We start from the raw sequence: 55,809 nt of genomic DNA on the forward strand, positions 1-55,809 counted from the left end.
ACCGGGAGGGCATACGGGAGCTGCACGAGGAGCTCGGGGACGCCAATGTCTATATGCGGGCGGTGATCCACCAGAGCGACGCCGAGGACCGGCGGCCGGTCGCGGAGGCGGTGGCGGCCCTGGTGGGCGAGCGCGGCCGGGCGTTCGTGGTGGAGCTGACGGAGGCGTCCAAGGCCACGCTGGGCAGGCTGGCCGGGAGTCCCGGCGGTCCGCCCGCCAAGCTGCGGCGCGTCTTCGACCACGGCCTCAGACCGGCCGACGCGGCCGATGCCGAGGTGCCGGAGCTGCTGGTGGCGGTGGGGCTGGAGATCCTGGCCGAGGGGCCGACGGCGCTGGCCCAGACGGAGCAGTGGGCCGACGGCTCGCGGGTGGAGCTTCCGGCGCGCTGGTTCGTGGTGGGGCCGCAGCGGTCCGTACTGGGCTAGACCAGTTTTCCACAGGGCTGGTTCGTGTCCGCCCCAGCGCGTAACGTGACGAGGCATGAAGATCCTTATCAGCGCCGACATGGAGGGCGCCACCGGCGTGACCTGGCCCGCTGATGTGCTGCCCGGCACCCCGCAGTGGGAGCGCTGCCGCCGCCTGTTCACGTCCGACGTGAGCGCGGCGGTGGCCGGGTTCCTCGACGGCGGCGCGGACGAGGTCCTCATCAATGAGGCGCACTGGACGATGCGCAATCTGCTGCTGGAGGAGCTGGACGAGCGAGCGCAGATGCTCACCGGCCGGCATAAGAGCCTGAGCATGGTCGAGGGGGTGCAGCACGGCGATGTGGACGGGATCGCGTTCGTCGGCTATCACACCGGCGCGGGCACCGAGGGCGTCCTCGCCCACACCTATCTGGCCAACTCCATCACCGGCGTATGGGTGGACGGCGTGCCCGCGAGCGAGGGGCGGCTCAATGCCCTGGTCGTCGCCGAATACGGGGTGCCGGTGGTGCTGGTGACCGGCGACGACCGCACCTGTGAGGATGCCAAGGGCTATGCCCCGCAGGCCCGTTCGGTCGCCGTCAAGGACTATGTGTCGCGCTATGCGGCGGTGTGCCGCACCCCCGCCCGGACCGCGGCCGATATCCGGGCGGCGGCCCGGGAGGCCGCCGCCCTCGCGGTGCGCCATGAGCCCGCGCGCGGCGGGCCGTTCACGGTGGAGCTCGAGTTCGACGCCGCGCATCTGGCGGGCGCGGCCGGTGTGGTGCCGGGGGTGGAGCCGAGCGGTGAGCGCCGCGTCGCCTACACCTCACCCACGATGTACGAGGGCATCCGCTGCTTCAAGGCGGTCACGACGGTCGTCTCGGCCGCGGTGGAGGAGCAGTATGGCTGACCAGGACCGTCCCCGGACGATCGAGGCGATCGACCCCCAGGCGCTCGACGAGGTGGTGCGGTTCACCTCCGAGCTGATCGCCATAGACACCACCAACCGCGGCGGCGGCGACTGCTCCGAGCGGCCGGCCGCCGAATATGTGGCGGAGATGCTCAGCGATGTGGATATCGACCCCACCCTGCTGGAGCGCTCACCGGGGCGGACCAATGTGGTCGCCCGGATCGAGGGCACCGAGCCCTCCGCACCCGCGCTGCTGGTCCACGGCCATCTGGATGTGGTCCCCGCCGAGCCCGCCGACTGGACCGTGCACCCCTTCTCCGGTGAGGTCCGTGACGGGGTGGTGTGGGGCCGCGGCGCCATCGACATGAAGAACATGGACGCGATGGTGCTGGCGGCCGTCCGCGCCTGGGCCCGGTCGGGGGTCCGGCCGCGCCGGGACATCGTGCTGGCCTTCACCGCCGATGAGGAGGACAGCGCCGAGGCGGGCTCCGGCTTCCTCGCCGACCAGCACGCCGAGCTGTTCGAGGGCTGCACCGAGGGCATCAGCGAATCGGGGGCCTTCACCTTCCACGCCGGAGCCGGGATGCGGCTCTACCCCATCGCGGCGGGGGAGCGCGGCACCGCCTGGCTCAAGCTCACCGCCCGCGGCCGGGCCGGACACGGTTCGAAGGTCAACCGGGCCAACGCGGTCAGCAGACTGGCCGCGGCCGTGGCCCGGATCGGCGAGCACCAGTGGCCGGTGCGGCTCACCCCCACGGTGAAGGCCGCGCTGACCGAACTGGCCGCGCTGCGCGGCGTCCCGGCCGATCTGGACGCCGCGGACCTCGATATCGACGCGCTGCTGGCCGAGCTGGGCCCGGCCGCGGCCCTGGTCGAGCCGACCGTGCGGAACAGCGCCAACCCCACGGTCCTGGAGGCCGGTTACAAGATCAATGTGATCCCGGGGAGCGCCACCGCCTATGTGGACGGCCGGATGCTGCCCGGTGCGGAGGAGGAGTTCCACACCACCCTCGACCGGCTCACCGGGCCCGAGGTGGACTGGGAGTTCCACCACCGCGAGGTCCCGCTCCAGGCGCCGGTCGGGCCCGGCGCCCCCACCTATCAGGCGATGCGCGCGGCCGTGGAGCGGTTCGACCCGGGCGGCCATGTGGTGCCGTACTGCATGTCCGGCGGCACGGACGCCAAGCAGTTCTCCCGCCTCGGCATCCTCGGGTACGGCTTCTCACCGCTGCGGCTCCCCGAGGGCTTTGACTACCAGGCGCTCTATCACGGCGTGGACGAGCGGGTGCCGGTGGACGCCCTGCACTTCGGCGTCCGGGTGCTCGACCACTTCCTTCAGAGGGCATGAGCGATGCGGCAGCAGCAGATGACAACCGTGCGGGCCCCCTACGGCACCTGGCACTCTCCGGTGGACGCCGCGCTCGCCGCCTCCCACGACGGCCATCCCGAGTATCTGGGCGGTGTGGGGGAGGAGGTGTGGTGGACCGCGCCGCGCCCCGAGGAGGGCGGCCGCCGCACCCTGATGCGGCTGCGGACCGATGGCGCGGAGCTGTCGGCCCTGCCCGCCCCGTGGAATGTGCGCAGCCGCGTGATGGGATACGGCGGCACCCCATGGGCCGCGGTGCCGCGCCCGGCCGGGGGCCCGCTGGTGGTCTTCGTCCACTTCGCCGACCAGCGGCTGTACGCCTTCGAGCCGGACGCCCCGGAGGGCGCGCCGCCGCGTCCGCTGACCCCGGCGGGGGAGCCGGGCGGCGAGCCGCGCTGGGCGGATCTCCAGATCCACCCCGAGCGCGGCGAGGTCTGGGGTGTGCTGGAGGAGTCCACCGTTGAGGAGCCCGGTGAGGCACGGCGGGTGATCGCCGCCGTACCGCTGGACGGTTCGGCCGCCGGGGACCGCGCGGCCGTGCGGGAGCTGACCCCCGCCCGCCATGACTTCATCACCGGCCCCCGGCTCTCGCCCGACGGGCGCCGGGCCGTCTGGATCGCCTGGGACCATCCGCGGATGCCCTGGGACGGCACGGTGGTGATGCTCGCCGAGATCACCGCGGAGGGCCGGTTCACCGGGGTGCGGCCGGTGGCCGGGGCCACCGATGAGTCGGTGGCCCAGGCCGAATGGGCGCCCGACGGCTCGCTGTTGTACGTCTCCGACCGCAGCGGCTGGTGGCAGCTCCAGCGCGTCGACCCGGACGCGGTGCGCGGCGGTGCGGTGCCGGGCACCACCCTGTGCGACCGGCAGGAGGAGTTCGCCGGACCGCTGTGGAAGCTGGGCCACCGCTGGTTCGCCCCGCTCCCCGGCGGGCTGATCGCCGTGCTGCACGGCCGGGGCGCCCCGGTGCTCGGCATCCTCGACCCCGCCACCGGTGAGCTGGTTGATGTCCCCGGGCCGTGGACCGAATGGGAGCCGACACTCGCCGTGCACGGCTCCCGGGTGAGGGGAGTCGCCGCCAGCCCCCGCAGCGGCCATGAGGTGGTCGAGCTGGATGTCCGCACCGGCCGCGCCCGGGTCATCGGCAGCCCGCATACCGACCCCGTCGACCCCGCCTACTACCCCGAGCCGCGGATCCGCACCTTCACCGGGCCGGACGGCCGGGAGATCCACGCCCAGATCTACCCCCCGCACAACCCCGACCACAGCGCGCCCGAGGGCGAGTCACCGCCGTTTGTGGTGTGGGCCCACGGCGGCCCCACCGCCCGCGCCCCGCTCGTCCTGGACCTGGAGATCGCCTACTTCACCTCGCGCGGTATCGGGGTCGCCGAGGTCAACTACGGCGGCTCCACCGGCTACGGCCGCGCCTACCGCAACCGGCTGCGCGGTCAGTGGGGTGTGGTCGATGTCGAGGACTGCGCCGCCGTCGCCCGTGCCCTCGCCGACGAGGGCACCGCCGACCGCGCCCGGCTGGCGATCCGCGGCGGCAGCGCCGGCGGCTGGACCGCGGCCGTCTCCCTCACCGCCACCGGGCTCTACGCCTGCGGCACCGTCGTCTACCCCATTCTCGACCTCACCGCCTGGGCCACCGGCGGCACCCATGACTTCGAATCCCGCTACACCGAATCGCTGGTCGGGCCGCTGGCCGAGGTCCCCGAGCGCTACCGCGAGCGCTCCCCGGTGCACCGCGCCGACCGGATCCGCGCGCCCTTCCTGCTCCTCCAGGGGCTGGAGGACACCATCTGCCCGCCCGCGCAGTGCGAGCGCTTCCTCGAGGTCATCGCCGGGCGCGGCATTCCGCACGCCTATCTCACCTTCGAGGGGGAGGGCCATGGCTTCCGGCGCTCCGACACCATGATCCGCGCACTGGAGGCCGAACTCTCCCTCTACGTCCAGACCTTCGGGATCGGCCGGACCGATGTCGCCACCCTGGAGCTGAGGACATGACGTCCGGCGCGCCCCGGTGCGCGGCGGGGGCCCCGCCGCCCCGGATCCCACGACCCGATAGCGTTTGTCCGCCATTGACACCGGCCATCGTCATCACCCTTTCTGGAGGAGCGAGTTGACACCCCCACGGGCCCCGCGCATCGTCGGCCATGAGCCGCTGCCCGCCGCCCTGTCCGGCGGCTGGCCGCACGGCGGGCCCGAGACCTGGCTGCTCAGCGTCTCCGCCCACACCTCCGCCTCGGACCCGGAAACCTCGGACAAGGTCCTGGATGCCGAGGAGCGCGAGCGGGCCGGGAAGTTCCTTCGCGAGGAGGACCGCCAGCGGTACACCGCCGCCCATGTGGGGCTGCGCCGACTGCTGGGCGGCTATCTCGATCTGGAGCCCGCCGCCGTGCCGTTCACCCGTGAGGCGTGCCCCGGCTGCGGCGGTCCGCACGGCCGCCCCGCGGTGCCCGGCCACCCGCTGCACTTCAATATGTCCCACGCCGGTGATCTGGTGCTGTTCGTCTTCGCCGGATCCCCGGTCGGGGCCGATGTGGAGAAGCTCCAGCCCGCCTCCGTGGTCGAGACGGTCGCCGGGAGCCTGCACCCCTCGGAGCGCGCCGAGCTGGACGCGCTCGCACCGGCCGACCGGCCCGCCGCCTTCGCCCGCTGCTGGACGCGCAAGGAGGCGTACCTCAAGGGCATCGGCACGGGGCTGTCCCAGGACCCGTCGGTCAGCTACGTCGGCACGGGCCCCGAGCCGGTGCCGGTCGGCCCGTGGTCGCTGCTCGACGTCCCCCTGACCGACGCGGTCCCCTCCGCCTCCGCCTACGCGGCGGCGCTGGCCCTCCTGAACCCCACGCAGCCGGGCTGACGCCGGTCCGGGCCCGGCACCCCTGCCCGGGCCCGGCCTTCACCGGGCTGGGACCGACTCCCTGCACGCGTGCCGGGGACCCCCGCGCGTGGCCCGGGGCCGATGCCTACCGGCCCCCGGCCCGGGACCGTCGCCCACCGGCCCGAGGCTGGCCCCCACCGGGCCGGGGTCGGCCCCCCGTCGGAGCCCACCGGCACCCGGCCCGGGGTCGGCCTCACTGGCCCGGAACCGGCCCCCCGGCCCGGCACCGGTCGCACCGGCCTGGGACCGGCCCGAAACCGGCCCCCCGGCTCGGCACCGGCCACATCGGCCCGGGACCGCCCACCGGCCCCCCGGCCCGGGGTCGGCCTCACTGGCCCGGAACCGGCCCCCCGGCCCGGCACCGGTCGCACCGGCCTTGGGACCGGTCCCCACCGGCACCCGGCCCGGCACCGGCCACATCGGCCCGGGCCCGTCGCCTACCGGCACCCGCCCGGCGCCGGTCCCGCCCGTGCGTCGCGCGGTGCGTCCGGGGGTCGTGCGGGCGGGACCCCGCGTCGCGGGGCGGTGGCGGGGGGCGCGGCGCGCCCCGTAGCATCATGACCCCATGCCCGATCACCCGTATATCGCCGAGGGAGCCCGCACGGGCATCCGGCCCCACCGGCGCGAGGACCGCGCGGAGTTCCTTCGGTGTGCCCGCGCGAGCGTCGGCTTCCACCGCCCCTGGCTGACCCTTCCCGTCACCGACCAGGCGTACGAGGGGTTCATCTCCCAGCTGGAGCGCGAGGATCGCGAGGGCTTCCTCGTCTGTGTCCGCGAGACCGGCGCCCTCGCCGGGTTCATCAACATCAACGCCATCGTGCGCGGGGCCTTCCAGTGCGGATCGATCGGCTATGGGGCCTTCGCACCGCACGCCGGACAGGGCCATATGTCCGAAGGGCTCGGACTGGCGCTGCGATACGCCTTCGGTCCTCTCGGCCTGCACCGCGTCGAGATCAACGTCCAGCCGGGCAACGAGGCGTCCCTGCGGCTGGTGAAGCGCCACGGCCTGCGGCTGGAGGGTTTCTCCCCCGACTTCCTCCATATCGAGGGGGCCTGGCGCGACCATGAGCGCTGGGCCATCACCAGCGAGATGCTGGACGGCGCCCCGGGCGCCTGAGCCGTCCCGGGCGCGTCAGCCGTTCCCGGTGCCGTCCCGGCGCTGCCCCCGGTGTCATCCCCGGTGCGCGGACGCTCTGTTCAGCGGGCCCCGGACGCGGTTCCATGGTCATCGGACGGTCGCCACAGCAGAGGTGACCCGAGGCAGTCGGAACGAGGCAGCCAGTGGCCACGACCGTGCGACGTACCACCCTGACCCTTCCCGCCGCTCCGCTCGGGCCCGGGAACCCCCTGCCCGCGCTGCGCCCGCTCGACGAGACCCACCGGGTCGACGAGGACGTCCGCGCCACCCTCCCCGCCGACATGGCCCGTCAGGTCGCCTACCGCCCGCTGCGCTCGGTGCTTCCGGTGCGGCTGCTCGACGGCTACGGCCGTGACCGCGTCCCCACCGCGCTCGAGGCCCTCGTCCTCGAGAACGACCATCTCCGCGTCACCGTGCTGCCCGGTCTCGGCGGCCGGGTGCACTCCCTCCACCACAAGCCCACCGGCCGTGAACTCCTCTACCGCAACCCGGTGTTCCAGCCGGCCGACTTCGCGCTCAACGGCGCTTGGTTCTCCGGCGGTATCGAGTGGAACATCGGCGCCACCGGCCACACCACCCTGTCCTGCGCGCCCCTGCACGCCGCCCGGGTGTCCGCGCCCGACGCGGCCGACGGGGGCGCGATGGTGCGGCTGTGGGAGTGGGAGCGGCTGCGCGACCTGCCCTTCCAGGTCGACCTGTGGCTGCCCGCCGACTCCGCGTTCCTCTACGTGGGCGTACGGATCCGCAATCCGCACCACCACCCCGCGCCCGTCTACTGGTGGTCCAACATCGCCGTCCCCGAGGACGAGCGCACCCGTGTCCTCGCCCCCGCCGAGGTGGCCTGGCACTTCGGCTACACCCGCACCCTGACCCGGGTCCCGATGCCGGAGTGGAACGGCGCCGACCGCAGCTATCCGCTGCGCGGCAGCCACCCCGCCGACTACTTCTACGAACTGCCCGAGGACGCCCGCCGTTGGATCGCGGCCCTCGACGACCGGGGTCACGGCCTCGTCCAGACCTCCACCGATCTGCTGCGCGGCCGCAAGCTCTTCCTGTGGGGCGCGGGCCCCGGCGGCCGCCGCTGGCAGCGCTGGCTCACCGAACCCGGCACCGGCGGCTACGCCGAGATCCAGGCCGGGCTCGCCCGCACCCAGCTCGAGCATGTCCCGCTGGACGCGGGGGAGGAGTTCGCCTGGCTGGAGGCGTACGGACCGCTGTCCGCCGACCCGGCGACCGTGCACGGGCCGGACTGGGCGGCGGCCCGGCGGGCCACCGAGGAACGGCTTGAAGCGGAGCTGCCGCGCGCGACCGTCGACGCCGCGTACGACGCCTGGCGGCCGTACGCCGACGCCGAACCGGAACAGCGCCTCGCCACCGGCTCCGGATGGGGCGCGCTGGAGATCGAGCGCGGCGGCCACCGGCTGCCCGGCACCCCCTTCGACCCCGGCACCCTCGGTGCGGAACAGGAGCCCTGGCGCCGCCTGTTGCGCACCGGCTCCCTTCCCGCCTGGGAGCCGGGCCGCGCCGAGGCCGACCCCGGCTCATCGCTGGTGGCCCCGGCCTGGCGCGATCTGCTGGAGGCCGCACCGGCCACGGCGGCCGCCGAATACCACCTGGGCGTCGCCCAGTGGCACGCGGGCGACCGGGCGCAGGCCGAGCGCAGCTGGGAGCGGTCGCTGCGGTGTGCGGAGACCCCCTGGGCGCTGCGCTGTCTCGCCGTCGCCGACAGCGAGTCGGGCCATCCCTCCCGCGCGGCGGAACGGCTGCTGCGCGCCGTACGGCTGGTGCTGACCGCCACCGAACCGGTCGCCGCCGGGGCTCCGGACCCGGCGACGGACGTCACGGACGCGACGGACGCCGCAGACGCCCCGGAAGCCACGAGCGCCACGAGCGCGTCGGGGGCTCGCGTGGCGGTGTCGCTGGTCGCGCCGCCCGCTCCCGCCAACCGGGCCCCCGATCCCGCCGCCATGGCGGCGGCCGAAGCGGCGCTGGGCCGTGAGGCGGTGGTGGCGCTGCTCGCGGTGGGCCGCGCCGACGACGCCCGCGCGGTGCTCGACGCACTGCGGCCGGACATCCGCGCACGCGGCCGCTTCCAACTGCTGCGCGCGCGGGTGCTGCTGGCCCAGGGCGATCCCGAAGCCGCCCGTGCCGTCTTCGACGAGGGGTTCGAGGTCTGCGATCTGCGCGAGGGCGACGAGGCGTTGAGCGATACCTGGTACGCGATCGCCGAGGCGCTGACCGCCGGGCCGGGCGAACCGCCGACGGAGCGGACGCGGGCCCGGGCGAGCGCGGAGCACCCCCTCCCCGAGCCCTACGAATTCCGTATGCGCCCCGCCTAGGGGGTGTCCGCGAGGTCCCGGGGTCCGTCAGTCCGCCGGGTTGCGGTCGACGTACTCGAAGACCGAACCGTCGGGGTGACGGGCCACCAGGGTGCGGCCCACGGGGGCGGGCAGCGGACCGGCGACGATCTGCGCGCCCACGGCGGTCAGATCGGCCACCGCCTCGTCCACGTCCTTCACCGCGAGCGTCGCCGTGATCTTACGGAGGATCGACAGCTCCGCCTCCGGTCCGCTCATCAGGAAGAAGCAGCCGACCGCCGCGACCGAGACACCTCCCCGCTGGAAGCGGAACGCCTCGGCGCCGGTGAGGCGTTCGTAGACGGGGATCGCCGAGTCCAGGTCGTCGACGCACACGCGCAGGGAAGTCCCGAGAATGTCCATGCGGGCGAGCCTAGTTGAACTGCCGAGCCCAGTTGAACTGCTCAGACGCGGCAGAGAAGTTCACCGTGCAGAACGGCGAACCACCCGTCCGCGCACCCTCCCCAGGTCCGCCAGGCGTCCGCGATCTCCCGCAGTCCGGCCTCGGTCGTATGGCCCCCGTCCACCGCGCGCCGGGCGTAGGCGGAGGCGACCGTACGGTCCGCCCACAGCTCGCTCCACCAGGTCCGTTCCTCCGGTGTGGCGTAGCACCAGGCGGTGGCGGTCGCGCTGATGTCGGTGAAGCCCGCCGCCAGCGCCCAGGAGCGCAGTCGGCGTCCGGCGTCGGGTTCACCGCCGTTGGCACGGGCCACCCGGCGGTACAGATCCAGCCACTCGTCCATACCCGGTACGGCGGGGTGCCAGGTCATGGCGGCGTAGTCGCTGTCCCGCACCGCCACCAGCCCGCCCGGGCGGCATACCCGGCGCATCTCGCGCAGCGCCCGCACCGGGTCGCCGACATGCTGGAGCACCTGGTGGGCGTGGACCACGTCGAACGCGCCGTCCGGGTGGTCCAGCTCGTGGACATCGGCGACCGCGAAGCGGACATGGGACAGTCCCCGCCCCTCCGCCACCGCCCGCGCCCGCTCCAGTACGCCGCTGTCGGCGTCGACCGCGACGACCTCGCCCTCCGGCACCAGCTCTGCCAGGTCCGCGGTGATCGTGCCGGGGCCGCAGCCGATGTCCAGGATCCGCATCCCGGGTCTCAGGTGCCCGGTCAGATAGGCCGCGGAGTTGGCCGCCGTGCGCCAGGTGTGCGAGCGCAGCACCGATTCATGGTGTCCGTGGGTGTACACGGCGGTGTCCTTCGGCATGGCGGAACTCCCCTTCGAGCCCTCGGGGTTGACGAGACGGGTTGACGAGACGACCGGCGGCCGGACGTGGCTCCACCCTAGATCGCCGTCTCGTATCGCGAGAGTAGCGTCTCACCATGCGGTCAGGGCCGCGAAAGGGGAGGGGCGGTCGCCCCTCCCCCCGCGAGCAGTCTGCTGTCGGTTCTCCGCCGGTCTCCCGGCGGTGCGCTACGCCCCGGGGTGCAGGCCCAGCGCCGAGACCACCTCCCCGACCGTGTGGTAGGTGCGGTCCGGGGGCAGGTCCTCGGCGAGGGCGATCAGCCGGTCCGGGGCGTGCCGCTCCTCCAGGGCGCGCAGCACGGTGCCGCGCTCCGCGGGGAAGGTGGTACGTCCCAGACGCCGGGCGAACTCGAACCGCACGGCCTCCGCCTCGCCACCGGTCCCGGGGGAGGGGATCGGTCCGGTCATCACCGGCGGGTCGTCATCGGCGGCGGGCTCCGGGTCGTGCCACTCCTCCACCCGCGTCGGGTGTCCGGAACGGATCAGGCCCTGGAGTTCGTGCTTCATCTCATCGTCCCTGCGGACGCTCACCCGGTTGCTGCCTCGCTGCATGTCGGTCCCCTTCCTGGCGGGTCCGTCTCACCTCGGGCTGGTCGATGGCCCCGCGGTCTGAGCGATCGTTTCGTCCCCGTTGGGCGGTATCGACCGTTCCGGCCATCCCGCCGTGCCCCTTGCGTACCCGCCCGCGCGGCATCAACACGAGGTTCCGCCAATTGGGCGCGGCTGATGATGGCGGCATGATCGCGGCAGGTTTGGCCGCCGGCCGGAGGGGGACCCGGAGGCCGGCCGAGCGGCCCGCAGGGAGTGAGGAGCGGCGCCGGGCGTGGGAGATCAGGGGCCCGCGCCCGGCGCCGTGGCCCTGTGCGCGCGCGGGGCGCCCGGCCCGGTGTCAGCGGCTGTTAGCGGCGGTGGCCCATGGGTACCCGGCGCGTATGACTGATACATCGGTCCACCCGAGGTCGGGCGGCTGCTGTTCGCCCTCGCGATGCCGGGGCGGGCGGCGGCGCTCGTCCGCCGTCGGGGGCGGCACGACGAGGAGCACCGTCCATGGCTGATCAACCGCTGCTGGCCCGGTACACCGAGGCCCTGGATCTGTTCAGCGAGCGGGTGCACGCGATCACCCCCGACCAGTGGACCGCCCCGACGCCCTGCGCCGAGTGGACCGTACGTGACCTGGTGAACCACCTCGCCGTCGAGCAGATGTGGGTGCCGCCGCTGGTACGGGACGGCTCCAGCCTCGCCGACCAGGGCGAAGCCCTCGAGGGCGATCTGCTGGGCGACGACCCCGTCGCCACCTGGGACGCGGCCGCGGCCGACGCCCGCGCGGCCTTCCTCGAGCCCGGCTCCCTCGACCGGACGGTGGACCTCTCCTTCGGGGAGACCCCGGCCGCGCACTACTGCGCCCAGATGACGGCGGACGCGGCCGTGCACGCGTGGGACCTGGCCCGGGCCATCGGCGCGGACGAGCGGATCCCGAAGCCGCTGGTCGACTTCTCGGTGCGCGAGGTCGCGCCGTACGCCGCCGATCTGGAGGAGAGCGGGCTGTTCGGCCCTCCGGTGGAACCGCCGCCCGGCGCCGACGCGCAGACCAAGCTGCTGGCCCTCCTCGGCCGCGAGGCCTAGCGACGTCCCCCGCGCGGCCTGGCGACGCCCACCGGCCCGGCACGGGGCCCGTGCCGGGCTCGCGGATCCCGGTGACGTCAGCAGCGCGCCGGGGGCCGGTCCCAGTGGCGGTGGTCGGCGATGGCCTCCGTGAAGGCCCGGGTGAACTCCTCGCTCGCCGCACCCGTCGTGGTCTCCGTGACCACCCCGCGGTCCGCGCACACATGGCCGTGGCCCGAGGCGATGTGCAGCCCCTCCGGCTCCAGCGCCGCCAGGATCCCCACCCCCGAGCCCAGCGCGCCGATCGGCTTGCCGTGCCGGTACGCGTCCCGGACGAACCGCATCGCCGTGCTGTCGGACGACACGTCCGGGGTCCCGGCCGGGCCGCCGGGCAGCAGCACCGCGTCGTAGAGCACCGAGGCGACGGTCGGCAGTGCGCGGTCCACCGGACAGTCCTCGCCGTCGCTGCCCCGTACGGTGCCGTCGTGCGAGGCCAGGGCCTCCACCACGGCGCCCTGCGCGGACAGCCCCTCCTTCGCCTGGCCGAGCTGGACGGTGTCCACCCCGTCGGTGACCAGCACCGCGATCAGCCGGGTGCGGATGGAGTGGTCACCGCGCAGATTGTCGAGGCTGAGCGCGGGGGAGGCCAGCGGCTTGTGGTCGTTGCCGCCGGGCTCGGGCATCGGGACCCCGATGCCCTCGGCGACCGTGGTCGCCAGGGCGTAGTCGATATGCGCCAGCTCGCCGACGGTCCGCCGCCGGATCTCCACCGTCGCCACCTTGCCCAGCTCGAAGCGGAAGGCGTCGACGATATGCCGCCGCTCCCACTCGCTCATGCTGTTCCAGAACAGCGCCGCCTGGCTGTAGTGGTCCTTGAAGCTGGCGCTGCGCTTGCGGATCTTGGCGCCGTCGACCCGCTCCGCGTAGTGGGAGAAGGCATAGCCGTCCGGTCCCGCGATGGCCGGGCAGCCGCCGCCCAGCGAGTTGGGGGAGTAGGCGGTACCGGTGTGGATCGCGCTCTGGTGGTAGCCGTCGCGCTGGTTGGTACGGACCGGGGCCACCGGCTGGTTGACCGGCAGCTGCGCGAAGTTGGGACCGCCCAGCCGGATCAGCTGGGTGTCCAGATAGGAGAAGTTGCGGGCCTGGAGCAGCGGGTCGTTGGTGAAGTCGATCCCCGGGACCACATTCGCGGTGTGGAAGGCGACCTGTTCGGTCTCGGCGAAGAAGTTGTGCGGATTGCGGTCCAGCACCATCCGGCCGATCGGCCGTACCGGCACCTGCTCCTCCGGAATGATCTTCGTGGCGTCGAGCAGATCGAAGTCGAAGGTGAACTCGTCCTCCTCCGGCACCAGTTGTACGCCGAGTTCGTACTCCGGGTACTCGCCCGCCTCGATCGCCGTCCAGAGATCGCGCCGGTTGAAGTCCGGGTCCCGGCCCTGGCATTCCTGGGCCTCGTCCCACACCAGCGAGTGCACCCCGAGCTTGGGCTTCCAGTGGAATTTGACGAAGGTGCCCTTGCCGCGCGCGTTGACGAAGCGGAAGGTGTGCACCCCGAACCCCTGCATCATCCGGTAGCTGCGCGGAATCGCCCGGTCCGACATCAGCCACATGATCATGTGCAGGGTCTCGGGCTGGAGCGAGACAAAATCCCAGAGCGTGTCATGGGCGGACGCGCCGGTGGGAATCTCGTTCTGCGGTTCGGGTTTGAGCGCATGTACGAAATCGGGGAATTTGATGCCGTCCTGGATGAAGAAGACCGGCATATTGTTGCCGACCAGGTCGTAATTGCCCTCCGAGGTATAGAACTTGGTCGCGAACCCCCGGACGTCCCGGACGGTATCGGCCGAACCGCGCGGCCCCTGCACGGTCGAGAACCGTACGAAGACCGGGGTGCGCACCGATGGGTCCTGGAGGAAGGCGGCGCGGGTGAACTCCGCACAGGATTCATACGGTTCGAAGTAGCCGTAGGCCCCCGCGCCCCGGGCGTGCACCACCCGCTCCGGGATCCGCTCATGGTCGAAGTGCGTCAGCTTCTCGCGGAAGTGGAAGTCCTCCATCAGCGTGGGGCCGCGTTCACCCGTGGACAGCGAATCGTCGGTGTGGTCGACCGCCACGCCCTGGTCGGTGGTCAGGGGCCCCTCGACGGGGTCGGCGGCCCGGTACGCCTCGCGCTGGCGCTCCTTGCGGTCGTCCGTCATGGTGAGGCCCCCTTCTTCGTGAACTCCTCCACGAACGCCTCGTCGAAGGCATTGAGGTCGTCCGGCCTGCGGCTGGTGATCAGCGTGTTGGGGCCGCTGGTGCAGACGCTGACCTGCTCGTCCACCCACTTCCCGCCCGCGTTGGTGATGTCGGTGCGCAGGCTCGGCCACGAGGTGAGGGTGCGGCCGCGTACGACGTCCGCCTCCACCAGCGTCCAGGGGGCGTGACAGATGGCGGCCACCGGTTTGCCCGCCTCGAAGAAGCCCTTGACGAAGGCCACGGCGTGGTCGTCCAGCCGCAGCAGATCGGGGTTGGCCACCCCGCCGGGCAGGACGAGCGCGTCGTACTCCCCGACCTTCACATCCTTGACCACCCGGTCGACCTCGAAGGTGTCCGCCTTGTCGAGGTGGTGGAAGGCCTGGACGCGGCCCGGCCGGGTGGACACCAGCCGGGGCGTACCCCCGGCGTCCCGCACCGCCTGCCAGGGATCGGTGAGCTCCACCTGCTCGATGCCCTCCGGGGCCACGAGAAAGGCGACCTTCATCGTTGTCACGTCCTTCCCTCGGGTTCCATGCGTCCGGCAGCGGGTAGCCCGCGGGGCAGCGGACGAAACCGGGAATACCGGATGCGTGAGGTCCGTGAGGTGCGCGATCACCGGGCGTGGGACGCGGCGGCGAGGACGGGCCCGGGCCCGTTCACAGGGAGCGATGCGCCGGAGGCGGTCAGCCGCTGGAAGCTCAGCCCGGTGCGCCGCCCGCACCCGGCCGCACCGACCCGCCGCTCGGGTCCAGGGCGCCCGCGAAGAGCGCGGACTCGATGCGCGCATGATCGTGAGGCCATTTTAGGTGGCGCGGAGGGGGGCACGCATGCGGCCACGTGGGCAGGGGCCGCGCCGATCGGCCCGTCATGGGCCCTCCGCCGGAGCCTCCAGCTCCGCCCAGCCGGTCTCCGGCGGGAGCGGCGCCATCCCCGGGTCGGTGCGGAACTCCACCACCACCGGGCCGTCCGCGGCCAGCGCCGCGCGCCACGCCGGGTCCACCTCCCCGGCCTTCTCCACCAGGATTCCGGTCAGCCCGAGGGACTCGGCGAACGCCGCGCAGCGCACCTCGGGGAGGGTGTGCGACGGCCCGCCGTCCGCGGCCCCGCGCTCCCACGGCACCGGGTCGAGGTCCTGATCGCCCCAGACGCCGATGACCAGCCGGGGATCCTCCCAGCTGTCGCGGTACGCGGCCGCCGTGATCAGCTCGGCCAGGCCGTTCATCCGCATCGCGCCGTCCCCGGCCAGCGCCACCACCGGCCGTTCGGGGTGGGCGAACTTCGCCCCGATCGCGTAGGGGACGGCGCAGCCCGCCGCGCCGAGGGTGCCCGACAGCGAGCCGCGCAGTGTGCCGCGCATCCGCAGATGCTGTGCGTACCAGTGGGTGACGGAGCCGGAGTCGCAGGTGACGAGGGTGTCCGGGGGCAGCAACGGATCCAGGCAATGGGCGACATACGCGGGGTTGATGGGGTCGGCGGGCAGCGCCGCGCGGTGGTCGAGCACCCCGCGCCACCGCTGGACGGCCGCGACGATCCCCTCCTGCCAGCCGCGCGACTCCGTAGGGTGCAGCAGGGGCAGCAGCCGCAGCAGGGTCTCCCGGGCGTCGCCGACCAGATTGACCTCGTACGGATAGCGCAGCCCGATCATATGGGGGTCGAGATCGATCTGAACCGCCCGTACGGTGCCGCTTTCGGGCAGGTACTGGCTGTACGGAAAGCTGGAGCCGATGGTCAGCAGGGTGTCGCAGTCCCGCATCAGCTCGTAGGACGGGCGGGTGCCCAGCGGGCCGATCGGCCCGGTCACATAGGGGAGTTCATCGCCGAGCGCGTCCAGTCCGAGCAGCGCCTTGGCCACACCCGCGCCGAGCCGTTCGGCCACCCGCCGGACCTCGGCGCCCGCCCGCGCCGCGCCCTGGCCGATCAGCACGGCCACCCGGTCGCCCGCGTTGAGCACGTCCGCGGCCCGCTCCAGGGCGGCCGCGGACGGCACCGCGGACCAGCCGCCGCGGTCCAGGCTGGAGGGCACCATCGCGGCCGCGTGGCCGGGCGGGGCGTACTCCAGCTCCTGGACATCGGCCGGGACGATCACGGCGGTGGGGGCGCGCCGGGCATAGGCGGTGCGGATCGCCCGGTCCAGCACATTGGGCAGTTGCTCGGGCACGGTCACGGTCTCCAGGAACGCGGAGGCGACGTCCTTGAACAGACCGGGCAGCTCCACCTCCCGCTGGTACGAGCCGCCCATCGCGCTGCGGGGGGCCTGCCCGACCAGCGCCACCACCGGGACGTGGTCCAGCTTGGCGTCGTACAGCCCGCCCAGCAGCCGGACCGCGCCCGCGCCGGAGGGTGCCGCGCACACCCCCAGCCGACCGCTGAACTTGGCGTAGCCGACGGCCTCCAGGGCGGACAGCTCCGCGTGCCGGGACCGGATGAACCGCGGCTCGTCCGCCGTCCGTTCCCAGGCCGCGAGCAGTCCGCCGATGCCCTCACCGGGGCAGCCGAAGACATGGCGCACACCCCACTCACCGAGCCGGGCGAGGAGTCGGTCGGCCACGTTCCCGGTCATGGCCTCAACCCGGCAGCTGCGGCAGCACTTTGGTGCGGTAGAAGTCGAAGAAACCCCGCTGGTCGGGGCCGATCTGGTTGACGTAGACGGTGTCGAAACCGGCCTCGGCGTACGCGGCGAGCGCCTGGGTGTGCGCCTCGGGGTCGTCGCCGCAGGTCACCCGGGCCGCCAGCTGTTCGGGGGTGACGAGCTCGGCGGCCTGCTCGAACAGGGCCGGGGTGGGCAGCAGTTGGGCCAGCTCCCCGGGGAGGCCCAGGTTCGGCCACAGCCGGTGGGCGGTGCGCAGCGTCTCGTAGGGGTCGGTGCCCCAGCACACCTTGAGCCCGCCGCGCACCGGTTTGGAGTTGCCGCTCGCCCCGCTGCCGCGCCGGAACCGCGCCACGTTGTCCTCGTCCGGGGCCATCGTGATGAAGCCGTCGCCGACCCGTCCGGCCAGCTCCGCGGCGGCCGGGCCGGAGGCGGCGATATCGATCGGCACCGGCTCCTCGGGCAGGGTGTACAGCCGGGCGTGCTCCACCGTGTAGTGCTTGCCGTGGTGGCTGACCTCATTGCCGTCCAGGAGCTGGCGCATCACCGAGACGGCTTCCTCCAGCATCTCCAGACGGATCGACGTCTGGGGCCATGGACCGCCCAGCACATGCTCGTTGAGCGCCTCACCGGTGCCCACGCCCAGCCGGAACCGGCCCTCCAGCAGCACCGCGCTGGTCGCCGCGGCCTGGGCGACGACGGCGGGGTGGATACGGAAGGTGGGGCAGGTGACCGCGGTCTGCACGGGCAGGCTGGTGGCCTGGGCGAGCGCGCCGATGACCGACCAGACGAAGGGGCTCTGGCCCTGGGCCCCGGTCCAGGGGTGGTAGTGGTCGGAGATCCACAGGGCGCTGAATCCGGCCTGCTCCGCCATCCGGGCCTGTTCGACGAGTGCGGCGGGTCCATGTTCTTCGGCGGCCAGGAAGTAGCCGTACTCGGTCATAAGCCCTCCTCGAGGCGGGCAGCCGGTGCGACGGAAAGCCGGGGAATGCCGGGAAGAAAACCTGGTTCGGCCTGGTTTGGCGGGGCTCGCGACGGGCAGGCGCACAACTGTGCTTCGGACCGGAGGCACGCCATGGAGCAGCCTGGCTGCGAAAGGCGTGTCGTATCTGGTCGCCGACTCTGTCCGGTTTTGCTCCTTTTGGTGATCCGACCATAGCTCAAGGGAGACACCGGCGCATGACATCCGTACGAGCACGGCCCCGACATCCGCACGACGACGCCCCCGACACCGACGCCGCCTTCCACCGGATCGCCGCCCTCTCCGACGGCCCCGCCAAAGAGGCCCTGCGGGAAGAGGTGGTCCGGGCCTGGATGCCGATGGCCGAACGGCTGGCGCTCCAGTTCCGCAACCGCGGCGAGACGACCGAGGATCTGCGCCAGGTCGCCATGGTGGGCTTGGTCAAGGCGGTCCGGCGGTACGACCCCGACCGGGGTTCAGCCTTCGCGAGCTACGCCGTACCGACCGTGATCGGCGAGGTCAAACGGCACTTCCGCGACCATCTGTGGGGACTGCATGTCCCGCGCCGGGTGCAGGAGCTGCGCAACCGGGTGCGCACCGCCGCCCGGGAGCTGGCCCGTACCCCGGACGACCGGGTCCCCGGCGCCGCCGAGATCGCCGCCCACACCGGGATGAGCGAGGAGGACGTCCGTATCGGCATGGAGGCCCTGGGCAGCTTCTCCACCCTCTCCCTGGACGCCGAACTGCACGGCGCCGACGACGGATACGCGCTGATCGACACCCTCGGGGCGACCGAGCCCTCGTACGAGCGGGTGATCCAGCGCGAATCCGTGCGGCCCCGGCTGCGGGCCCTTCCCGACCGCGAGCGGGAGATCCTTTATCTGCGGTTCTTCTGCGACGAGACCCAGAGCCGGATCGCCGACCGGCTGGGCCTCTCCCAGATGCATGTCTCCCGGCTCATCTCCCGCACCTGCGCCAAGCTGGGTGAAGAGGCCGGAGCCGACGCGGCCTGAGCCCCCGCCCGACTTCGCCCCCGGCGTTCAGGATTCGGGCTTGGGACGCCGCAGCGCCAGCGCGATATGGCGGCCGACCCGGTCCGCCGCCCCCGCCTCCGCCATCGCGAAGGCGCTCCGCCCGCCCGCGCGGAACAGCGTCAGCGCACCCCGGACCGGTTCGGTGGGCGAGGTGCGCAGGGGTATGCACAACAGCGAGGTCACCTCCTCGCGGACCAGCACCGGCGCCCCGGCCGCGTCCTGGCCGAAGGCGTCCGCGTCCGGCGGGGACACCCGCAGCGCCGACACCCCGTCCTCCAGGGCGTCGACCACCAGCGGGCAGTCCGCCGGGTCCTGTTCGGCCAGGGACGCCGTCCTCTCGCCCACCGCCTCCGGCGGGCCGAGCGCCAGCACCCGGCGCGGCGCCCCGGAGGGGTCCTCCGGCGCCAGATCGGCGATCACCCAGTCCGCGAAGCGGCCGTGCAGCACCTCCGCGGCCCGCGCCAGCACCGCCTCCGGACCGCCGTCGGCCGACGCCGCGCCCTCCAGCAGCGCCGCGGTCATGTCGTCGACCAGGTCCAGCAGCTCGGCATGGCGGGTCACCTCCGCCAGGTCCGGCCCCGGCCGGGGCTCCCGCTCCTGCGCACCGCCGGTCCGGGCGGGGACCCCGGGGTGGAAGGCCGCCAGCACCGTGGGATGCGGTTCGCCCGGCGCCCGCAGCTCCGCCAGGGTCACCCGTACCTCCTCGCCCTCCGCGGAGGGCTGTGAGAGCCGCACCGCCAGACTCCGGCCGCCCTCGCCCCGGGCCACCGCCGCCACCTGCGAGCGCAGCGCCGCCTGGCCGTCCCGCCGCAGCGACGACGTCAGCGGGCGCCCGGTGGCGTACCCCGCCCGGGTGTGGAACAGCTGCGCGGCCGCCTCGTTCATCCGCCGTACGACGGCCTCCCGGTCCAGCAGCACCACCGCCACCGGCAGCTGCTGGAACAGCGACCGCAGCAGCTGCTGCTCCCGGGGGTGGGACCGGGCCCCGTCCGGGGCGCGCCCCGCCGGGGTCTGCTCCTCCAGGCGCGGTACCAGTACGTCCACCACGTGCTGAAGCTCGAAAAGAGCGGCGTCCAGGACGGACAGCCGCTCCTGCGCGGGAAGGGCCCGCGCGTTTCTCAGTTCCTCGACCCGTCTGCGGAAGTCTGTGAGCTCCGCGCCGAACTCCTGCGCCCCGGTCATGGCCACACCGTAGCGTGAGGGTCCCCGGTCCACGTCCCCAGCCTGGTTTTCGGCACCTCGCCCAGGGAAGCCGCACCGTAGTGACCGCGGCCCCGTGGCCACGGTCACGTAAGGAGACGAAGGGACGGGCGATGCCGGACCGCAGCCACAGCCGCCCGCCCTGTCAGACCGACGCGCCGTTCCTCGGCCGCGGTCTGGCCGATCTCGCCGAGCAGGCCCTCGCCCTCACCCCCGGCGGATGCGGGGCCGCCGCCACCGCCAGCGCCGCGCCGGACGGGCCCGAGGCCCAGGACGGCGGCCCGGTCACGGCGGCCACCCATCCCGATCTGTCCCCACTGGTCTCGGTGCAGCTGAGCACGGGTGCGGGTCCGATCCCCGAGGCCCAGGACGGCGGGTGTCCGGTCGGCGCCGACGATCTGCTGCGCGACACCCGCTGGCCGCGCTTCCGGGCCCTCGCGCTGGACGCGGGCATCCGGTCCACCGCCACCCTGCCCTTCGCATGCGACGGGCTGAAGGTGACCGTTTCGCTCTACGGGCTGCGCCCCGGGCCCCTGGAGGAGGCCGCCCGCGGCTGCACCGAACTCCTCGGCGATCTGGCCACCGAGAGCCTGGCCCGCGACCGCCTCTACCGCGACGCCCTCGCCCAGGTCGACCAGCTGGACGCGGCGCTGCGCTCCCGCCCGGTGGTCGACCAGGCGTGCGGCATCGTCATGCATGTCCTGGGCTGCGATCCGGACCAGGCGTTCGACCTGCTGCGCCGGACCTCCCAGCGGACCAACCGCAAGCTCACCGAGCTGGCCGGGAGGGTGGTGCGCACCCGGGGCCGCGGGCTGGAGAAGGACCTCATCGCCCTCGGCCGGTCAGCTGCTCCCGGACGCGATCGGCGAGGGTCCGCCCCGGACCAGGACCCTCCGGGCTGAGCGGCGGCGCCACGGCCGTCGTCTCCCCCACCCGCAGCCCCAGGGCCAGCAGTTCCTCGGCGGTGAGCCGTTCCCGCAGCTCGGGGAAGACCAGATCCTCCTCACCGCGGATATGCATGGACACCACGTCCATCAGCCGCCGTACCAGCGGGTCGAACTCCCGGTCCCGGGGGTCCAGCGCGTCCAGCTCGGCCAGCAGCCGTTCGGCCTCGGACAGCTCCTCCATCTCCTCGTCCGCGACCTGGTCGCCGTCCGGCAGGGCGGTGCGTACCGTCGGATACAGATGGGTCTCCTCGGCGACCGAGTGCCGCACCACCTCCACGGTGATCCGCTCCACGAGCCGCCGTCGCTCTCCCGGGTCCCCGGCCGTCCGGTACCCCTCGAAGAGTTCCTGTACCTGACGGTGGTCCGCGGTGAGCAGTTCCACCACATCGCGCGGTTCGGGCATCGCTGTCATGGCGCCCGGGTCCCCCGGCCCGGTCCCGCGAAACGATGCCGGAGATCTGCGAAGGTGGACGGGTCAGCACGGTTTCCGGGGGCAGCCAGGCGGAGGTGTGGACGAATGCAGCGGCAGTGGACCGCACCGGCTCCGGCGGACCGGGACGACGGAGGTCTGCCCGTCCTCCCCGAGCTGGCCGAGCGCTTCGCCGGAGCGGTGGACCGCACCGCCCCGGAGCCGGTCGGCGGCTCGGCCGAGCTGCGCGACGCCGCCTGCGGCTACTGGTCGCGGCGCGGGCTGTGGACCGATCCGGCGCATGTGGTGGTCGCCCCCGGCGCCGAACCGCTGCTGCTCGCCCTGCTGGCCTCGGCCTCCGGCGGCGATGTGCTGCTGCCCCGGCCGTGTGCCGCCTGGTACGCGCCGCTGGTGCGGCTGGTGGACCGGCGCGCCTATCACGCGCCCGTCCCGGCCGAGTGCGGTGGACTGCCCGATCCGTTCGCCCTGCTGGAGACCGTCCGCCGGATCCGCGCCGAGGACGGGCGGCCGCGGCTGCTGCTGCTGTCGGTGGCCGACGACCCGACCGGTACGGTGGCGCCGCCCGAGCTGATGCACGAGGTGTGCGAGGCGGCCGTGGCCGAGGGACTGCTGATCGTCAGCGATGAGACCTGGCGGGACACCCTCCACCATCCGCACGGCACGGTGCTGCTCAGCCCGGCCGAGATGAGCCCCGATCATGTGATCGTGCTCTCCGATCTCGTCGGCGCGTTCACCCCGGCCGGATGGCCCACCGCCATCGCCCGCTTCCCGGCCACCGACCGCGGGGTGGAGCTACGGGCCCGGGTGCTGTCCCTGCTCACCGCCGTACGCTCCGGACTGCCCGCCCCCGTGGCCGCGGCCTCCGGTTACGCCCTGGACGAGCCCCCGCCGGTGCGCGCCCGTACGGCCGCCGCGGCCCGGGCACATGGCGCGGTGGCCGCCGCGGTCTACCGCTCGCTGACCGCCATGGGCGCGCTGTGCCGCCCGCCCCAGGCCGGCCGCCATCTCTACGCCGACCTCGACGAACTGCGCGGGGCGCTGGCCGCCCGGAACATCACCGACTCGGTGGAGCTGGAGCGCGGGCTGAGCGCGCGGATCGGCCGCGCCGTGGCGGGCGGCCACCGCTTCGGCGACCCTCCGCACACGCTGCGGGTCCGGCTGTCCACACTGCCGCTGCTCGGGACGGGCGACGAGGAGCGGCAGCGGGCGCTCGACGCCACCGACCCCCTGGAACTTCCGCATGTGAAGGGGGCGTTGGCTGCCTTCGACACGGCCTTCCGGGCGCTGATCGAGGACGGTGGCTGACGCGCCCGCGGCGGTGCCGTGCGGGCGTCCCACCGAGGGAAGGGAGTCCACGCCATGACCGACCACGCCGAGCAGGCCGAGCCGGAACCGGCCGAGCGGCGCCGCGAGGCGCCCGCCGCCTCCGGTCGCTCCCGTCCGGCCCGGGCCCCGGCGCCGTCCGTGCCGCCGCTGTCCGCGCCGCGCCCGCTCGGCGAGGCGCGCAGCTGGCCGCGGTCGTTCGTCCACCGGCTGACCTCGCCGCTGCCCGGGGTGCGGGCCATCGCCCGGCTGGCCCGCGAGGGGCGGCTGCGGCCGCCCGTCGAGGCGCTCCGTGAGATCTCCGAACTTCCCTTCGCACCCGGTCCGCTGCCGTTGACCGGACCCGGTCAGACCGCGCTCACCTGGGTCGGGCACGCCAGCTGGGTGGTCCGGATCGGCGGGCTCACCGTGCTGACCGACCCGGTCTGGGCGCGCCGGATCCTGGGCACCCCGGCCCGGGTCACCCCGCCCGGGGTCCGCTGGGAGGACCTGCCGCCGGTGGACGCGGTGGTCATCAGCCACAACCACTACGACCATCTGGACGCGCCCACCCTCAAGCGGCTGCCCCGTGACACCCCGCTGTTCGTCCCCGCCGGTCTCGCCGGGTGGTTCCGCACCCGTCGCTTCACCCGGGTGACCGAGCTGGACTGGTGGGAAGCGGCCGAACTCGCCGGTGAGGGCGGCCCGGTCCGGTTCGACTTCGTCCCCGCCCACCACTGGAGCAAGCGCACCCTCACCGACACCTGCCGTTCGCTGTGGGGCGGCTGGGTGCTCACCGGGCCGGACGGACAGCGGGTGTACTTCGCCGGGGACACCGGCTACGGCCACTGGTTCCAGGAGATCGGCCGCCGTTACCCCGGTATCGACCTGGCGCTGTTGCCCATCGGCGCCTACGACCCGCGCTGGATGCTGCGGCCGGTGCACACCGATCCGGAGGAGGCCGTACGGGCGTTCGGGGATCTGGGGGCACGGGCGCTGGTGCCCATGCACTGGTCCACCTTCCTGCTCTCGGCCGAACCGCCGCTGGAACCGCTGCACCGGGTCCGGGCCGCCTGGGAGGCCACCGGCGCTCCGCGCGAGGCGCTGTGGGATCTGCCGATCGGCGGGTCCCGCGTGCTCGAATGAGGGATGTTCAGGTGAATCCGACAAACGGATCATAAGTGGCGATTGGTGCTGGGCCCGCCTAGCTTCCTGTTCATGCGCACACGAAAACTCTGTTGTCTCACGGCCGTCACGGCGGCCGCCCTCGCCCTTGAACTCGCCGCCCTCCCCAGCGCCCAGGCCACCGGGTCGGCGGCGAGCGGCGGCCCCGAACCCCTCCATGTCGTCCGCCCGGGCCAGTCGATCCAGACGGCCCTGCGGACCGCCCGGCCCGGGGACACCATCCGGCTGCTGCCCGGTGTCTACCGGGAGAACGTCCAGCTCGCCACCTCCCGGCTGACCATCCGCGGCGCCGGCCCCCGTACCGTCCTCAGACCCGCGAGGAAGGCGTCGGCCAACGCCTGTGGCAAGGCGGGCCACGGACTGTGCGTCACCGGGACGGCCCAGCGGCCCGTCACCAATGTCCGTATCGAGTCCCTGACGGTCCGGGGCTTCCCCAAGAACGGCATCTGGGCCTCGCACACCGACCGGCTCCAGGTCCGCCGGGTCACCTCCGCCAACAACGGTCAGCAGGGCATCGGCCAGGAGATGTCCACCCGAGGTCTCTTCCTCCGCAATGTGCTGCGCGGCAACCGTGAGTCGGGCATCCACATCGTCAACACCAACACCCATGAGGCCGGTGCCATCAACGCGCGCGGCACCGAGGTGGCGGGCAACCGGCTGAGCGGGAACGGCCTCGGCGTGGTGGTCCGGCGGATGCGGAACCTCACCGTCGAGCAGAACATCATCAGCGGCAACTGCGGCGGCCTCTTCGTCATCGGCGACGAGAACAAGCCCCGCGCCGGTGCGCTGACCCTCCGGCACAACGCGGTGCTGGAGAACAACCGGCTCTGCCCGGCAAGCAACCGGCTCCCGGCCATCCAGGGCGCGGGCATCGTGCTCACCGGATCCCAGGCCAGCACGGTGACGGGCAACCAGGTGTTCAACAACACCGGCCGCACGCCCATGTCGGGCGGCGTGGTGCTGTTCAACAGCTTCGTCGGGGTACCGAACACCAAGAACGCCATCAGCCGCAATGTGCTGAACGGCAACAGACCGGCCGATCTGGCCGACCGGGACAAGGGTCCCGAGAACACCTTCACCGACAACGTCTGCGGGACCTCCGTGCCCGCGGGCCGGTGCTGAGAGGCGGCGTCATGACCACCACGGGGACCACCCCTTCCGCGCCCACCCCGCCGCAGGCCACCCGGCAGCTGCGGGAGATCGCCTTCGGCGCCGCCCGCGCGGCCGCCGTCCGCGCCGCCGCCCGGCTGGGCGTCGCCGACGCCCTGGGGGAGCAGCCCGCCACCGTCGGCGAACTGGCCGCCGCCGTGGACGCCCAGCCCGATCCACTGCGGCGGCTGCTGCGCGCCCTGGCCTGCTGCGGCATCTTCACCGAGACCGAGGACGGCCGCTTCGCCCACACCGCCACCTCCCGGCTGCTGCGCGAGGACGCGCCGCAGAGCCTGCGCTATATCTCCCTGTGGTGCACCGAGCCGTGGACCTGGGAGGCATGGCCGAAGCTCGACGAGGCGGTCCGCTCCGGCGGTGTCATCTTCGACGAGATCTTCGGCAAGGACTTCTTCCGCTATCTCCACGAGGACGCCCCGGAGTCGGCCCGGGTGTTCGACCGGGCGATGACCACCTCCAGCAGGCAGTCCGCCGAGGACGTGGCCGCCTTCCTCGACCTCGAGGGGGTCAAGGAGGTGGTGGACATCGGCGGCGGCCAGGGGCATGTGCTGGCCGGTCTGCTGGAGCGCCATCCGGCGCTGCGCGGCACGCTGCTGGACCTCCCGCCGGTGGTGGCGGGCGCCGACCCCCGGCTGCGGGACGGCGGTGCGCTGGCCGACCGTGCCACGCTGCTGCCCGGCGACTGCCGTCAGGAGGTCCCGGTCCAGGCCGATCTGTACATCATCAAGAACATCCTGGAGTGGAACGACGACAGCACCCGCCGCACCCTCGCCAACGTGGTCAAGGCCGCGCGGCCGGGCGCCCGGGTCGTGGTCATCGAGAACCTCGTCGACAACAGCCCCGCCTCCTTCACCACGGCGATGGATCTGTTCCTGCTGATGAACGTGGGCGGCCGCAAGCACTCCACGGAGAGCATGTCGGAGCGGATGGCCGCCGCCGGGCTCATCGTCACCGACATCAGCCCGGTCAACGGCTATCTGCACGCCTTCGACAGCAGGGTGGCGGGCTGAGCCCGCCGCCCGTCGGCACACCGGGAGGCCCGTCGGCACACCGGGAGGGTGCCCGCGCCGTGGACAACGGCGCGGGCACCCTGATGTGGTGCGGGGCTCGGCGCTCAGGACCACCGGTAGGTGGTGAGATGGGCGAACGCGACCACATTCGCGGTGTAGTCCTTGACGTTGTGGTCGTAGGCGCCGCCACAAGTGATCAGGCGCAGCTGGGCGTTGGGGGTGTCCCCGTAGACCTTCTGGTCCGGGAAGTCGTTCTTCTTGAACGTCTTGATCTTGTCGACGGTGAAGGTCGCGACGATCCCGTCGGCACGGGTGATGTCCACCTTGCCGCCCACTTTGAGCGAGCTGAGCGTGTAGAAGACGGCGGGGCCGATCTTGGTGTCCACATGTCCCGCCACGATGGCGTTGCCGCGCTCCCCGGGGGCGGGGCCGTCCTTGTACCAGCCGACCAGGTTGTTGTCGGTGTCGGGCGGCGGGATCAGGGTGCCCTTGGCGTCCAGCGACAGCTCGGTGAACGGCGCGCTCACCCCGATCGAGGGGATGTCCAGATGGGTCGCGGGGGAGCGGGGGAGCGCGGGGCCGGGCCGGGACTGCGGGGCGGCCGTCGGCTCCTCGGAGGGTTCCTGCCGCGGCATCGGCGGCGGCGCGGTGTCCGGGGCCGCGGGGCGGCTCGCCGGGGCGGCGGTGGCGGACCCGGCCGCCGGGGTGTTCTGGGACGCGGCGTCGACGGAGTTGTAGATCAGGAAGACACCGATGAGGGCCGAGGCCGCGGCCCACCGGAGCACGCGGGTGTTGCCGTCGGCGCCGCCCTGCTTGCCCTGCTTGCTCATGGAGGTGTGTGCCTTTCTCGCAAGCTCCGTAGCGCTGCCGTGGCACCACCGCTGGGCGGAGGTGCCACGGCAGCACGGATTACGAAAGGATCAGGCTCAGATCGCGGTACCGGCAGGCTTACGGCGACGCAGGGCGTAGGCGCCGGCGCCGAGGCCACCGAGGAGCAGAACGGAGCCCGCGGCCATGCCGCCACCCGTGGAGGCCATACCGCCACCGCCGGTGTGGACGCCGCCCTTCGGCTTCTCGTGCTTCCAGTCGCCGCCCTCCCAGTCGCCCTTCTTGCCGGACCACTCGTGGCCCTCGTCCTTGCCTTCCTTGCCGGACCACTCGTGGCCCTCGTCCTTGCCTTCCTTGCTCTCCTTGCCGGACCAGCCGCCCTCGTCCTTGCCCTCCTCCTTGCCCTCCTCCTCGTGGTGCTTGCGGTCCTTCCAGGAGTCGCCGCCCCGGCCGCCTTCGTCCTCGGAGGACTCCTGGCTGCTCGAGTACCCACCGTGACCGCCCGGGTCCGAGACGTCGGCGGCGAACGCGGCGGCAGCAGGGGCGCCCAGGGTCAGGGTGGCGGCAATCGCCGCCCCGGTGAAGAGTGCGCGAGTAGATCGCATGAGTCATTCCTTCCGGCGCCTGCGCGATGACTGACTATTTGCCAGACAAAGGGATCGCGTAGGCGTCTTACCCACCGTCAGCGACGCGGGGCCTCACTGCCACCTGACGCGGCCTACAATCTGGTCGGCGTTAAGCCCTCCGAGTGGAGATAAGCGCAATGATCACTCGTTCGCCGCGCGAATGGGCTGATGCCGCGTCACCTTCTCGGCCGATATCGCTCCGATAAGCGCAGCGCGGGTGTCGCGGCACGGAAATCCGGGGGCGGCGAGGGAATTCCGGGGAGGGCGGGTGCGCGAACTCGTAGGGCCCGGGGGCCTTGTACGCGAAAGCCCATGGAATTCCCTTACGGGCGCGACCGGTTGGCAGGGAATTCCGTACCCCGGGCGAAGGGCCCCGCAGACCAGTGCGCCGAGCCCCGCCCAGGGCTCGGCGTACCTCGGTATTCCCTTCCGGTCCGGTCACTTCCGGGGCGGGCCGCTCCGGTCCCGTTCCCAGCGGTAGAACTCGCGGGCCATCGCGTCCTTCGGCTCCCGCCAGGTCGCGGGGTCGTACGCCTGGACGTACGCGGCGAGCCGGTCGCTGATGTCGCGGAACTCCGGATGGCCGGCCAGCCGCGCGACCTCGGGTCCCGGCGGCTGGTCGGCCTCTATCAGGTGCAGGTACACATCGCCGAACTGGAACAGGCTGCGGCCGCTGACCCCTATCAGGTGCGGCAGTTCACCGCGGTCCGACTCCTCGAAGACCGAGGCTATGTCCGGGGCCGCGTCCTCCTTCATCCGGGCGACGATCAGGGATCGGTACATGGCTCACGCACCCACCCGCGCGCGGGCGCGCTGCTCGATCTTGTCCCGGATCAGCTCCATCTGGATCTTCGAGTTGCGGTTGATGTGCTCCGTCATCCCGGCGTCGTCGACCGGGGCGTCGGGCTTCATCTCGAAGTCCTGGGTCCAGCGCATCCGGGTGCCGTCGGGCTCCTCGTCGTACTCCCAGCGGATGTTCATGAACGCGAAGGGACCGGTCTCGACCCGGCGCGCCCAGACGGTCCGCACATCGCGGGCCGTCTCCCGCTCGGAGACCCAGCTCCAGATCTTGCCGTTCTCGTCGGGGTGCATGGTCAGCCGGAAGGTGGTGGTGTCACCGCTGCGCTGGAGCACCTCCACCGAGGCGTACTCGCTGAACAGCTGCGGCCAGTTCTCCAGATCGTTGGTCATCTCCCAGACCAGGTCCAGCGGAGCCGCGATCACGATCTCGTTGTCGGTGTGGGCGGCCATCTCATGCTCCCGTGGTGAGTGAGGTGTTGATGACGTCGAGGAAGTCACCGGGGGTCTTGGAGCTCTCGGCACCCGGTTCGATCGGGATGCCGTAGCGGTTCTCCAGCTCGCCGACGATGGCGAGCAGACCGAGCGAGTCCAGCCCGTAGTCCTCGAACGTGGCGTCCGGGCGGGTCTGGAGCTGCTGGGGATCGACGGTGAGTCCGGCGCAGCTCTTCATGAGCGCCGCCAGTTCGCCGTAGGACAGTTGAGTGGGCATCAGTTATCTCCTTCCGGGCCGCGGAGCACGAGCGCCGCGTTGCAACCCATGAGCCCTCGGCTCAGCACCAGCGCCGTCCGCGGTTCGGCGGAACGGGAGGTGCGGGTGACGAGGTCGAGGTCATGGCAGACGTCGGTGACGTACGGGGTGGGCGGGACCACGCGGTGCTCCATGGCCAGTACCGCGGCCGCCACGTCCAGGGCCGGGGCCGCGCAGTACGCGCGGCCGAAGCCGGTCTTGGGGGCGGTCACCGGGACCCGGCGGCCGTGGGCGCCCAGCGCGTCGGTGAGGGCGAGCGCCTCGGCGCGGTCCGCCGCCGGGGTGCCGAGGGCGTCCGCGAACACCACGTCGACCTCCTCCGGCGCGCAGTCCGCGTCGGCCAGGGCGACCCGGATGGCCTGGGCGAGCCCCTCCCGGGAGCGTTCCCACTGGGACGGTCCGGTGAAGGTGGCGGCATGGCCGAGGATCCGGCCGCGGATCCGCGCGCCGCGGCGCAGCGCCGCGCCCTCCTCCTCGACCACCAGCATCGCCCCGCCCTCGCCGGGGGCGAATCCGCGGGCGTCCTCGGTGAACGGCAGGTAGGCCCGGCCCGGTTCACGGGCCAGGCTCATCTCCTCGTAGCCGAGCTGGCAGACGATCGAGTAGGGGGCGAGCGGCGCCTCGGCGGCGCCCACCACCATCGCGTCGGCGCCGTGCCGGATGGACCGGCAGGCGTGCGCGATGGCGTCCAGACCGCCCGCCTCGTCGTTGGCCACCACCCCGCAGGGCCCCTTGAAGCCGCCGCGGATGGAGATCTGGCCGGTGCTGGCCGCGTAGAACCAGGCGATCGACTGGTACGGGCCCACATACCGCGGGCCCTTGCCCCACAGCTGCTGGAGCTCGCGCTGGCCGAACTCACCGCCGCCGGAGCCCGCCGCCGTCACCACGCCCACCGCGAACGGCGACATCTCCCGGGACGGCAGCAGGGCGTCCTCCACCGCCAGATCGGCCGCCGTCATCGCGAAGTGCGAGAAGCGGTCGGTCTGGACGAGATAGCGCTCCTCGACCATCGCGCCCGGTTCGAACCCGCGGACCTGGCCCGCGACCCGCAGCGGGAAGTGTTCGCAGCCCTCCCGGGAGAGCTCGTCCAGGAAGGTCATGCCCTCCCGTACGGCCTTCCAGTAGGCGTCGGTGCCCACGCCGTTCGGCGCCACGATGCCCAGGCCGGTGATGACCGCGCCCCGGCCGTGTCCGCTCGCCGGGGCCCTCATGACGCACCCCCGTGGCTGAGGACCACGGCCGACTGGAAGCCGCCGAACCCGCTGCCCACCGAGAGCACATGGCGCAGCGGCAGCGAACGGGCGGTCCGCGGTACGTAGTCGAGGTCGCACTCGGGGTCGGGGTTCTCGTAGTTCGCGGTCGGCGGCACCACCCCGTGCGCCAGCGCCAGGGTGCAGGCCACCACCTCGATCGCCCCGATGGCGCCGAGGGAGTGCCCGACCATGGACTTGATGGAGCTCATCGGGGTGCGGTAGGCGTGCTCGCCCAGCGAGCGCTTGACCGCCGCGGTCTCATGGCGGTCGTTCTGCTGGGTGCCGGAACCGTGTGCGTTGACGTAGTCGATCTCGGAACTGTCGATACGCGCGTGTCCCAGCGCGTGGTCGATGGCCTCGGACATCTCCAGGCCCTCCCGTGTCAGACCGGTCATGTGATAGGCGTTGCCGTAGGTGGCGAACCCTCTTATCTCGCAGTAGATCCGGGCCCCGCGGGCGCGCGCGTGCTCCAGCTCCTCCAGGACCAGGACGGCGGCGCCCTCGCCCAGGACGAAGCCGTCGCGGCGGGCGTCGAACGGCCGCGAGGCGTGCTCCGGGTCGTCGTTGTTGGCCGAGGTGGCCTTGATGGCATCGAAACAGGCCACGGTGATCGGGGAGATCGGTGAGTCCGCCGCGCCCGCGAGACACACATCGGCCCGGTTCTCCTCGATCGCCTGGAACCCGTAGCCGATGGCGTCGAGACCCGAGGTGCAGCCGGTGGAGACGGTCTGCACCGGGCCCTGGGCGCCGATCAGCTCCGCGACACCGGAGGCCAGCGCGCTCGGCGCGAACGCCCGGTGCAGATGCGGACCGGCCCGCCGGTGGTCCACGTCCCAGTGCTCGCCCCCGCTGCTGACCTTGACGTAGTCGTGCTCCAGCCGGGTGGTGCCGCCGACCGCGGTGCCCAGCGACACCGCGGTGCGCCAGCTCTCCGGCTGCGGGGACAGCCCGGCGTCCCGGGTGGCCTCCATCGACGCCGCGAGCGCGAACTGCACATACCGGTCGGAGCGTTCGATCTGCTCCGGGTCCAGTCCGGCGGCCACCGGATCGAAGTCGCACTCGGCCGCGATCCGCGAGCGGAACCCCGCCGCGTCGAAGAGCGTGATCGCGCGCGTCGCCGTACGCCCGGCGGTGAGCATGTCCCAGAAGGCCGGGACGCCCACACCCCCCGGTGCGACCACGCCGAGCCCGGTGACCGCCACCCGTCGCGTCACGACGACGCCTCTGCCGGTTCGGTCTCCTCCGTGTCCACATGCCCGAGCTCGGGGCGCGGGGCCAGCGGACCGAGGTGGAAGACCATCCGGGCCTCGGTGCGCCCCACATTGCGGAAGCGGTGGCGCATCTCGCGGGGGATCAGCAGACCCTGGTCGGGCCGGAGCACGTGGGCGGCCCCGTCCAGATCCACCTCCAGATCGCCGCACACGACGAACACGAACTCCTCGGAGTACGGGTGGTAGTGCTCACCGATGCGTTCACCGGGCCCCAGGAGGGCCAGGCCCATGAAGCCGCTCGTGGCGCCCACCGTGCTCGGGGTGAGCATGGCGCGCAGATCGCCGCCGCGCCGCCGGTTGTGTGCGACGTCGGCGAGGTCGACGATGTGGGGGGACTGCGTGGTCATGATCGGTTGCCTTCCGGACGTGGGGACGTGGGGGACGCGGGACGTGGCGGAGCTCAGTAGTCCGCCGCCCGGCGGTCGGTGACCGGATCCATGTCGCAGTCGGCCAGGAAACGCCGCAGCCCCTCCTCGTCCGACAGCTCCCGGCCCGGACCGACCTCGACCAGCCGACTGAGCATGGCCGCGGCGCGCTTGCCGCTGACACCGGCGAAGAGCGCGGGGGCCTGGTCCAGCGAACCGACCACATCCACCAGCCGGACGACGGTGTCCACGTGGTGAAAGATCGTGCTGGCCACCAGGGCCGGTGCGCCCTTCCTGGCCCCGCCGTTCCCGCCGGCCGCCCCCGCGCGGCTGATGGCCAGCTCGTCCTGGCGGGCCAGCAGCCGGGAGACCGCCATCCCGCAGCCCTCCTTGACCGGGTAGAGCAGGGCATGACGCCGTATGCCGGCGGACGAGTGTCCGGCGCCCTTCACCGACAGGTGGTGCACGGCCGTCAGCGCCGCCCGCATGAAGAACTCCCGCGCCGAATCCGGATCGTCCAGGTCGCGGGCCTCCTCCAGATACGGGTTGATGGCCTCCTCGACCGCCCGGATCTCCGGCTGCCGGGAGACATGGCGCAGCGCCGCCATCAGATCGCCCTGGACCTCCACGGCGCGCACCACCCGATTGCCACTCATGAACAGCGAGGTGCGGCACAGCCGGGTGGTGTCGTCCACCCGCGACTCGGGCGAGGCGTAGTTCGCCAGGATCGCGGCGACGTCCTTCTCCTTGCCGGGCTTGACGGTGAAGGTCAGGGCGTGCCGGATCACCCCGTCGCCCACCCGCGGGGCGGGCTGGAGGCGGCCCTTGCCCGCCCTGCCCGTGCCGTGGTCGGTCTCGCGCAGGATGCCGAACCGCAGCGACCGGGTGTCCTTCACACAGCCGTGCATCGGCTTGACCATCTCGCGGTGGGCCGCGCTGTCCACCCAGGCCAGGAAGGGCGGAGCGCTTTCCCACTCACTGGTGATCAGCCACTTGGAGGGGTCCTCGATCGACTGGCACAGCTGGTCGCTCAGATGGCCCGGGACCGAGGCCACCTGCTTGCACAGCTCGTCATAGGCACGCAGAAAACGGTCCTCGGCACCGCTGCGCACATCCAGCAGCAGCACCACGCGCAGCCGGGAGTCGGTCAGCGCCGACTGCGTGGTCATGGATGGTGTCGTGGTGGTCTGTGGAGCCTGGGGCAGGGTGCTCATGTTCCACTCCTCCTTGGGGGCTTGCGACCGTCCTTGGATGCGCCGCCCGCAAGGACGATCGTGGAGCGCGCCCACGTATGGCGCGAGATTTGTGAGCCATCTGAGCGAAGGCCGGACCGGGCCGTGTGCCGCGGCCCGCGAACGGTCTGTCGCCCCCACCGGAAGCTGGTCGGGGCCGGAGCGTTTCCGCCGGTCGAGGCCGCCGGGCGGCGCTGCCCCGGCCCCGGGGCACGACCGTCCGCCGGGCCGTCAACGACCCGGAGGGATGGAGAAGTTGGGCGGTGCCGCCGCCACCGTGCGGTCCGTCAGCCCGCCGGTTCCCGCTCGGCCTCGCGCCGCCCCCGGACACGGCGCCAGAGCGCGGGGGCGGTGCTGACGACCACCGTCAGCAGCACCGCGGCCGCCACCCCTTCCCATGGCCTCTCGAACAGGGATCCGCCCAGGATGCCGATCAGCTGGTACGTGGCGGCCCACGCCAGCGCCGCGGGACCGGCGCCCCGCGCGAACCTCCGCATCGGCATGCCCGACAGCAGGCACGCCAGCATCACCGGGATCCGGCCCGCCGGAACCAGCCGGGACAGCACCAGCACCGCCACCCCGTGCTCGTCCAGCCTCGCCTCCGCCTGGGCGAGCCGCTCGGGGGCCGCGTTGTCATGGATCCGGGCGAGCCAGCGGGAGCCGCCCCGGGAGCGCACCCCGCGCCGCCCAAGCCAGTACAGACAGATATCCCCGAGGAAGGCGGCGAAGGCCGCCACCAGGAAGACGAACAGCAGGGAGAACGGGGAGCTCTGGTGCACGGCCACCACCGCCGCCGAACTCACCACCGCCCCCGTCGGCACCACCGGCACCAGCGCCCCGAACACCACCAGCAGAAACAGCGACGGATAGCCCACCGCCTGCTGCGTCGACTCCGGCGGCACGCTCCGCGCCAGCTCGCCCAGCTCGTCCAGCATCCGAGAGATCACCGGGATCACCTGGCGGACGCCAGCCGGACGCACTCCCCGTGCCCCAGCAGATGCACCGCCGCACCGGGCGCCAGCCGACCGGCGTGGCGCAGGAAGTCGTCCCCCGGCGCGTGGAACTCATGCGGCCGGACCGCGTCCAGACCGATCGGCCAGAAGGTGCCGTAGTGCACCGGCACCGCACTGCGCGCCCCCAGCCGGACGAGCGCCTGGGCCGCGCGGTGCGCGTCGAGATGGCCATGGCCGAGGTACGGGCCCCAGCCGCCCACCGGCAGCAGCGCCACATCGCACGGGCCCACCGCCTCGGCCATCCGGTCGAACAGCCCGGTGTCACCCGCGAAGTACGTCGTGGCCTCACCGTGCAGGACGTAGCCGAGGGCGGGCACCCGGCTGGGGCCGTACGGCAGCCGCCGGCCGTCGTGGGCGGCGGGTACGGCGCGGATCCGGACCTCGCCGACCGCGCACTCCTCGCCCGGCCGCACCTCGGTGACCCGCAACTCCCGCGCCGCGGCCACCCGCCGCAGCCCCGGCACCGCCCGCCCCGCGCCGTACGGGACGACCAGCCGGGTACCGGGCCGCAGCCGGGCCAGCGAGCCCGGATGCAGATGGTCGGCGTGCAGATGCGACACCAGCGCCACATCGGCGACCGCGGCGTCCGGCGGCGGTACGGGCCCCCGGCGGCGCCGCAGATGGGCCAGCCGCCGTACGAGGAGGGGGTCGGTGAGCACACGGACGCCCGAGTCCCGCACGGTCACGGTGGCATGCCCCCACCAAGTGATCTCGACCGACACGCCACCCCTCCCGTCGTCGCTGGACGCCCTTCGATCCTCTCACCCCGGCGGGCCGTCACCGCCCCGGCCCGGGGCGATAAATCCCGTGGACCGGTGTCCGCCCCCGCGACACCATGACCGCCGTGACCGTCATCCCTGAACTCCACCGCCGCGCCGTCGTCGCCGACGCCCACAATGACCTGCTGATCGCCGTGACCGCCCGGCCGCCGGGCCGCTGGGCGGGGTTCTTCCGGGAGCGCTGGCTGCCCCAGCTGCGCGACGGCGGAGTGGACCTCCAGGTGCTGCCGGTCTTCATCGACGACCGGTTCCGCCCCGAGGGCGCGTTGCGCGAAACGCTCCGGATGATCGAGTGCGCCCACACCCTGGCCGAGGGCAACGCCGACGAGGTGGCGCTGTGCCTGGACGGCGACGACATCGACGCCGCGCTCGCCGGCGGCCGGATCGCGCTGGTGCTCGCCCTGGAGAGCGCGCCCGGTCTGGACGCCGATGTGGAACTGCTCCCGACCCTGCACCGGCTCGGGGTGCGGATCGCCTCGCTCGCCCACTGGGGCCGTACCGCGCTGGCCGACGGCAGCGGTGAGGACGCCACCGGCAGTCGGCTCACCGAGGCCGGGGTCGAGGCGCTGCGCGAGATGGAACGGCTGGGCATCCTCTTCGACGTCTCCCACCTCGGCGCCTCCGGGGTGGCCCACGTACTGGAGCTGGCCACCCGGCCGGTCATGGCCACCCACTCCTCCGCCCGTGCGCTGCTGGACCACCACCGCAACCTCACCGACGCACAGCTGCGCGGTGTCGCCGCGACCGGCGGCACCATATGCGTCAACGTCCTCGGCGAGTTCGTCGCCGCCGATCAGGCGAGCCGCACCGTGGACCGGGTGGCCGAGCACATCATGTACATCGCGGACCTCGTCGGCCCCGACCACGTGGGCCTGGGGCCGGACTTCATCCAGGAGATCGCCGACGACACCATGCCGCCGTGCTGCGAGGACCGCGACTACACCGAGATGCTGGTCCCGGGGCTCGAGGGACCGCGCGGGCTGCCACTGGTGACCGAGGCGCTGCTGAAACGGGGGTTCCCGCAGGCCGCGATCGAGAAGGTGCTCGGCGGAAACGTCCTGGAGCTGTTCCGCCGGCAGCTGGGCCGACCCGCCTGACATGGCCCGCGCCCACCGGGGCAGATGGCTGGCAGCGCGGGCCCTGTGGTCCGGCCCGCGCGGCGCACGGCACGGACGGGGGCACACGGCTCATGGCACACACCGACAGCACACACCAGCCACACCAGGACGGCGGCCGGGGCCGGACCGGATGGTGGCCGGCGCTGCGCCGGACCCCCGTCACGGCCTGGAACGAGGACCTCACCGACTGGGCGGCGGCGCTGACCTACTACGCGGTGCTGGCCCTGTTCCCGGTGATGCTGATGATGCTCTCGGTGCTCGGGCTGTCGATGCCCACCTCGACCCCCGAGGTCATCGACCGCCTCACCCAGGCCGCCCCACCGGAATCCCGCCTCCTGCTGCGCACCGCGCTGCGCGAGACCGCGCGCCAGCCGTCCGCCGCCTGGCTGCTGGTGGTCCTCGGCGGTCTCGGCGGGCTGTGGTCCGGCTCCAGCTATCTGGCCGTCTTCCGGCGCGCCCTGCACGCGATGCACCGGGAGAGCGCCCACCGGCCGGTCTGGCGGACCGCTCCCCGGATCCTGCTCACCGCCGTCGCCGTCATCGTCCTGCTGCTGGCCAGCACCGCCACCCTGATGCTGACCGGCGGTCTGGCCCGTCGGCTGGGCGAGGTGTGGGGCCTGGGCGGCGCACCGCTCACCGCGTGGGCGGCGCTGCGCTGGCCGGTGCTGGTGGCCATGGCCATCGCCCTGATCCTGGTGCTCTACCGCTCCGGCCCGGCCCGCTCCCGTCCCGTACGCCGGATGGCCCCCGGCGGAGCGCTGGCCGTCGTCCTGCTGCTGGCCGTCTCCCTCGGCTTCAGCGCGTACGCCTCCCACGTCCCCACCTACCACCGGCTCTACGGGCCGCTGGCGGGCATGGTGGTGTTCCTGATGTGGCTGTGGCTGTCCAATCTGGCCCTGCTGCTCGGCGCCCAGTTCAACGCCGAGCTCAACAGGAATCCGGAACCGGACACATGTCCCGCCGATCGTCGGGCAGAAGGCGAAGAAGCCACCCGGTGGCTCCCCCGCACCTCGGGGGACCCCGCATCCGCACCGCACCCGGAGGCGGACGGAACCGGAGTTGGGAGGTAGGAACATGTCGGCTGCGCATGAGCTGACCGAGGCAGTCACCACCGTCAGCGCCGATCTGACGACCGGCCCCGACGCCGCCGTCCGCGCACGGCGCGTGGCCCGCGGCTTCCTCGGAACCGCGGCCCTGGGCGGGGCGTCCGAGATGGGTGACGCCGTGGAACTGGTGGTGTCCGAGCTGGTGACCAATGTGGTCCGCCACACGGACGACCGAGTGTGCCGCATAGAACTGAAGGACGTCGGCGACGGCCTGGAGATCGCGGTCACCGACAGCGACCCCCGTCTGCCACGATGGCGCTCCCCCGACCTCTCCGGAGGTGGCGGCTTCGGCTGGCCCCTGGTCCACCGTCTGGCGGCCTCGGTCCGCGTCTCCACCCACGCCACCGGCAAGACGGTCCACGCCCTGCTGACCCCGGGCCTGGTGCCCGCGTAGGAGCGCCCGCGCTCAGCCCGTCGGCCTGCCGTCCACGAAGAGGCTCTGCGTGCTCCGGCCGATCGGCCCCGCCGTGTCATGGAGAGTGGCGTCGGCCATACCGAGGCCGTCGGGGCTGATCGTGGTCGCGGCGTCGAGACAGACCCATTCGCCCGCCGGATGGCGGTGGAGGAAGACCGTCAGATCGGGGTTGATGAAGACGTGGGTGGCGAAGTCGAGGACGTTGCTGACGCCGTTGACGGAGTCGGCCGCGGTGAGGACGCGGTCGAGGGGGGTGATCTTCTCGCCCGCGACCAGCGGCACCCGCATCCGCATCCAGCAGGTGCCCGGACCCCGGCTGACGAAGGAGCCCTGGGTGAAGCGGCATTCCATGGCCGTGTGGTAGCCGGTGTCCCAGGGGACCGGGAAGAAGGGCTCGGCGCTCGCGGTCTCCGGGCCGGGGAGGGCGGAGGGCGTGGTCACCTCGGGGGCCACGCCCGGGACGGTACGGATGCGCAGGGCACGGGCGCGCATCACCGCGTCGGCGCCGTCGGGGGCCAGCGACGCCTCGACCAGCTCCAGACTGCGGCCCTCCTTGAGGACGCGGGTGGTCACGGTCAGCGGGCGCAGCGGGACCGGGCGCAGGATCTCGAAGGTGATACGGCTGAGGCGCATGTCCTCGCGGGAGCCCGGGCGGAGCTGGACCGCGCGGCCCAACAGGGCGGCGGGCGGGCCCGCGTGCTGGCTGTCGGGGTTCCAGGGGCCCCGGGTGAAGGGCGTGGGAACAAAGCGCTCCTCCGCGACTTGTTCGAAGAACGCCCCGGCGTCGCTGTCAGCCATGGCCACGGTTTCGGCTCCCCTCTCGCCCAATGGGTCTTACACGTTACCGACCGGTAGGTTGGCTGTCACCCCTCGAACCCCCTCGTACCCCCGGCCCCTCGTCCCCGAGGGCCAGCGGCCCTGCCCGGAGCGCGCGTCCGCGCCCAGGGCAGGGCCGTTCGGTGCGGGTCAGGCCCCCTGGACCTGGTACGGCTCCAGCGTCATCCAGCCGTTGCCCCGGGCCCCGTCACGGCGGCCGGCGGCGTCCTTGGCCAGGGTGTACCAGGACTCGACGTAGTCCGGGTCATCCGTCCACCAGTCGTCCGGGATGGCGTCCAGGACCGCGTTCACCAGGGGGATGTAGGAGCCCTGGTCGGTGATGGTGAGCAGCACTCCGGCGATGGCCTTGGCGAGGTCCCGGTAGTTGGTGCTGCCGTCCTCCTCCATCATCACCGCGTCGGCCAGGTCGTACTTGTAGTTGGACCAGTTCACCAGGATCTGGTTCGGGTGGTAGACCTTGCCGTCCTCGTCCAGGTACGGCATCTCCACCGGGTCGACCCGGACCTTGCCGTCCTGGCCGAAGCCGGTCACCAGGGTGTAGATCTCGGCGTCGCCCTTGACCCAGGGCTCCTCGTCGTCCGAGAGCTCCACATCGGTGATCCGGGTGGCGGCGAAGCCCTCGCCCGCCGCCGAGGTGTCCGCGTGCGGAGTGGCGAGGCCACGTGCCGTGAACTCCGCGCGCAGTACGCGCATTCCGGCCGCCAGCGCCTTGGACTCGTCGATGTCGAGGACGTAGACGGGCCGGTCGGGCGCCTTACGGGCGTCCAGGGTGTGCGCCACGCCCTGGCTGTCGTACGCGGTGACCTTTCCGGTCCGGTCGTCGTTCGAGGCCACGGCGATCAGCGGGGCCGTACCGGCCTCGAGGTCGTCGCGCATGGAGGAGTCGCCGAGCCGCAGCCGCAGCAGGGAACCGGTGTCGGCACCGAGCCCCTTGGCTGCGGCGATCTTCCGGTCGGCGTCGGCCAGTGAGGAGGTGAGGCGTTTCCCGTTCGGCGCCGCGGTCCGTCCGGACAGCGCCTGGAGGTCCACCTCTTCACCGCCCAGTACCGCCTTGCGCAGCTGGCCGCGCCAGGTGGCGTCGCCGAGCGAGGCGGCGAGGGTACGGGCCGTACTGTCCTCGATCCTGCCCACCGCCGACGTTCCGGCGGTGCCGGACGAGGGCGGGGGGCTCGGTGCCGCCACCGCCGCGGGGGCGATGGTGGCACAGGTGGCGAGCAGCGCGGCGCCCGCCAGTACGGTGCGCCGGACCCGCTTGTCGCGCGGAATACGTGGATTGCGTGAAGTCTGTCTACCGCTCACGGCATGCTCCTGTGGGGGAGTTGAGGATGAGAATGCGGGGTAGATCTACGCGAGTAACTACTCGCGGGTAGAGAATGCGCCGGTTGTGGCCGCCCGCACAAGGCTCGGACCCCCAACTCCCCCTACTACGAGGGAAAACCCTCAACTGCGCAGCGGTCCCTCACAGCTGAAGGGCGAGGTGCCCGCCGTGCCGTCGGACCAGATCTCCACCGTGCCGAAGGAGCAGTTCATATCGGCGAAGTTGTTCCCGCCCGACCGGCTGCGCTCCAGGAGGAAGTAGTCCACGGTCTCGGACATGTCCCGGAACACCCGGTCCGGGTCGCGGGAGTCGGCCAGCCGTGAGGTGATCCGGCCGGTGCACACGTACCGCGCCCGCCCGGCCCGGCCCTTGGCCCGCCGCTTCTCGCACCGCGGGGTGTTCTGGGTGGCGGCGGCGAAGGCGTCCCGGACCTCGGCCGCGGTGGCGAAGCGCAGGGAACCGACCGGCTCGTAGCGGGTGTCCGGTACGAACAGGTCGTCGACCTTGGCGATCTGCTCGTCGAGGAAGGTGTCGTACGCCCGCTGGAGCCCGGCGTCCGAGCCCATGCGGGTGCGCCAGGCGTCGAACCCCGGCGGGTCGTCGGCGCGCAGATACCCGTACATCTCGTGCAGCAGCGCCGGGCGCTCCCGCCACAGGAACTCGAAGAACGTGCCCGCGTAGTTGTAGAAGCGGAAGCCGTCGCCGTCGTACGTGGCGTGCAGCAGCTGGTCGACGGTCATCCGGGGGCCGCCGCCCGCGGTGTCCGCGATGATGCCGCGCACCAGTGACTTGCGCACCAGCACCCCGTCGTCGCGGGTGGCGCCGTCGAAGAACTCGGCGGTGCCCTCGTCCATGGCGGTGGTGCGGTCGTTCGCGTACCAGGGGCCCTCGCCGAAGTAACCGGGCACCGCGTAGCGGCCGTTGAGGTAGTGGGTGTACTCGTGCCGGAACAGCTCCTCGAGGGAGAGGGAGGAGTCCTGGGGGACCCGGCGCTGATAGGTGTAGAAGGTGGCGCCGCGCTCGATGTAGATCCCGCCGTTGTCGGTGGACAGCCCGGTGAGGATCGGCTGATAGGTCTCGTAGTCGGCGCGGGAGGCGTACAGCACGGTGGTGAGTGTGGTGTTGGTGTCGCCCGTCAGCGGCTCCTCGGTGCCGACCACCCGGTGGAACTGCGTCTTGACCTGCTTGCTCGCGTAGTAGAGCTGGTCGACGGTGGCGTCGGCGAGGGCGGTGCGGACCTTGATACCGCCGTTGTCGTAGACGTAGGTGCGCGGGAAGAGCCGCCGCTCGATGTCCTCCTTGCACACGTGGTACGGGGCGCACGCCTCGAAGAAGTTGAGCCAGCCGACGACCTTCGCCCAGGGCTGGCTGCCGTCGCCGAAGTTCCGCCCGGTGGTGTCCAGCAGCGGGCCCAGATCGGCCACGACCGCCGTCTTCAGGGCGTCGATCTGGCCGAAGCGGCCGTACTCGCCGAGCGCGTCCCGCACCACCCAGGCGTTCTCGGCGCCCTTGAGGTGGACGTACCCGGCGAACGCCTTGAACGCGCCGCGGTATCCGGCGTCGGCGGTGACCGCCTCACGGAAGGCGGTGTCCTGGTTTCCCGGGTAGACACCGAGGTAGTTGACCGACAGCGCGGCCAGCGCGGCGCCGCCCCAGGAGCGGTCGCCGGAGGTGGCGGGGTGGTCCCGGTCCATGGTGGCCAGGACCTTGGGTATGAGCCGGAGTTGATGCTGCCGCAGCCCCGGCGCGCTGCCCGCGTACAGCGCCTCGCGCAGGGTGTCGGCGTTGGTCCGGGTGACGTCGAAGGTGCGGGCGGCGGTGGCGAAGGCGTCGATACCGCGCCGCATGGCGTCCACGGTCGCCGCGTCGGTGAGGTCGATCTCGTCGTGCGAGAAGTCGTGGTAGATGGCGGCGTGGAGATACGTGAACATCTCGTACAGATGGCCGCCGTTCTTGCCGTCGTGGGACGGCGCGAGGGAGCCGATCCGCCGGGAGACCGCCTGCACATGGGCGGGGGAGAGCACCCGGGCGAGCCGGGCGTCCCACGTCCAGAGGAGACCGCGCAGACAGTCGTCGGCGGTCACCGCCGGATCGGCGAGGAAGTCGGCCCAGCGCTCCGGGTCCAGCCCGGTCACCGCGTCCAGGGTGCAGGGCACGGCGCCGTCCAGGGCCCGGACCGGGGAGTGGCGTACGGCCTTCCCGGTGGCCTTGTCACCGGGGGTGCGGGGGGTGGCGGTCCGTCCGGGGCCGTCGGTGGGCTTCGGCGCCCGGCCGAGCCGCTCGACCCCGGAACCCCGGTCGAGGGTGGCACCGGCGTCGGGCCCGGTCGCACCGGGCCCCGAGGACGTGGTCGGCATCGAAGAGGCGGAAGTCGGAGAAGAGGGGGCGGCGGCCGAGGCCGGGGCGCCCGGTGCGAGGGGCAGGGTCAGTGCGGCCGCGGTGGCCGCGGCGAGCAGAGTCGCCCGCGGGGAAGGTCTGTGGATCACCTGATCTCCCGGATGAGTTGGGGGGTGGAAGCAGGTGGTGCTGCCGTGTGACCTGTAACATAGTAATGTGAAATAGCACTGACAAGGTGTCAGGAACGAATTGGTCGACCCCGGTCCTCCGGGGCGCGCGGGGCCTTCCGCCCGCCCTCCGACGTTTCCCGTCGTGACCCGTTCCCCGCTATGTTGAGCGGGGGGATGGGACGAGAAGGAGCACACCGGTGCCATCTGGGCAGCAGGCACGCGCACAGGCGTCCGCGATCACACCGGGAGGCCGGGCCCCCGAGGCCCCCGAGACGCTGGAGCCGCCTCCCACCGCCCAAGTCCGCGCCCTGTTCGGCGGGCAGCGGCTGTCCCCCGCGCAGCGGCGCATCGTGCAGTACATCACCGACCACCTCACCGAGGCCGCCTTCCTGTCGATCACCGAGCTCGCGGAGCGGGTGGGGGTCAGCCAGCCGTCGGTGACCCGCTTCGCCACCTCGCTCGGCTTCAGCGGCTATCCCGCGCTGCGCGAGGCGTTGCAGCCCATCGCGCTGAGCGCGGTCGCCGGTTCACCGCGCACCCGGGAGGAGAACCGGCGCAATGAACTCCAGGTGGCGGTGGACACCGAGATCGCGAACCTGGAGAACCTGCGCCATGTGTTCGTCGACACCGACCGGGTGCTGGAGATCGGCCGGGAGCTGGCCCGCTCGGTGCCGCTGACCATCCTGGGGCTGCGGATCTCGGTCTCGCTCGCCGAGTACTTCGCCTACGCGGCCCGGCGCATCCACCCCGATGTGCGGCTGGTGTCCCGCGGCGGCAGCGTGGCCTTCGACGCGCTGCTCCAGTCCCGGGAGGCGGGCGGCACCTGGGTGCTGGCCTTCGCGATGCCCCGGCACGCCAAGGAGACCCTGGCCGCGATGCGGGCGGCGCACCGCTCGGGGCTGCGGGTGGCGCTGATCACCGATCTGAGCTACGGGCCGCTCGTCGAGGAGGCGGATGTGGCGCTCACCGCGGGCACCGGATCGCGTCTGGTCTTCGACTCCTACGCGGCGCCCATGGTGCTGTCGGCGGGCATCCTCCAGGCCATGGCCGACGCCGAGCCCGAGCGCACCCAGTTCCGGTTGGAGAAGTACGAACGGGCCGCCGAGCAGCACGAGTTCTTCCTCGATCAGTGAGCTCCGCGACCAGCGGCCGCTGAGCCGCCGCGGCCGAGGTCACCCCGGGCCGCACCCCGCACCCCACCCCCTTCGTCCGGCTTCCGGAGACGGGCGTCCGCATAGACTCACATGCATGAAACTTTTCATGCCCTTGCTTACTTCGCGGTAAATATATTTACTGCACATGGCACCCGGGCCCCGAAGGGGCTGAGCCGGAACCAGCGCTCGCTGTCGCGAGCCCCGGGAGCCATGTGGGCGAACACCCAAGGGACGGCAGCCTCCTCGTCGGCCCCCACGTGTTCCGTTCGGGTAGTCCGCTCCCCTCGGGCACCCCCGGCGGCCCCGGGCCGACCCCTGGGCCCAGGGCCGCCGGATACCCACTGATCCCCGGCGATCAGGACCCTCCGCTCGAAGGCGACGACGATGTCCCAGACCTACTCTCCGATCAGCGCGGACTGGCCCTATCAGGTCAACCCACCGGGCACGCCCGACTGGGAGCGCACCGCGGCCCGGTGGCTCCGGGATCTCCTGCCCGCCCGGTACGCGGGGTATTCCACCCTCACCCGGCATCCGGTGCTGCTCGCCCGGCACGCCCGGCTCCAGCTCCAGAACGAGATCCGCGCGGTGCGGGCGGCCCTCCAGACCTGCCGTACGGAACTGCCCGCCCTGGGCTTCTCCGAGACGATGATCGAGTCCACCGTCAAGCTGTACGCCACCGAGCTGGCGCAGCTCAACCGGCTTGCCGGCGGGGTGCGGCTGATCACCGACGCGCTGATGAAGGAGGCCCGCCGGGCACCAGCCGTCGCCCGCCGCCCCGCCGCGGTGGCCGCCCGACGCTGACGGGCTCAGCGCACCGGCGTCATCGCCTCCGTCGGCGCGTCCCCGTTCGCGAGCGGCTGCTCGCACCAGATGGTCTTGCCCTCGCGGGCGTGCCGGGTGCCCCACCGCTGGGTGAGCTGGGCGACCAGCAGCAGCCCGCGGCCGCCCTCGTCGGAGAGCCGGGCGCGGCGCATATGGGGGGCGGTGTTGCTGGCGTCGGACACCTCGCAGATCAGCGTCCGGTCCCGGATCAGCCGTAGCTGGATGGGGCCGTCGGCGTGCCGGATGGCGTTGGTGACCAGCTCGCTGACGACCAGCTCGGTGACGAAGGACGCGTCCTCCAGGCTCCAGTCGGCGAGCTGGTGCGCGGCCCAGGAGCGGGCGGTGGAGACGGTCGCGGGGTCGGCCGGGAGGTCCCGTACGGCGAACTGGTCCCGGTTCAGCGCCCGGGTGCGGGCGATCAGCAGTGCGGCGTCATCGGCCGGGTGGTCGGGGAGCAGCGCGTTCAGCACCTGGTCGCACAGGGTTTCCAGGGACCGCGCGGGTTCGGCCAGCACCTGGCACAACTGGTCGAGCGCGCTGTCGAGTTCCCGCTCCCGGAAGTCCAGCAGCCCATCGGTGTAGAGGGCGAGCAGACTGTTCTCCGGCAGTTGCACATCGACCGCCTCGAAGGGCAGGCCGCCCAGCCCCAGCGGCGGTCCCGCGGGCAGGTCGAGCAGCCGGGCCGCGCCGTCCGGGGTGACCGTGGCCGGGGGCGGATGTCCGGCCCGGGCGAGCGAACAGGTCCGTGAGATCGGGTCGTAGACCGCGTAGGTGCAGGTGGCCCCGAGGACGGCCGGGTCGTCGGGGTGTCCGGTGCCCTCGCCCTCGGCGGCCAGCCGGAGCACCACGTCGTCGAGGTGGGTGAGCAGCTCGTCGGGGGGCAGGTCGACATCGGCGAGGGTGCGCACCGCCGTCCGCAGCCTGCCCATCGTGGCGGCGGCGCCGATGCCGTGGCCCACCACATCGCCGACGACCAGGGCGACCCTGGCCCCGGACAGCGGGATCACATCGAACCAGTCGCCCGCCAGCCCGGTCGTACCCCCGGCCGGGAGATAGCGGGACGCGGTCTCGACCGCCGCCTGTACCGGGTTCCCCCGCGGCAGCAGGCTCTGCTGGAGGCTGAGGGCCGCGGTGCGCTCGCGGTCGAAGCGGCGGGCGTTGTCCAGGCAGAGGGCGGCCCGTGCCACCAGCTCCTCCGCGAGCAGCCGGTCGTCGTCGGTGAACGGGTACGTGGACCGCCGGTAGAACATGGTGATGCCGAGCGTTGTCCCGCGCGCCCGGATCGGCACCCCCAGGATCGACTGGAACTCGAAGATCCGGAACTTCTCCGCGCGCACCGGGTCCTGGGCCAGCCAGACCTCGATGTCGTGGTCGGTGACGTGGTGGATGGCCGACCGGCCGGTGGCCATACAGCGCACGGCGGGGGAGTACGGCGGATAGAAGTCCACCTCGCCCGGCTCCCGCACCGCCTCCGGAGTGCCCTCCAGCACGGACTGGTTGGCCGCCCGGCGCAGCGCCACCACTCCGGTGAACGGACCGGGCTCGTCCCCGCTGAGCAGGGTGTCCAGCAGATCGACGGTGACCCAGTCGGCGAGCCGGGGGATGGTGGAGTCGGCCAGCTCCTGGGCGGTGCGCATCACGTCCAGCGTGCTGCCGATCCGGGTGCCCGCCTCCTTCAGCAGCGTCAGCCGTTCCCGGGACCGGTACTGCTGGGTGACGTCGGCGACCGTCGTGCACAGGCCGAGGGTGTGCCCGTGGTGGTCGCGCAGCGCGGAGGCCGAGGCGATGAAGACGGCGTCGCGCTCGGGGTCGGCGGGGACCCGGCCGTGCATCTCCCCGCTGAACGCCGACTCACCGGTCTCGACCACCCGGCGCAGCCGTCGCTCCCACGTCGCGGCGTCCGGTCCGGAGAGGATGTCCGGCAGCCGCCTACCGCGCCGCTCGGTCTCCGTCACCCCGGTGAGGCGGGTCATCGCCTCGTTCTGCCAGCGGCAGCGCAGATCGGTGTCATAGATGGTCACGGCCACCGGGGAGCGGGTGAAGAGCCAGTGCACCACGGCCCGCTCGATCTCCTGCGGGAGCAGCTGATGCCCGGCCGCGTGCGCCGCCGCGGCCACCAGGATCCACTGGGCCCGCGCACCGTCCTCCACACAGCGGTGGGCGGTGCCGCGCAGCGGGACCTGGCCGCCGTCCGCGCGGCGCGCGGTCAGTTCGCCCAGCCAGTCGTCGCCCTCGCCGCGCGCGGTCCAGAACGGCGCTCCGGAGTCCGGGGCGAGGAAGTCGCCGGCGGGGCGGCCCACGGCGTCCCCGACGGAGAGGCCGAGCACCTGTTCCGCGCCGGTGCTCCAGCCCGTGACGACACCCCGCTCATCCACCATGATCACGACGGTCCGCGGGCCCCCGGAGCCCCGCGGCCGTAGCAGCGGCAGGGCATCGTCGGCGTTCATGGCGCCCCATCTCGTTCAGGGGATCGTCCTGGGTGCATGCCGGAGCCATCACGACCGCACTACGTACCGAGCATGCGCCTCCCACAGCGCGGGTTCAAATGAGCCGCGACCGTCCGTGACCCGGGCGGCGGTGACCGAGATGCCCTGTATATCCCCGGTGTGCCATGCTCGTGGTATGAGCGCTTTCCCTTCGAAGGGGGCGCGGCTCTGAAGGCCCCCACGCCAGCCATGATCGGTTACCGCGCGGCGGCGGATGAGGAGCTCGGGTACGCCCACGAGACGACCGGCGGCCCGCGCACGGAGGCGGTGCAGGCGGCTGTGACCGGGCATGTCCTGACGTTCACGGGGACCGCGTTGGTCGCCGTGTACGTCTTCGACGCGGACGGCGGCGAGCTGCGGCTGGCCGAGACCGTCCGTAGTCCCGGCGGCCCCTACGCCCTTCCCGCGAGCTATCCCCTCTCCGGACGCTCACCCGTCGCCGACGCCTTCCGCTCCGGCCGCCCGCTGTGGCTGGGCCCCCGGGAACTGGACGCGTACGGCACGGCCGCGCCCGGCCCCGGGGCCTCCACCGGCCTCTCACTGGGAGCGCTGCCTCTGGGCGGGGACGGCACGGGTCTCGGCGCTCTGGTGGTGGTGGACGAGGCCCCCGACGGTATCGACGCCGACCGCCGCGCCTTCCTCGAGCTCTACGCCCTCCACGTCGCCGCCGGTCTGGAGGCGTACGGACCGCAGCACACCGGACGGCCGGAGCAGCGGTCGCTTTCGGGCTCCACCCTGGACCGGCTCCGGGTGGGCGCCTTCGTACTGGAGCTGAGCACCGGGCGGATGACCGCCGACACCCAGATGCTGGAGCTGTTCGGCATCCCCCCGGACGACTTCGACGGACGGGTGGAGACGCTGCTCGCGAGCACCATCCCCGACGATGTGCCCGCCCTGATGTCGATCGTGGAGCCGGGCCGGCTGATCTCCGGCACCCCGCAGCTGGCGTTCCGCATCCGCCGCCCCAACGGCGAGCTGCGCTGGCTGGAGCTGCGCTGCCGGGTCCAGGCCGGGGCGGAGGGCACCCCGGAACGGATGCTGGGCGTGGTCGCGGAGGCGTCGTATCTGCGGCCCAGCGCCGACGAGGTCTCCATGGTGCAGCGGCTGGCCGCCGCCCTGGCCGGGGCCACCACCATCCGCGACGTCGGCCAGGTGGTGGTCGGCGCGCTGCGCGATCCGCTGCGGGCCCGCCGGGTGGCGGTCGCCGAACTCCAGGCCGACCAGCTCGTGGTCAGCGTGCTCGCCCCCGCCGAGCCCTCCGCCTGGCCCGAGGTGTGGCGGACCCAGTGGCGGTCGGAGTTCCCGGACGCGCCGACCCACGCCCTGCCCACCCTGGCCGAGACGATGCGCGAGGGACACGTCGGCCTGTGGCCGCCCGGCGCCGAGCTGGAACCCGGCCTCGCGGGCATCGGCCCCGGCGGGCTCGCCGTCCTGCCGCTCCCGGCCAACGGCCGGACCGTCGGCGTCTGCCTGATCGGCTGGGAGGAGCCGCATCAGTTCGGCCCGGAGGAGCGCTCCCTGCTGACCGCGACGGCCGGTCTGGTGGGCCAGGCCCTGGTACGCGCCCACGCACTGGACGCCGAACACGAACTGGCCACGATGCTCCAGCGCAGCCTGCTGCCCCGCAAACTGCCGGTGCTGCCCGGCGGAGTGGCCGTCACCCGCTATCTGCCCGCCACCATGGGGCTGGAGGTGGGCGGCGACTGGTACGACGTCATCCCGCTCTCCGACGGCCATGTGGCGCTGGTCATCGGGGACGTCCAGGGCCACTCCGCGGCCGCCGCCACGATCATGGGCCAGATGCGCACGGCCATCCGGGCCTACGCGGTCGAGGGCCACCCTCCCGACGTGGTCGTCTCGCACGCCAACCGGCTTCTCGTCGGCATGGAGACCGACCTCTTCGCCACCTGCTCCTACGTCGATCTGGACATGGAGGAGGGCGAGGCGTGGTTCGTCCGGGCCGGTCACCTCCAGCCGCTGCTGCGCCGCCCGGACGGCGCCACCGAGGAACTGACCATCGAGGGCGGCCCCCCACTGGGGGTGGTCGCCGACGCCGAGTACCCGATGACCGCGGTCGGCCTCTCCTCCGGCACCCTGCTGGTCCTGCTCACCGACGGGCTGGTGGAATCCGCCCAGCTGGACCTGGAGGACGGCGTGGCGCGGGTGCGCGAGCGGCTCACCCGCGCCGACCCCTCCGACCCCGGCCGGGCCGCCGATGAACTGCTCGGCAGCGCCGCCGGCCGCCATGACGACGTGGCGCTGCTGCTGCTGCGCTACGACGCCATGCGGGTACGGCCCACCCGCGCCCGCTGGACGGTGTGGCGGCTGCCCGACGCGGTGATGCACGCCCGCCGCTTCACCGCCCGCACCCTGCGCTCCTGGGGGCTGGCGGACGAGCAGGACGTGGCCCTGCTGGTCACCTCCGAACTGGTCACCAACGCCATGGTGCACACCACGGGCGAGGTGCACCTCAACCTCACGCTCACCGCGGACCGGCTGCGGATCGCGGTCAGCGACCGTTCCCCCCGTACACCCACCAAACCGACCAGCGTGGACTGGGAGGCGACCGGCGGCCGTGGACTGCTGCTGGTCGAGGCGGTCTCCCATTCCTGGGGCTCGGTGCCGCTCAGCGGCGGCAAGCAGGTCTGGAGCGACATCACCCTGTCCACCCCGCGCGACGACGGCGCCGGGGGAGAGGCCGTCGGATCCACCGGGGGGCGGGTCCGATGAACGCCTCCCCGGCCCGGGACCGGCTGCGCGCCGCCGTCGCCGTCACGGCCGGACTCGCCCTGGCCGTGACCCTCGCCGCCTGCGGCAAGGCCGCCGAGGTGGACCAGTCCGGCGGAGCCGTCCACCGTGGCAATCTCCGCATCGGCCTGCTGCTCCCGGACAACGAGATCGCCCGCTTCGACCGGTTCGACAAACCCCTGATCAAGAAGCGGATCAAGGAGCTGTGCCCCAAGTGCACCGTGGACTACGCCAGCGCCCAGCACGACGCCGCCACCCAGCAGCACCAGGTCGACTCCATGATCGCCAACGGGGTCGAGGTGCTGATCCTCGACGCGGTCGACGGCCGGGCCATCCGCTCCTCCGTCGTCAAGGCGCGCCAGGCCAATATCCCGGTCGTCGCCTACGACCGGCTCGCCGAGGGACCCGTCTCCGGCTATGTCTCCTTCGACGGCGCCGAGGTCGGCCGCCTCCAGGCCCAGGCGCTGCTGAAGGCCCTGGGCCCGCACGCGTCGAGCCGCCGGGACCAGATCGTCATGATGAACGGCTCCTCGACCGACCCCAACTCGGGCTGGTTCGAAGGCGGCTCGCTGTCCGTCCTCCGCGGCAAGGTCAGGATCGGCAAGTCCTACGAGACCATCGGCTGGCGGCCGGAGAACGCCAACCTCAACATGAGCGGCGCCATCGCGGCGCTGGGCGCCGACAACATCCAGGGCGTGCTGTCGGCCAACGACGGCCTCGCCTCCGGCATCATCGCCGCCCTCAAGGCCGCCAAGATCCACCCAGTGCCCCCCGTCACCGGTCAGGACGCCGAACTCGGGGCCGTCCAGCGCATCGTGGCGGGCGAACAGCTCATGACCGTCTACAAGCCGTTCAAGCCCGAGGCCGACGCCGCCGCCGAGATGGCCGTCGCACTCGGCCGCGGAAAATCGCTCGCCGGGATCGCCAAGGAGCGCGTCAACAGCGGCTCCAGCAAGTCCATCCCGGCCGTCCTGCTGCATCCGATCGACGTCAACGTCCACAACCTCAAGATCCTCGTCCGGGACGGGATGTACACCACCGACCAGATCTGCACGGAGAAGTACGCGGCCGCCTGCCGGAAGGCCGGACTCATCACCTGACGGGCCAACTCACCCGAGGGGCCGGAGCGCCCCGGGTGGCGGAAGGGAGGAGCAGATGACGTTCACCTCAGCCCCGCCCCTGCTGGCGCTGCGCGGCGTCTTCAAACGGTTCGGCGCGGTCCAGGCGCTCGCCGACGTCGACCTGGAGATCCACGCCGGTCAGGTCATCGCCCTCGTGGGCGACAACGGCGCCGGGAAGTCCACCCTGATCAAGGTGATCGCGGGGGTGGACGCGGCCGACGAGGGCGTCATCGAATGGAACGGCCACCCCGAACAGATCCACCGGCCGCACGACGCCCAGCACCTCGGGATCGCCACCGTCTACCAGGACCTCGCGCTCTGCGACAACCTCGACGTGGTCGGCAACCTCTTCCTCGGCCGCGAGATCCGCCGGTTCGGCGTGCTCAACGAGGTGGAGATGGAACGCCGCACCCTGGAACTGCTGAACACCCTCTCCATCAGCATCCCCGGCGTCCGGCGGCCGGTCGCCTCGCTCTCCGGCGGCCAGCGCCAGACCGTCGCCATCTCCCGGTCGATGCTCGGCGAACCCCGGCTGGTCCTCCTCGACGAGCCCACCGCGGCCCTCGGCATCGAACAGACCGCCCAGGTCCTCGACCTCGTCGAGCGGCTGCGCGACCGCGGCCTCGGCGTCCTGCTCATCAGCCACAACCTGGGCGACGTCAAGGCCGTCGCGGACTGGGTGGCGGTGCTGCGCCTCGGCCGCAACAACGGGTTCTTCGACGTGACCACCACCTCCCAGGAGCAGATCGTCTCGTCCATCACCGGCGCCTCCGACAACGCCGTGACACGCCGCACGGTGCGGGAAGGGGAGTTGTGAACAGAACACGGACCACCTCGGGGGGCCCCGCGCCGCGCAGGACCGAGGGCGCGGAGACGGACCAGCGCACCGGAACCGCCGCGGCCGCCGTCCGGCGGGCGGGCGCCCCCGCCCACGCCGTCGGGCGCGCCGCCCAGGCGCTCAAACGCCGCTACCACAGCGGTGAACTGGGCTCCGTCCCCGTCGTCCTCGGGCTCTTCCTCATTTGGATCATCTTCCAGATCGTGAACCCGCACTTCCTCTCCCCGCGCAACCTCTCCAACCTCAGTGTGGACATCGTCGGCACCGGCATGATCGCGGTCGGGGTCATCTTCGTCCTGCTGGTCGGCGAGATCGACCTCTCGGTGGCCTCGGTCAGCGGTCTGGCCTCCGCCACCTTCGCCGTGCTCAACGTCAACCAGGGCATGCCCGAACTGCCCGCCGTCATCCTCGCCGTGCTCACCGGAACCGCGGTCGGAGCGGTGCAGGGGTTCTTCTTCGCCAAGGTCGGTGTGCACGCCTTCGTGGTCACCCTCGCCGGACTGCTGGGCTGGTACGGCCTGATGCTCTACGTCATGGGCACCTACGGCACGATCAACATCGACGACCGGGGCCTGGTCGCCAAGCTGACCAACTTCTACTTCAACGACGTCGCCGCCGCGTACGGGCTGGCCGCCCTCGGCGCGGCCGGCTACTTCCTCGCCTCCTGGCTGGACACCCGGCGCCGCCGCCGCGCCGGAGTGCCGTTCCGCCCCCTCAGCGAGACCGGGCTGCGCACCGGGGTCCTCGCCGTCGTCGGCTTCGTCGCGGCCACTCTGCTCAACCAGTTCCAGGGCCTGCCGCTCGCCCTGCTGATCTTCCTCGTCGTCCTCGTCGGCCTCGACTACGTGCTGCGCCGCACCGCCTACGGGCGCATGATCTTCGCCCTCGGCGGCGGCGTCGAAGCGGCCCGCCGCGCCGGGCTCAACGTGGAGCTGGTGCGCATCTCCGCCTTCATGATGTCGGGAACCATGGCCGCCATCGGCGGTCTCTTCCTGGCCTCGCGCATCAGCTCCGTGAGCCAGACCTCGGTCTCCAACAACCTCCTCATGAACGCCATCGCCGCCGCCGTCATCGGCGGCACCAGCCTCTTCGGCGGCCGCGGCAGCACCTGGTCCGCCCTGCTCGGTGTCCTGGTCATCCAGTCCATCGCCTCCGGCGTCGCCCTCATGGGCATCCAGGCCGCGGTCCAATTCATGATCACCGGCGGTGTGCTGCTGATCGCCGTTGTCATCGACTCGCTGTCGAGGAAGGCGCAGAAGGCTCACGGGCGGGTGTAGGTCTTGTCCGGTCCCGCCCCATCTTGACCGGGAGTCGAGCCCCCGCTGCTAGCGTCGTCACCCCCGAGGCGGGTTGTCGCAACACCGCGTGGACAGCGACGACCGAGGAGGCGACGACATGCGCAACGCCGAGATCATCACCGCTGTGGACGGAGGGCACGGCGGAGACGGCGGGGGCGGGGACGGGTATCCCGGCCAGCCCTGGACGCCCCCGCAGGAGCCGCCGTCCCCTGACGGCGACACCCCGCCCGGCGACGGGACGCATCGCAAGTGAGTGTCGACTTCGCCCGGATGGAGCGCCCCAGCCGCAAGGAGCTGGGGCGCGTTCTCGTCGAGACGAGTGTGCTGACTCCGGACTGGGCTCCGACCTTCGCGGCCGTGGACCGGGCCGCCTTCCTGCCGGACCTGATGTGGCCGTTCGACATGGACACGGGCACGAGCGTTGCCGTCGACCGGGCGGATGACCCGGACGCGTGGTACGCGGCGGCGGACAGCAACATCCCCATCGTGACGCAGTGGGACGACGGCGAACACTCCGGCCCCCGGCCGGGAAGAGTATCCACCAGCTCCTCGTCCATGCCCTCGGTCGTCTACACGCTGCTTCACACGGCAGCGGTGGACGACGGCATGAACGTGCTCGACGTCGGCACCGGTACCGGCGAGACGGCCGGGGCCCTGACCCACCGGCTCGGGCGCGGGAACGTGACCACGGTCGAGGTGGACCCTGCCGTATCGCTCCGGGCCGACGAACGCCTCCGCGCGGCCGGACTGTTCCCCACGGTGGTCCGGGGCGACGGTGCCGGAGGGCATGTGCCCTCCGCCCCCTACGATCGCGTCCTGGCCACCGTCGCGGTCCGGGAGATCCCCGGGGCATGGATCGAGCAGACCCGGCCCGGCGGCCTGATCATCGCCCCGTGGGGCACCCACTACAGCAACGCGGATGCCGTCGCCCGGCTCGCCGTCGGCGCGGGGGAGGCGTCCGGACACTTCACCCGGCCCGTGGAGTTCATGAAGCTCCGTGCTCAGCGGCTGTCGCTGCCGGGGCATGGTGAGTACATCCCGGCGGAGGGCATGGCGGGAGCCCACACGTCCACCACGGAGATCACGGAAGCGGAGTTCGTCACCGGGAGGTACACCGCCCTCCCCTTCGCGCTGGGGCTCCGCGTACGGGACTGTGTCCAGGCCGTGGCCGACAAGCGCGAGGGAGCCCGCCCGGCGTGGTTCTACGGACGCGGTGACCGCTCATGGGCGTGCGTGATGTTCCGCGACGGGGAGGCCGAGGCCCGAGTCTGGCAGTCAGGGCCCCGCCGGTTGTGGGACGAGGTGGCGGGCGCCTACCGGTGGTGGGTCGGCCATGACAGGCCCACCCACACCCGCTTCGGCCTGACCGTCACCGCCGGTGGGCAACGGGCCTGGCTGGACGGTCCGGCCCACTCCTGGGTCGTCTGAGGTGTGACCCTGTGGCGCCCCGGTGGGGGGCGCCCGGGATCAGCGGGTGGCGTAGCCGAGGAAGGCGGCCCAGGCGGGGGCGCTTATGCAGAGGTTGGGGCCGTCGGGGTTCTTGGAGTCCCGGATGTGGACGGCGGCGGGGGTGGCGGTTGCCATCTCGACGCAATCGCCGCCGCCGGAGTCGCTGTAGCTCGACTTGCGCCACTCGTAGGCGATCTCGACGCAGTCGCCGCCAGTGTTATCGGAGTAGCTGCTCTTGAACCACGCGAGTCTGCTCATAGCTCACCCATCAACTGCTCGATGAAATTTGCGGATTCCCCGGGGTCCAGGGCCTGCGACCTGATCATGGCATAGCGGCGGGTCAGCACACCTACCTCTTGCGGCTTGGAGACCAGGATGCTCTGCCCCTGGCCTTCCAGATAGACCAGCGGTGTCTCATCAGGCATCTCAATCAACTTCATTGGGCCGGGAAGCCCTGCGTGGCCCGGACGATTCATCGGCATCACTTGAATGACCACATTGGGACGAGCGACGCACTCGAGAAGGTGCCCGTACTGGGCGCGCATCACCTCGGGTGGGCCGAGTCGGCGGCGTAGCGCTGCCTCTTCGAGGATGACGTTGACTACTGCCAGCGGCTTTCGATCGAAGAGCGCGGTGCGGTCCACGCGAGCTTCAACCAGAAGGTTGACTTCCTCTTCGTCAAGCGGCGGAAACGCGTAGTCGAACATCGCACGGGCGTAATCCTCGGTCTGGAGCAGACCGTCGATCAACTGCGTGCAGTACGAGGAGACACTGAGCGCTTCCTGCTCCAACTGCACAAAGCCCTGGAAATGGGCCGGGTATCGCTCAAGCCGCAGGTACTTGATGGCCGACCTCAGTAACCCGCCCGCGTCCAGTGCCTTCTCGGCCGCGTCGATGAACTCGTCCGTCGGCGGCTTCGCGCACGTCTCAATGGCGCTCACCGCCGACCCCGTGTAGCTCATCAACGCGCCCAGCTCGTCCTGCGTCAGGCCCGCCCGCTCGCGCAGAAGCCGCAGTACAGCGGCGAAGTACTGCACGGTCGGCGGAGCGGAGTCCTTCTTCTTCGACTGTGACATCTCGGACCACCCCTCAACGTGGCTCAACACCAATCAACGTGCGTTCGACCGCAGTTGCCGATCACCGCCGTCGACGCTCTGTCACTAGTGAAGCTAGTCGCCTGCACCGACAGTGGGTCCATGAACGCGGAAAGTCACAACGTAAACCCGCTCCTTGGCTGGAACCAGAGGTTTACTCCCGTCCCCCCATCTGTCCACCACGTGCGGCACGCGGCCGGTACCGCTCTTCTCGCGTGGGGTGTTGACGCAGGTCAGGTGGCTACCGTGCAGCTCGTTCTCTCCGAGCTGGCGACCAACGCGGTACGGCACGGCCGGGTGCCAGGGCGGTACTTCGAAGTGTGTATCGCATATGACGCAGAGAAAATGGTCGGGCTGGAGGTGTCCGATCCGCGTGAGGGGTTCCCCGTGATCACGGCCGCCGCGCCCGACGACGAGTCAGGGCGCGGGCTGGCGATCGTGGAGGTGCTCGCCGAGGCGTGGGGCGTCAGGCAGCGGGTTGTCGGCAAGACGGTGTGGGCGCGGGTGCGCCTCTAGGGCGTGTTTCGAAAGTCCCGCCTGCCCCGCGACGCCTGGCACGCACGCTCGCCGCGTTGTCGGGATCGTCCGAGTAGGCCCTCCCCCGGAC

At 72.4% G+C, this 55,809-nt stretch carries 52 protein-coding genes (1 of these 52 running past the window's edge); 26 read left to right on the forward strand and 26 right to left on the reverse strand.

All coding sequences use genetic code 11. The features are described from left to right. The 7 genes from AB0C66_RS24660 to AB0C66_RS24690 all read left to right on the forward strand — a co-directional run. Positions 1–425 carry the 3' portion of a class I SAM-dependent methyltransferase gene (locus AB0C66_RS24660; RefSeq protein WP_362442479.1) on the forward strand. It extends 310 nt beyond the left edge of the window, so the window shows 425 of its 735 coding nt (coding positions 311–735); the start codon falls outside the window, past its left edge; its stop codon occupies positions 423–425. Positions 426–480: 55 nt separating this feature from the next. Further along, entirely contained in the window at positions 481–1,314 is an 834-nt protein-coding gene (locus AB0C66_RS24665; RefSeq protein WP_362442481.1) for a M55 family metallopeptidase, read from the forward strand. Then, a complete protein-coding gene (locus AB0C66_RS24670) occupies positions 1,307–2,662 on the forward strand; it encodes a M20/M25/M40 family metallo-hydrolase (protein ID WP_362442483.1) in 1,356 nt (451 codons plus the stop codon). The genes AB0C66_RS24665 and AB0C66_RS24670 overlap by 8 nt, the downstream gene beginning before the upstream one ends. Positions 2,663–2,680: 18 nt before the next feature. Continuing rightward, complete coding sequence (locus tag AB0C66_RS24675) at positions 2,681–4,687, forward strand: prolyl oligopeptidase family serine peptidase (RefSeq protein WP_362442659.1); 2,007 nt, start codon at positions 2,681–2,683, stop codon at positions 4,685–4,687. A 115-nt stretch (positions 4,688–4,802) separates the two neighbouring features. Continuing rightward, complete coding sequence (locus AB0C66_RS24680) at positions 4,803–5,543, forward strand: 4'-phosphopantetheinyl transferase superfamily protein (protein ID WP_362442485.1); 741 nt, start codon at positions 4,803–4,805, stop codon at positions 5,541–5,543. A gap of 586 nt (positions 5,544–6,129) precedes the next feature. Continuing rightward, entirely contained in the window at positions 6,130–6,681 is a 552-nt protein-coding gene (locus AB0C66_RS24685; RefSeq protein WP_362442488.1) for a GNAT family protein, read from the forward strand. 164 nt (positions 6,682–6,845) lie between these two features. Further along, positions 6,846–9,041 carry a DUF5107 domain-containing protein gene (locus AB0C66_RS24690; RefSeq protein ID WP_362442491.1) on the forward strand — a complete coding sequence of 732 codons (2,196 nt, stop codon included), beginning with the start codon at positions 6,846–6,848 and terminating at the stop codon, positions 9,039–9,041. 27 nt (positions 9,042–9,068) lie between these two features. Here the strand turns inward: AB0C66_RS24690 and AB0C66_RS24695 are convergent, their stop codons facing one another. The 3 genes from AB0C66_RS24695 to AB0C66_RS24705 all read right to left on the reverse strand — a co-directional run bounded on the left by AB0C66_RS24695 (position 9,069) and on the right by AB0C66_RS24705 (position 10,864). Beyond that, positions 9,069–9,422, reverse strand: coding sequence for a VOC family protein (locus tag AB0C66_RS24695; RefSeq protein WP_362442494.1), 354 nt, complete (start codon positions 9,420–9,422; stop codon positions 9,069–9,071). Positions 9,423–9,463: 41 nt separating this feature from the next. Further along, positions 9,464–10,273, reverse strand: a complete 810-nt coding sequence (locus AB0C66_RS24700) for a methyltransferase domain-containing protein (RefSeq protein ID WP_362442497.1) — start codon at positions 10,271–10,273, stop codon at positions 9,464–9,466. Between the two features lie 207 nt (positions 10,274–10,480). Further along, positions 10,481–10,864: a DUF2795 domain-containing protein gene (locus AB0C66_RS24705; RefSeq protein ID WP_362442500.1), complete on the reverse strand. Its 384-nt coding sequence runs from the start codon at positions 10,862–10,864 to the stop codon at positions 10,481–10,483. Positions 10,865–11,359: 495 nt separating this feature from the next. On the opposite strand from AB0C66_RS24705, the gene AB0C66_RS24710 reads away from it, so the two are divergent. Next, complete coding sequence (locus AB0C66_RS24710) at positions 11,360–11,935, forward strand: TIGR03086 family metal-binding protein (RefSeq protein WP_362442502.1); 576 nt, start codon at positions 11,360–11,362, stop codon at positions 11,933–11,935. A 77-nt stretch (positions 11,936–12,012) separates the two neighbouring features. Here AB0C66_RS24710 and AB0C66_RS24715 read toward each other — a convergent pair whose 3' ends face one another. The 4 genes from AB0C66_RS24715 to AB0C66_RS24730 all read right to left on the reverse strand — a co-directional run bounded on the left by AB0C66_RS24715 (position 12,013) and on the right by AB0C66_RS24730 (position 17,682). Next, positions 12,013–14,112 carry a catalase gene (locus AB0C66_RS24715; RefSeq protein ID WP_362442505.1) on the reverse strand — a complete coding sequence of 700 codons (2,100 nt, stop codon included), beginning with the start codon at positions 14,110–14,112 and terminating at the stop codon, positions 12,013–12,015. Next, positions 14,109–14,657: a type 1 glutamine amidotransferase domain-containing protein gene (locus tag AB0C66_RS24720; RefSeq protein ID WP_362442662.1), complete on the reverse strand. Its 549-nt coding sequence runs from the start codon at positions 14,655–14,657 to the stop codon at positions 14,109–14,111. Before AB0C66_RS24720 ends, AB0C66_RS24715 begins: the two co-directional genes overlap by 4 nt. Before the next feature lie 360 nt (positions 14,658–15,017). Continuing rightward, positions 15,018–16,712 (reverse strand): thiamine pyrophosphate-requiring protein, encoded by a 1,695-nt coding sequence (locus tag AB0C66_RS24725; protein WP_362442507.1) that lies wholly within the window; start codon positions 16,710–16,712, stop codon positions 15,018–15,020. Between the two features lie 4 nt (positions 16,713–16,716). Continuing rightward, positions 16,717–17,682: a TIGR03557 family F420-dependent LLM class oxidoreductase gene (locus AB0C66_RS24730; RefSeq protein ID WP_362442509.1), complete on the reverse strand. Its 966-nt coding sequence runs from the start codon at positions 17,680–17,682 to the stop codon at positions 16,717–16,719. A gap of 236 nt (positions 17,683–17,918) precedes the next feature. On the opposite strand from AB0C66_RS24730, the gene AB0C66_RS24735 reads away from it, so the two are divergent. Continuing rightward, positions 17,919–18,713, forward strand: coding sequence for a SigB/SigF/SigG family RNA polymerase sigma factor (locus AB0C66_RS24735; protein ID WP_362442511.1), 795 nt, complete (start codon positions 17,919–17,921; stop codon positions 18,711–18,713). A 27-nt stretch (positions 18,714–18,740) separates the two neighbouring features. Here the strand turns inward: AB0C66_RS24735 and AB0C66_RS24740 are convergent, their stop codons facing one another. Beyond that, on the reverse strand, positions 18,741–19,916 hold the full coding sequence (locus AB0C66_RS24740) for a PAS domain-containing protein (RefSeq protein ID WP_362442514.1): 1,176 nt from the start codon (positions 19,914–19,916) through the stop codon (positions 18,741–18,743). 131 nt (positions 19,917–20,047) lie between these two features. Between AB0C66_RS24740 and AB0C66_RS24745 the strand changes: the two genes are divergently transcribed. Then, positions 20,048–20,836 (forward strand): ANTAR domain-containing protein, encoded by a 789-nt coding sequence (locus AB0C66_RS24745; RefSeq protein ID WP_362442517.1) that lies wholly within the window; start codon positions 20,048–20,050, stop codon positions 20,834–20,836. On the opposite strand, the gene AB0C66_RS24750 is transcribed toward AB0C66_RS24745, so the two are convergent. Beyond that, the gene (locus tag AB0C66_RS24750; protein ID WP_362442520.1) at positions 20,760–21,293 is read right to left on the reverse strand and encodes a hemerythrin domain-containing protein; all 534 of its coding nucleotides are present in this window, start codon (positions 21,291–21,293) and stop codon (positions 20,760–20,762) included. The two genes, AB0C66_RS24745 and AB0C66_RS24750, sit on opposite strands and share 77 nt — an antisense overlap. 105 nt (positions 21,294–21,398) lie before the next feature. Between AB0C66_RS24750 and AB0C66_RS24755 the strand changes: the two genes are divergently transcribed. The 4 genes from AB0C66_RS24755 to AB0C66_RS24770 all read left to right on the forward strand — a co-directional run bounded on the left by AB0C66_RS24755 (position 21,399) and on the right by AB0C66_RS24770 (position 25,975). After that, positions 21,399–22,616 carry an aminotransferase class I/II-fold pyridoxal phosphate-dependent enzyme gene (locus tag AB0C66_RS24755; protein WP_362442523.1) on the forward strand — a complete coding sequence of 406 codons (1,218 nt, stop codon included), beginning with the start codon at positions 21,399–21,401 and terminating at the stop codon, positions 22,614–22,616. Positions 22,617–22,670: 54 nt separating this feature from the next. Further along, positions 22,671–23,759 (forward strand): MBL fold metallo-hydrolase, encoded by a 1,089-nt coding sequence (locus tag AB0C66_RS24760; RefSeq protein ID WP_362442525.1) that lies wholly within the window; start codon positions 22,671–22,673, stop codon positions 23,757–23,759. Between the two features lie 72 nt (positions 23,760–23,831). Then, positions 23,832–24,920 (forward strand): right-handed parallel beta-helix repeat-containing protein, encoded by a 1,089-nt coding sequence (locus AB0C66_RS24765; protein WP_362442528.1) that lies wholly within the window; start codon positions 23,832–23,834, stop codon positions 24,918–24,920. 11 nt (positions 24,921–24,931) lie between these two features. Further along, positions 24,932–25,975 carry a methyltransferase gene (locus AB0C66_RS24770; RefSeq protein ID WP_362442531.1) on the forward strand — a complete coding sequence of 348 codons (1,044 nt, stop codon included), beginning with the start codon at positions 24,932–24,934 and terminating at the stop codon, positions 25,973–25,975. A 104-nt stretch (positions 25,976–26,079) separates the two neighbouring features. Here AB0C66_RS24770 and AB0C66_RS24775 read toward each other — a convergent pair whose 3' ends face one another. The 11 genes from AB0C66_RS24775 to AB0C66_RS24825 form a co-directional block, all read right to left on the reverse strand. Continuing rightward, positions 26,080–26,805, reverse strand: coding sequence for a class F sortase (locus tag AB0C66_RS24775; protein WP_362442533.1), 726 nt, complete (start codon positions 26,803–26,805; stop codon positions 26,080–26,082). A gap of 96 nt (positions 26,806–26,901) precedes the next feature. After that, positions 26,902–27,408 (reverse strand): hypothetical protein, encoded by a 507-nt coding sequence (locus AB0C66_RS24780; RefSeq protein WP_362442536.1) that lies wholly within the window; start codon positions 27,406–27,408, stop codon positions 26,902–26,904. A 459-nt stretch (positions 27,409–27,867) separates the two neighbouring features. Next, entirely contained in the window at positions 27,868–28,212 is a 345-nt protein-coding gene (locus tag AB0C66_RS24785; protein ID WP_362442538.1) for a TcmI family type II polyketide cyclase, read from the reverse strand. A 3-nt stretch (positions 28,213–28,215) separates the two neighbouring features. Then, a complete protein-coding gene (locus AB0C66_RS24790) occupies positions 28,216–28,680 on the reverse strand; it encodes an SRPBCC family protein (RefSeq protein ID WP_362442541.1) in 465 nt (154 codons plus the stop codon). A gap of 1 nt (position 28,681) precedes the next feature. Beyond that, complete coding sequence (locus AB0C66_RS24795; RefSeq protein WP_362442544.1) at positions 28,682–28,939, reverse strand: acyl carrier protein; 258 nt, start codon at positions 28,937–28,939, stop codon at positions 28,682–28,684. Continuing rightward, on the reverse strand, positions 28,939–30,189 hold the full coding sequence (locus AB0C66_RS24800) for a beta-ketoacyl synthase N-terminal-like domain-containing protein (protein ID WP_362442547.1): 1,251 nt from the start codon (positions 30,187–30,189) through the stop codon (positions 28,939–28,941). The genes AB0C66_RS24795 and AB0C66_RS24800 overlap by 1 nt, the downstream gene beginning before the upstream one ends. Beyond that, positions 30,186–31,445, reverse strand: a complete 1,260-nt coding sequence (locus AB0C66_RS24805; RefSeq protein WP_362442550.1) for a beta-ketoacyl-[acyl-carrier-protein] synthase family protein — start codon at positions 31,443–31,445, stop codon at positions 30,186–30,188. The genes AB0C66_RS24800 and AB0C66_RS24805 overlap by 4 nt, the downstream gene beginning before the upstream one ends. Beyond that, the gene (locus AB0C66_RS24810) at positions 31,442–31,849 is read right to left on the reverse strand and encodes a cupin domain-containing protein (RefSeq protein WP_362442553.1); all 408 of its coding nucleotides are present in this window, start codon (positions 31,847–31,849) and stop codon (positions 31,442–31,444) included. The genes AB0C66_RS24805 and AB0C66_RS24810 overlap by 4 nt, the downstream gene beginning before the upstream one ends. A 53-nt stretch (positions 31,850–31,902) precedes the next feature. Further along, the gene (locus AB0C66_RS24815; protein WP_362442556.1) at positions 31,903–33,081 is read right to left on the reverse strand and encodes a SchA/CurD-like domain-containing protein; all 1,179 of its coding nucleotides are present in this window, start codon (positions 33,079–33,081) and stop codon (positions 31,903–31,905) included. 305 nt (positions 33,082–33,386) lie between these two features. Next, positions 33,387–34,034: a VTT domain-containing protein gene (locus AB0C66_RS24820; RefSeq protein ID WP_362442665.1), complete on the reverse strand. Its 648-nt coding sequence runs from the start codon at positions 34,032–34,034 to the stop codon at positions 33,387–33,389. Between the two features lie 17 nt (positions 34,035–34,051). Beyond that, positions 34,052–34,834, reverse strand: a complete 783-nt coding sequence (locus tag AB0C66_RS24825) for an MBL fold metallo-hydrolase (RefSeq protein ID WP_362442558.1) — start codon at positions 34,832–34,834, stop codon at positions 34,052–34,054. A 113-nt stretch (positions 34,835–34,947) separates the two neighbouring features. Here AB0C66_RS24825 and AB0C66_RS24830 point away from each other — a divergent pair, with 113 nt between their 5' ends. From AB0C66_RS24830 to AB0C66_RS24840, 3 genes are all read left to right on the forward strand, one after another. Then, on the forward strand, positions 34,948–35,988 hold the full coding sequence (locus AB0C66_RS24830; protein ID WP_362442561.1) for a membrane dipeptidase: 1,041 nt from the start codon (positions 34,948–34,950) through the stop codon (positions 35,986–35,988). 92 nt (positions 35,989–36,080) lie between these two features. After that, positions 36,081–37,079: a YihY/virulence factor BrkB family protein gene (locus AB0C66_RS24835; protein WP_362442564.1), complete on the forward strand. Its 999-nt coding sequence runs from the start codon at positions 36,081–36,083 to the stop codon at positions 37,077–37,079. A gap of 4 nt (positions 37,080–37,083) precedes the next feature. Then, on the forward strand, positions 37,084–37,509 hold the full coding sequence (locus AB0C66_RS24840; protein WP_362442567.1) for an ATP-binding protein: 426 nt from the start codon (positions 37,084–37,086) through the stop codon (positions 37,507–37,509). A 12-nt stretch (positions 37,510–37,521) separates the two neighbouring features. Here the strand turns inward: AB0C66_RS24840 and AB0C66_RS24845 are convergent, their stop codons facing one another. The 3 genes from AB0C66_RS24845 to AB0C66_RS24855 form a co-directional block, all read right to left on the reverse strand. Then, entirely contained in the window at positions 37,522–38,328 is an 807-nt protein-coding gene (locus AB0C66_RS24845) for a thioesterase family protein (RefSeq protein ID WP_362442570.1), read from the reverse strand. Between the two features lie 168 nt (positions 38,329–38,496). After that, positions 38,497–39,666: a DUF3103 family protein gene (locus AB0C66_RS24850; protein WP_362442573.1), complete on the reverse strand. Its 1,170-nt coding sequence runs from the start codon at positions 39,664–39,666 to the stop codon at positions 38,497–38,499. A 141-nt stretch (positions 39,667–39,807) separates the two neighbouring features. After that, entirely contained in the window at positions 39,808–42,171 is a 2,364-nt protein-coding gene (locus tag AB0C66_RS24855) for a collagenase (RefSeq protein WP_362442576.1), read from the reverse strand. Positions 42,172–42,389: 218 nt separating this feature from the next. On the opposite strand from AB0C66_RS24855, the gene AB0C66_RS24860 reads away from it, so the two are divergent. Together AB0C66_RS24860 and AB0C66_RS24865 are read left to right on the forward strand one after the other, a co-directional pair. After that, positions 42,390–43,325, forward strand: a complete 936-nt coding sequence (locus AB0C66_RS24860; protein ID WP_362442578.1) for a MurR/RpiR family transcriptional regulator — start codon at positions 42,390–42,392, stop codon at positions 43,323–43,325. 405 nt (positions 43,326–43,730) lie between these two features. Continuing rightward, positions 43,731–44,147, forward strand: a complete 417-nt coding sequence (locus AB0C66_RS24865; RefSeq protein ID WP_362442581.1) for a hypothetical protein — start codon at positions 43,731–43,733, stop codon at positions 44,145–44,147. Positions 44,148–44,152: 5 nt separating this feature from the next. Here the strand turns inward: AB0C66_RS24865 and AB0C66_RS24870 are convergent, their stop codons facing one another. After that, positions 44,153–46,615 (reverse strand): SpoIIE family protein phosphatase, encoded by a 2,463-nt coding sequence (locus AB0C66_RS24870; RefSeq protein WP_362442584.1) that lies wholly within the window; start codon positions 46,613–46,615, stop codon positions 44,153–44,155. 228 nt (positions 46,616–46,843) lie between these two features. Here AB0C66_RS24870 and AB0C66_RS24875 point away from each other — a divergent pair, with 228 nt between their 5' ends. From AB0C66_RS24875 to AB0C66_RS24900, 6 genes are all read left to right on the forward strand, one after another. Further along, positions 46,844–49,384, forward strand: coding sequence for a SpoIIE family protein phosphatase (locus AB0C66_RS24875; protein WP_362442587.1), 2,541 nt, complete (start codon positions 46,844–46,846; stop codon positions 49,382–49,384). Continuing rightward, positions 49,381–50,502 (forward strand): substrate-binding domain-containing protein, encoded by a 1,122-nt coding sequence (locus tag AB0C66_RS24880; protein ID WP_362442590.1) that lies wholly within the window; start codon positions 49,381–49,383, stop codon positions 50,500–50,502. The genes AB0C66_RS24875 and AB0C66_RS24880 overlap by 4 nt, the downstream gene beginning before the upstream one ends. A gap of 55 nt (positions 50,503–50,557) precedes the next feature. Beyond that, entirely contained in the window at positions 50,558–51,340 is a 783-nt protein-coding gene (locus AB0C66_RS24885) for an ATP-binding cassette domain-containing protein (protein WP_362442593.1), read from the forward strand. Next, the gene (locus AB0C66_RS24890; RefSeq protein ID WP_362442596.1) at positions 51,337–52,638 is read left to right on the forward strand and encodes a sugar ABC transporter permease; all 1,302 of its coding nucleotides are present in this window, start codon (positions 51,337–51,339) and stop codon (positions 52,636–52,638) included. The genes AB0C66_RS24885 and AB0C66_RS24890 overlap by 4 nt, the downstream gene beginning before the upstream one ends. A gap of 118 nt (positions 52,639–52,756) precedes the next feature. Continuing rightward, on the forward strand, positions 52,757–52,912 hold the full coding sequence (locus AB0C66_RS24895; RefSeq protein WP_362442598.1) for a hypothetical protein: 156 nt from the start codon (positions 52,757–52,759) through the stop codon (positions 52,910–52,912). Then, on the forward strand, positions 52,909–54,087 hold the full coding sequence (locus AB0C66_RS24900) for a methyltransferase domain-containing protein (RefSeq protein ID WP_362442601.1): 1,179 nt from the start codon (positions 52,909–52,911) through the stop codon (positions 54,085–54,087). Before AB0C66_RS24895 ends, AB0C66_RS24900 begins: the two co-directional genes overlap by 4 nt. A gap of 39 nt (positions 54,088–54,126) precedes the next feature. Here AB0C66_RS24900 and AB0C66_RS24905 read toward each other — a convergent pair whose 3' ends face one another. Next, the gene (locus tag AB0C66_RS24905; RefSeq protein ID WP_362442603.1) at positions 54,127–54,366 is read right to left on the reverse strand and encodes a DUF397 domain-containing protein; all 240 of its coding nucleotides are present in this window, start codon (positions 54,364–54,366) and stop codon (positions 54,127–54,129) included. Then, on the reverse strand, positions 54,363–55,184 hold the full coding sequence (locus AB0C66_RS24910; RefSeq protein ID WP_362442606.1) for a helix-turn-helix transcriptional regulator: 822 nt from the start codon (positions 55,182–55,184) through the stop codon (positions 54,363–54,365). Before AB0C66_RS24910 ends, AB0C66_RS24905 begins: the two co-directional genes overlap by 4 nt. Before the next feature lie 120 nt (positions 55,185–55,304). Between AB0C66_RS24910 and AB0C66_RS24915 the strand changes: the two genes are divergently transcribed. Then, on the forward strand, positions 55,305–55,718 hold the full coding sequence (locus AB0C66_RS24915; RefSeq protein ID WP_362442609.1) for an ATP-binding protein: 414 nt from the start codon (positions 55,305–55,307) through the stop codon (positions 55,716–55,718). Positions 55,719–55,809 lie beyond the last annotated feature (91 nt).

Origin of the sequence: Streptomyces sp. NPDC048636 (assembly GCF_040650655.1) — a bacterium.
Classification (GTDB): domain Bacteria; phylum Actinomycetota; class Actinomycetes; order Streptomycetales; family Streptomycetaceae; genus Streptomyces.

What these genes read in the sequence shown, in the direction of transcription:
- AB0C66_RS24840 (WP_362442567.1), top strand. Translation starts at nt 37,084, where the DNA reads ATGTCGGCTGCGCATGAGCTGACCGAGGCAGTCACCACCGTCAGCGCC.
- AB0C66_RS24750 (WP_362442520.1), bottom strand. Translation starts at nt 21,293, where the DNA reads ATGACAGCGATGCCCGAACCGCGCGATGTGGTGGAACTGCTCACCGCG.
- AB0C66_RS24745 (WP_362442517.1), top strand. Translation starts at nt 20,048, where the DNA reads ATGCCGGACCGCAGCCACAGCCGCCCGCCCTGTCAGACCGACGCGCCG.
- AB0C66_RS24870 (WP_362442584.1), bottom strand. Translation starts at nt 46,615, where the DNA reads ATGAACGCCGACGATGCCCTGCCGCTGCTACGGCCGCGGGGCTCCGGG.
- AB0C66_RS24895 (WP_362442598.1), top strand. Translation starts at nt 52,757, where the DNA reads ATGCGCAACGCCGAGATCATCACCGCTGTGGACGGAGGGCACGGCGGA.
- AB0C66_RS24770 (WP_362442531.1), top strand. Translation starts at nt 24,932, where the DNA reads ATGACCACCACGGGGACCACCCCTTCCGCGCCCACCCCGCCGCAGGCC.
- AB0C66_RS24835 (WP_362442564.1), top strand. Translation starts at nt 36,081, where the DNA reads ATGGCACACACCGACAGCACACACCAGCCACACCAGGACGGCGGCCGG.
- AB0C66_RS24815 (WP_362442556.1), bottom strand. Translation starts at nt 33,081, where the DNA reads ATGAGCACCCTGCCCCAGGCTCCACAGACCACCACGACACCATCCATG.
- AB0C66_RS24685 (WP_362442488.1), top strand. Translation starts at nt 6,130, where the DNA reads ATGCCCGATCACCCGTATATCGCCGAGGGAGCCCGCACGGGCATCCGG.
- AB0C66_RS24885 (WP_362442593.1), top strand. Translation starts at nt 50,558, where the DNA reads ATGACGTTCACCTCAGCCCCGCCCCTGCTGGCGCTGCGCGGCGTCTTC.
- AB0C66_RS24865 (WP_362442581.1), top strand. Translation starts at nt 43,731, where the DNA reads ATGTCCCAGACCTACTCTCCGATCAGCGCGGACTGGCCCTATCAGGTC.
- AB0C66_RS24715 (WP_362442505.1), bottom strand. Translation starts at nt 14,112, where the DNA reads ATGACGGACGACCGCAAGGAGCGCCAGCGCGAGGCGTACCGGGCCGCC.
- AB0C66_RS24695 (WP_362442494.1), bottom strand. Translation starts at nt 9,422, where the DNA reads ATGGACATTCTCGGGACTTCCCTGCGCGTGTGCGTCGACGACCTGGAC.
- AB0C66_RS24665 (WP_362442481.1), top strand. Translation starts at nt 481, where the DNA reads ATGAAGATCCTTATCAGCGCCGACATGGAGGGCGCCACCGGCGTGACC.
- AB0C66_RS24725 (WP_362442507.1), bottom strand. Translation starts at nt 16,712, where the DNA reads ATGACCGGGAACGTGGCCGACCGACTCCTCGCCCGGCTCGGTGAGTGG.
- AB0C66_RS24810 (WP_362442553.1), bottom strand. Translation starts at nt 31,849, where the DNA reads ATGACCACGCAGTCCCCCCACATCGTCGACCTCGCCGACGTCGCACAC.
- AB0C66_RS24910 (WP_362442606.1), bottom strand. Translation starts at nt 55,184, where the DNA reads ATGTCACAGTCGAAGAAGAAGGACTCCGCTCCGCCGACCGTGCAGTAC.
- AB0C66_RS24735 (WP_362442511.1), top strand. Translation starts at nt 17,919, where the DNA reads ATGACATCCGTACGAGCACGGCCCCGACATCCGCACGACGACGCCCCC.
- AB0C66_RS24755 (WP_362442523.1), top strand. Translation starts at nt 21,399, where the DNA reads ATGCAGCGGCAGTGGACCGCACCGGCTCCGGCGGACCGGGACGACGGA.
- AB0C66_RS24670 (WP_362442483.1), top strand. Translation starts at nt 1,307, where the DNA reads ATGGCTGACCAGGACCGTCCCCGGACGATCGAGGCGATCGACCCCCAG.
- AB0C66_RS24785 (WP_362442538.1), bottom strand. Translation starts at nt 28,212, where the DNA reads ATGTACCGATCCCTGATCGTCGCCCGGATGAAGGAGGACGCGGCCCCG.
- AB0C66_RS24830 (WP_362442561.1), top strand. Translation starts at nt 34,948, where the DNA reads ATGACCGCCGTGACCGTCATCCCTGAACTCCACCGCCGCGCCGTCGTC.
- AB0C66_RS24875 (WP_362442587.1), top strand. Translation starts at nt 46,844, where the DNA reads ATGATCGGTTACCGCGCGGCGGCGGATGAGGAGCTCGGGTACGCCCAC.
- AB0C66_RS24705 (WP_362442500.1), bottom strand. Translation starts at nt 10,864, where the DNA reads ATGCAGCGAGGCAGCAACCGGGTGAGCGTCCGCAGGGACGATGAGATG.
- AB0C66_RS24820 (WP_362442665.1), bottom strand. Translation starts at nt 34,034, where the DNA reads ATGCTGGACGAGCTGGGCGAGCTGGCGCGGAGCGTGCCGCCGGAGTCG.
- AB0C66_RS24780 (WP_362442536.1), bottom strand. Translation starts at nt 27,408, where the DNA reads ATGCGATCTACTCGCGCACTCTTCACCGGGGCGGCGATTGCCGCCACC.
- AB0C66_RS24905 (WP_362442603.1), bottom strand. Translation starts at nt 54,366, where the DNA reads ATGAGCAGACTCGCGTGGTTCAAGAGCAGCTACTCCGATAACACTGGC.
- AB0C66_RS24740 (WP_362442514.1), bottom strand. Translation starts at nt 19,916, where the DNA reads ATGACCGGGGCGCAGGAGTTCGGCGCGGAGCTCACAGACTTCCGCAGA.
- AB0C66_RS24775 (WP_362442533.1), bottom strand. Translation starts at nt 26,805, where the DNA reads ATGAGCAAGCAGGGCAAGCAGGGCGGCGCCGACGGCAACACCCGCGTG.
- AB0C66_RS24880 (WP_362442590.1), top strand. Translation starts at nt 49,381, where the DNA reads ATGAACGCCTCCCCGGCCCGGGACCGGCTGCGCGCCGCCGTCGCCGTC.
- AB0C66_RS24765 (WP_362442528.1), top strand. Translation starts at nt 23,832, where the DNA reads ATGCGCACACGAAAACTCTGTTGTCTCACGGCCGTCACGGCGGCCGCC.
- AB0C66_RS24760 (WP_362442525.1), top strand. Translation starts at nt 22,671, where the DNA reads ATGACCGACCACGCCGAGCAGGCCGAGCCGGAACCGGCCGAGCGGCGC.
- AB0C66_RS24795 (WP_362442544.1), bottom strand. Translation starts at nt 28,939, where the DNA reads ATGCCCACTCAACTGTCCTACGGCGAACTGGCGGCGCTCATGAAGAGC.
- AB0C66_RS24730 (WP_362442509.1), bottom strand. Translation starts at nt 17,682, where the DNA reads ATGACCGAGTACGGCTACTTCCTGGCCGCCGAAGAACATGGACCCGCC.
- AB0C66_RS24790 (WP_362442541.1), bottom strand. Translation starts at nt 28,680, where the DNA reads ATGGCCGCCCACACCGACAACGAGATCGTGATCGCGGCTCCGCTGGAC.
- AB0C66_RS24800 (WP_362442547.1), bottom strand. Translation starts at nt 30,189, where the DNA reads ATGAGGGCCCCGGCGAGCGGACACGGCCGGGGCGCGGTCATCACCGGC.
- AB0C66_RS24845 (WP_362442570.1), bottom strand. Translation starts at nt 38,328, where the DNA reads ATGGCTGACAGCGACGCCGGGGCGTTCTTCGAACAAGTCGCGGAGGAG.
- AB0C66_RS24700 (WP_362442497.1), bottom strand. Translation starts at nt 10,273, where the DNA reads ATGCCGAAGGACACCGCCGTGTACACCCACGGACACCATGAATCGGTG.
- AB0C66_RS24710 (WP_362442502.1), top strand. Translation starts at nt 11,360, where the DNA reads ATGGCTGATCAACCGCTGCTGGCCCGGTACACCGAGGCCCTGGATCTG.
- AB0C66_RS24720 (WP_362442662.1), bottom strand. Translation starts at nt 14,657, where the DNA reads ATGAAGGTCGCCTTTCTCGTGGCCCCGGAGGGCATCGAGCAGGTGGAG.
- AB0C66_RS24915 (WP_362442609.1), top strand. Translation starts at nt 55,305, where the DNA reads ATGAACGCGGAAAGTCACAACGTAAACCCGCTCCTTGGCTGGAACCAG.
- AB0C66_RS24675 (WP_362442659.1), top strand. Translation starts at nt 2,681, where the DNA reads ATGACAACCGTGCGGGCCCCCTACGGCACCTGGCACTCTCCGGTGGAC.